At 32.4% G+C, this 55,240-nt stretch carries 73 protein-coding genes, 1 pseudogene, 1 riboswitch and 1 other annotated feature (1 of these 76 cut by a window edge); of the genes and pseudogenes, 18 read left to right on the top strand and 56 right to left on the bottom strand.

Annotated features, from left to right (window positions below):
• From KSU54_RS10625 to KSU54_RS10460, 35 genes are all read right to left on the bottom strand, one after another.
• Positions 1-24: the 5' end (the start) of a hypothetical protein gene (locus KSU54_RS10625; protein WP_029480374.1), read on the bottom strand. The gene continues 234 nt to the left of window position 1, outside the view; the window shows 24 of its 258 coding nt (coding positions 1-24); the start codon lies at positions 22-24; its stop codon lies off the left edge, out of view.
• A 12-nt stretch (positions 25-36) separates the two neighbouring features.
• Entirely contained in the window at positions 37-597 is a 561-nt protein-coding gene (locus KSU54_RS10620) for a phage tail tube protein (protein WP_217746640.1), read from the bottom strand.
• A 21-nt stretch (positions 598-618) separates the two neighbouring features.
• Complete coding sequence (locus tag KSU54_RS10615; protein ID WP_029480377.1) at positions 619-948, bottom strand: hypothetical protein; 330 nt, start codon at positions 946-948, stop codon at positions 619-621.
• Between the two features lie 5 nt (positions 949-953).
• The gene (locus KSU54_RS10610) at positions 954-1,193 is read right to left on the bottom strand and encodes a hypothetical protein (protein WP_217746639.1); all 240 of its coding nucleotides are present in this window, start codon (positions 1,191-1,193) and stop codon (positions 954-956) included.
• The gene (locus KSU54_RS10605) at positions 1,186-1,521 is read right to left on the bottom strand and encodes a hypothetical protein (protein WP_217746638.1); all 336 of its coding nucleotides are present in this window, start codon (positions 1,519-1,521) and stop codon (positions 1,186-1,188) included. The genes KSU54_RS10610 and KSU54_RS10605 overlap by 8 nt, the downstream gene beginning before the upstream one ends.
• Positions 1,503-1,901, bottom strand: a complete 399-nt coding sequence (locus KSU54_RS10600) for a phage Gp19/Gp15/Gp42 family protein (RefSeq protein ID WP_226814526.1) — start codon at positions 1,899-1,901, stop codon at positions 1,503-1,505. The genes KSU54_RS10605 and KSU54_RS10600 overlap by 19 nt, the downstream gene beginning before the upstream one ends.
• Positions 1,902-1,915: 14 nt before the next feature.
• On the bottom strand, positions 1,916-2,824 hold the full coding sequence (locus KSU54_RS10595) for a phage major capsid protein (protein ID WP_118249336.1): 909 nt from the start codon (positions 2,822-2,824) through the stop codon (positions 1,916-1,918).
• Between the two features lie 2 nt (positions 2,825-2,826).
• Entirely contained in the window at positions 2,827-3,306 is a 480-nt protein-coding gene (locus KSU54_RS10590) for a hypothetical protein (protein WP_029480386.1), read from the bottom strand.
• A 78-nt stretch (positions 3,307-3,384) separates the two neighbouring features.
• Positions 3,385-4,803, bottom strand: coding sequence for a DEAD/DEAH box helicase family protein (locus KSU54_RS10585; protein ID WP_118143797.1), 1,419 nt, complete (start codon positions 4,801-4,803; stop codon positions 3,385-3,387).
• Between the two features lie 11 nt (positions 4,804-4,814).
• Entirely contained in the window at positions 4,815-5,027 is a 213-nt protein-coding gene (locus tag KSU54_RS10580) for a hypothetical protein (protein WP_029480388.1), read from the bottom strand.
• A gap of 1 nt (position 5,028) precedes the next feature.
• The gene (locus tag KSU54_RS10575) at positions 5,029-6,255 is read right to left on the bottom strand and encodes an ADP-ribosyltransferase (RefSeq protein ID WP_217746636.1); all 1,227 of its coding nucleotides are present in this window, start codon (positions 6,253-6,255) and stop codon (positions 5,029-5,031) included.
• On the bottom strand, positions 6,255-7,520 hold the full coding sequence (locus KSU54_RS10570; RefSeq protein ID WP_118143794.1) for a phage portal protein: 1,266 nt from the start codon (positions 7,518-7,520) through the stop codon (positions 6,255-6,257). Before KSU54_RS10570 ends, KSU54_RS10575 begins: the two co-directional genes overlap by 1 nt.
• Positions 7,521-7,638: 118 nt before the next feature.
• Positions 7,639-8,007, bottom strand: a complete 369-nt coding sequence (locus KSU54_RS10565; RefSeq protein ID WP_199414250.1) for an HNH endonuclease — start codon at positions 8,005-8,007, stop codon at positions 7,639-7,641.
• Between the two features lie 121 nt (positions 8,008-8,128).
• The gene (locus KSU54_RS10560; RefSeq protein WP_217746635.1) at positions 8,129-8,608 is read right to left on the bottom strand and encodes a hypothetical protein; all 480 of its coding nucleotides are present in this window, start codon (positions 8,606-8,608) and stop codon (positions 8,129-8,131) included.
• Positions 8,529-8,828 (bottom strand): hypothetical protein, encoded by a 300-nt coding sequence (locus tag KSU54_RS10555; RefSeq protein WP_226814525.1) that lies wholly within the window; start codon positions 8,826-8,828, stop codon positions 8,529-8,531. Before KSU54_RS10555 ends, KSU54_RS10560 begins: the two co-directional genes overlap by 80 nt.
• Positions 8,825-9,079, bottom strand: coding sequence for a hypothetical protein (locus KSU54_RS10550; protein ID WP_217746634.1), 255 nt, complete (start codon positions 9,077-9,079; stop codon positions 8,825-8,827). The genes KSU54_RS10555 and KSU54_RS10550 overlap by 4 nt, the downstream gene beginning before the upstream one ends.
• On the bottom strand, positions 9,066-9,371 hold the full coding sequence (locus KSU54_RS10545) for a hypothetical protein (protein WP_217746633.1): 306 nt from the start codon (positions 9,369-9,371) through the stop codon (positions 9,066-9,068). Before KSU54_RS10545 ends, KSU54_RS10550 begins: the two co-directional genes overlap by 14 nt.
• A 115-nt stretch (positions 9,372-9,486) precedes the next feature.
• Positions 9,487-9,699, bottom strand: coding sequence for a hypothetical protein (locus tag KSU54_RS10540; RefSeq protein ID WP_118249450.1), 213 nt, complete (start codon positions 9,697-9,699; stop codon positions 9,487-9,489).
• Entirely contained in the window at positions 9,692-9,853 is a 162-nt protein-coding gene (locus KSU54_RS10535) for a hypothetical protein (RefSeq protein WP_158559025.1), read from the bottom strand. The genes KSU54_RS10540 and KSU54_RS10535 overlap by 8 nt, the downstream gene beginning before the upstream one ends.
• Positions 9,853-10,623, bottom strand: coding sequence for an ATP-binding protein (locus tag KSU54_RS18880; RefSeq protein WP_217746632.1), 771 nt, complete (start codon positions 10,621-10,623; stop codon positions 9,853-9,855). The genes KSU54_RS10535 and KSU54_RS18880 overlap by 1 nt, the downstream gene beginning before the upstream one ends.
• Complete coding sequence (locus tag KSU54_RS10525; RefSeq protein WP_118249452.1) at positions 10,624-11,316, bottom strand: helix-turn-helix domain-containing protein; 693 nt, start codon at positions 11,314-11,316, stop codon at positions 10,624-10,626.
• Positions 11,306-11,599 (bottom strand): hypothetical protein, encoded by a 294-nt coding sequence (locus tag KSU54_RS10520; protein WP_217746631.1) that lies wholly within the window; start codon positions 11,597-11,599, stop codon positions 11,306-11,308. The genes KSU54_RS10525 and KSU54_RS10520 overlap by 11 nt, the downstream gene beginning before the upstream one ends.
• A gap of 98 nt (positions 11,600-11,697) precedes the next feature.
• Positions 11,698-12,150 carry a hypothetical protein gene (locus tag KSU54_RS10515; protein ID WP_217746630.1) on the bottom strand — a complete coding sequence of 151 codons (453 nt, stop codon included), beginning with the start codon at positions 12,148-12,150 and terminating at the stop codon, positions 11,698-11,700.
• Between the two features lie 259 nt (positions 12,151-12,409).
• Positions 12,410-12,562 (bottom strand): HNH endonuclease, encoded by a 153-nt coding sequence (locus tag KSU54_RS10510; protein WP_217746629.1) that lies wholly within the window; start codon positions 12,560-12,562, stop codon positions 12,410-12,412.
• Positions 12,552-12,830 (bottom strand): hypothetical protein, encoded by a 279-nt coding sequence (locus KSU54_RS10505; protein WP_217746628.1) that lies wholly within the window; start codon positions 12,828-12,830, stop codon positions 12,552-12,554. Before KSU54_RS10505 ends, KSU54_RS10510 begins: the two co-directional genes overlap by 11 nt.
• On the bottom strand, positions 12,827-13,018 hold the full coding sequence (locus tag KSU54_RS10500; RefSeq protein ID WP_217746627.1) for a hypothetical protein: 192 nt from the start codon (positions 13,016-13,018) through the stop codon (positions 12,827-12,829). Before KSU54_RS10500 ends, KSU54_RS10505 begins: the two co-directional genes overlap by 4 nt.
• Positions 13,002-13,124, bottom strand: a complete 123-nt coding sequence (locus KSU54_RS19160; RefSeq protein WP_264292003.1) for a hypothetical protein — start codon at positions 13,122-13,124, stop codon at positions 13,002-13,004. Before KSU54_RS19160 ends, KSU54_RS10500 begins: the two co-directional genes overlap by 17 nt.
• Entirely contained in the window at positions 13,121-13,771 is a 651-nt protein-coding gene (locus KSU54_RS10495; RefSeq protein WP_226814524.1) for a tyrosine-type recombinase/integrase, read from the bottom strand. Before KSU54_RS10495 ends, KSU54_RS19160 begins: the two co-directional genes overlap by 4 nt.
• 127 nt (positions 13,772-13,898) lie before the next feature.
• Entirely contained in the window at positions 13,899-14,084 is a 186-nt protein-coding gene (locus KSU54_RS10490) for a hypothetical protein (RefSeq protein ID WP_217746625.1), read from the bottom strand.
• A gap of 24 nt (positions 14,085-14,108) precedes the next feature.
• A complete protein-coding gene (locus KSU54_RS10485; protein WP_217746624.1) occupies positions 14,109-14,294 on the bottom strand; it encodes a hypothetical protein in 186 nt (61 codons plus the stop codon).
• Entirely contained in the window at positions 14,287-14,466 is a 180-nt protein-coding gene (locus tag KSU54_RS10480) for a hypothetical protein (protein WP_217746623.1), read from the bottom strand. Before KSU54_RS10480 ends, KSU54_RS10485 begins: the two co-directional genes overlap by 8 nt.
• A 15-nt stretch (positions 14,467-14,481) precedes the next feature.
• Positions 14,482-15,894 carry a PcfJ domain-containing protein gene (locus KSU54_RS10475; RefSeq protein ID WP_217746622.1) on the bottom strand — a complete coding sequence of 471 codons (1,413 nt, stop codon included), beginning with the start codon at positions 15,892-15,894 and terminating at the stop codon, positions 14,482-14,484.
• A gap of 9 nt (positions 15,895-15,903) precedes the next feature.
• Positions 15,904-16,407, bottom strand: a complete 504-nt coding sequence (locus KSU54_RS10470) for a Cas9 inhibitor AcrIIA9 family protein (protein ID WP_217746621.1) — start codon at positions 16,405-16,407, stop codon at positions 15,904-15,906.
• A 332-nt stretch (positions 16,408-16,739) separates the two neighbouring features.
• Positions 16,740-17,450 (bottom strand): ORF6C domain-containing protein, encoded by a 711-nt coding sequence (locus tag KSU54_RS10465; RefSeq protein WP_117562071.1) that lies wholly within the window; start codon positions 17,448-17,450, stop codon positions 16,740-16,742.
• Positions 17,451-17,547: 97 nt separating this feature from the next.
• A complete protein-coding gene (locus KSU54_RS10460; RefSeq protein WP_117562069.1) occupies positions 17,548-18,135 on the bottom strand; it encodes a hypothetical protein in 588 nt (195 codons plus the stop codon).
• A gap of 98 nt (positions 18,136-18,233) precedes the next feature.
• Here KSU54_RS10460 and KSU54_RS10455 point away from each other — a divergent pair, with 98 nt between their 5' ends.
• Positions 18,234-18,701 carry a hypothetical protein gene (locus KSU54_RS10455; RefSeq protein ID WP_117562068.1) on the top strand — a complete coding sequence of 156 codons (468 nt, stop codon included), beginning with the start codon at positions 18,234-18,236 and terminating at the stop codon, positions 18,699-18,701.
• Here KSU54_RS10455 and KSU54_RS10450 read toward each other — a convergent pair.
• Positions 18,698-18,898, bottom strand: a complete 201-nt coding sequence (locus KSU54_RS10450) for a hypothetical protein (protein ID WP_117562066.1) — start codon at positions 18,896-18,898, stop codon at positions 18,698-18,700. The genes KSU54_RS10455 and KSU54_RS10450 overlap by 4 nt on opposite strands.
• A 16-nt stretch (positions 18,899-18,914) precedes the next feature.
• On the bottom strand, positions 18,915-19,070 hold the full coding sequence (locus KSU54_RS10445; RefSeq protein WP_009300084.1) for a hypothetical protein: 156 nt from the start codon (positions 19,068-19,070) through the stop codon (positions 18,915-18,917).
• A gap of 210 nt (positions 19,071-19,280) precedes the next feature.
• Here KSU54_RS10445 and KSU54_RS10440 point away from each other — a divergent pair, with 210 nt between their 5' ends.
• Positions 19,281-19,670: a helix-turn-helix domain-containing protein gene (locus KSU54_RS10440; RefSeq protein WP_117562064.1), complete on the top strand. Its 390-nt coding sequence runs from the start codon at positions 19,281-19,283 to the stop codon at positions 19,668-19,670.
• Positions 19,671-19,919: 249 nt separating this feature from the next.
• Here KSU54_RS10440 and KSU54_RS10435 read toward each other — a convergent pair whose 3' ends face one another.
• A complete protein-coding gene (locus KSU54_RS10435) occupies positions 19,920-20,117 on the bottom strand; it encodes a helix-turn-helix transcriptional regulator (protein WP_226816591.1) in 198 nt (65 codons plus the stop codon).
• Between the two features lie 120 nt (positions 20,118-20,237).
• Between KSU54_RS10435 and KSU54_RS10430 the strand changes: the two genes are divergently transcribed.
• Together KSU54_RS10430 and KSU54_RS10425 are read left to right on the top strand one after the other, a co-directional pair.
• Positions 20,238-20,945, top strand: coding sequence for a hypothetical protein (locus KSU54_RS10430; RefSeq protein ID WP_117562061.1), 708 nt, complete (start codon positions 20,238-20,240; stop codon positions 20,943-20,945).
• Between the two features lie 118 nt (positions 20,946-21,063).
• On the top strand, positions 21,064-22,161 hold the full coding sequence (locus tag KSU54_RS10425; RefSeq protein ID WP_217746614.1) for a site-specific integrase: 1,098 nt from the start codon (positions 21,064-21,066) through the stop codon (positions 22,159-22,161).
• Positions 22,162-22,219: 58 nt separating this feature from the next.
• On the opposite strand, the gene KSU54_RS10420 is transcribed toward KSU54_RS10425, so the two are convergent.
• The 4 genes from KSU54_RS10420 to KSU54_RS10405 form a co-directional block, all read right to left on the bottom strand.
• Complete coding sequence (locus tag KSU54_RS10420; protein WP_217746613.1) at positions 22,220-22,963, bottom strand: DUF1829 domain-containing protein; 744 nt, start codon at positions 22,961-22,963, stop codon at positions 22,220-22,222.
• 20 nt (positions 22,964-22,983) lie between these two features.
• Positions 22,984-23,412 carry a DUF6978 family protein gene (locus KSU54_RS10415; RefSeq protein WP_029479810.1) on the bottom strand — a complete coding sequence of 143 codons (429 nt, stop codon included), beginning with the start codon at positions 23,410-23,412 and terminating at the stop codon, positions 22,984-22,986.
• Between the two features lie 286 nt (positions 23,413-23,698).
• Positions 23,699-24,304 (bottom strand): 30S ribosomal protein S4, encoded by a 606-nt coding sequence (gene rpsD / locus KSU54_RS10410; RefSeq protein WP_008791878.1) that lies wholly within the window; start codon positions 24,302-24,304, stop codon positions 23,699-23,701.
• A gap of 206 nt (positions 24,305-24,510) precedes the next feature.
• Complete coding sequence (locus tag KSU54_RS10405; RefSeq protein WP_003538078.1) at positions 24,511-25,410, bottom strand: magnesium transporter CorA family protein; 900 nt, start codon at positions 25,408-25,410, stop codon at positions 24,511-24,513.
• Between the two features lie 99 nt (positions 25,411-25,509).
• On the opposite strand from KSU54_RS10405, the gene KSU54_RS10400 reads away from it, so the two are divergent.
• The 9 genes from KSU54_RS10400 (at position 25,510) to KSU54_RS10360 (ending at position 33,787) form a co-directional block, all read left to right on the top strand.
• The gene (locus KSU54_RS10400) at positions 25,510-25,902 is read left to right on the top strand and encodes a DUF3783 domain-containing protein (protein WP_008791879.1); all 393 of its coding nucleotides are present in this window, start codon (positions 25,510-25,512) and stop codon (positions 25,900-25,902) included.
• A gap of 136 nt (positions 25,903-26,038) precedes the next feature.
• Entirely contained in the window at positions 26,039-26,623 is a 585-nt protein-coding gene (rbr, locus tag KSU54_RS10395) for a rubrerythrin (RefSeq protein ID WP_003538076.1), read from the top strand.
• A 127-nt stretch (positions 26,624-26,750) separates the two neighbouring features.
• On the top strand, positions 26,751-28,079 hold the full coding sequence (gene rsxC / locus KSU54_RS10390) for an electron transport complex subunit RsxC (RefSeq protein ID WP_009009052.1): 1,329 nt from the start codon (positions 26,751-26,753) through the stop codon (positions 28,077-28,079).
• A complete protein-coding gene (locus KSU54_RS10385; protein WP_039883975.1) occupies positions 28,079-29,005 on the top strand; it encodes an RnfABCDGE type electron transport complex subunit D in 927 nt (308 codons plus the stop codon). Before rsxC ends, KSU54_RS10385 begins: the two co-directional genes overlap by 1 nt.
• Positions 29,005-29,637, top strand: coding sequence for an RnfABCDGE type electron transport complex subunit G (locus tag KSU54_RS10380; protein WP_008791883.1), 633 nt, complete (start codon positions 29,005-29,007; stop codon positions 29,635-29,637). The genes KSU54_RS10385 and KSU54_RS10380 overlap by 1 nt, the downstream gene beginning before the upstream one ends.
• The gene (rsxE, locus tag KSU54_RS10375; RefSeq protein ID WP_117792655.1) at positions 29,630-30,361 is read left to right on the top strand and encodes an electron transport complex subunit RsxE; all 732 of its coding nucleotides are present in this window, start codon (positions 29,630-29,632) and stop codon (positions 30,359-30,361) included. The genes KSU54_RS10380 and rsxE overlap by 8 nt, the downstream gene beginning before the upstream one ends.
• Complete coding sequence (locus tag KSU54_RS10370) at positions 30,362-30,934, top strand: electron transport complex protein RnfA (RefSeq protein WP_003538070.1); 573 nt, start codon at positions 30,362-30,364, stop codon at positions 30,932-30,934.
• A gap of 15 nt (positions 30,935-30,949) precedes the next feature.
• Entirely contained in the window at positions 30,950-31,741 is a 792-nt protein-coding gene (locus tag KSU54_RS10365; protein WP_117792653.1) for an RnfABCDGE type electron transport complex subunit B, read from the top strand.
• Between the two features lie 300 nt (positions 31,742-32,041).
• Complete coding sequence (locus tag KSU54_RS10360) at positions 32,042-33,787, top strand: 1-deoxy-D-xylulose-5-phosphate synthase (RefSeq protein WP_117792651.1); 1,746 nt, start codon at positions 32,042-32,044, stop codon at positions 33,785-33,787.
• 409 nt (positions 33,788-34,196) lie between these two features.
• Here KSU54_RS10360 and KSU54_RS10355 read toward each other — a convergent pair whose 3' ends face one another.
• From KSU54_RS10355 to KSU54_RS10335, 5 genes and pseudogenes are all read right to left on the bottom strand, one after another.
• Entirely contained in the window at positions 34,197-34,460 is a 264-nt protein-coding gene (locus KSU54_RS10355; RefSeq protein WP_117792649.1) for a hypothetical protein, read from the bottom strand.
• A 336-nt stretch (positions 34,461-34,796) separates the two neighbouring features.
• The gene (locus KSU54_RS10350; RefSeq protein ID WP_117540254.1) at positions 34,797-35,999 is read right to left on the bottom strand and encodes a tyrosine-type recombinase/integrase; all 1,203 of its coding nucleotides are present in this window, start codon (positions 35,997-35,999) and stop codon (positions 34,797-34,799) included.
• A 163-nt stretch (positions 36,000-36,162) separates the two neighbouring features.
• Positions 36,163-36,219, bottom strand: a pseudogene (locus KSU54_RS18875) (hypothetical protein); the annotation flags it as partial.
• 46 nt (positions 36,220-36,265) lie between these two features.
• On the bottom strand, positions 36,266-37,339 hold the full coding sequence (locus tag KSU54_RS10340) for a replication initiation factor domain-containing protein (RefSeq protein WP_217746612.1): 1,074 nt from the start codon (positions 37,337-37,339) through the stop codon (positions 36,266-36,268).
• A 94-nt stretch (positions 37,340-37,433) separates the two neighbouring features.
• A complete protein-coding gene (locus tag KSU54_RS10335) occupies positions 37,434-37,763 on the bottom strand; it encodes a hypothetical protein (RefSeq protein WP_055175863.1) in 330 nt (109 codons plus the stop codon).
• A gap of 249 nt (positions 37,764-38,012) precedes the next feature.
• On the opposite strand from KSU54_RS10335, the gene KSU54_RS10330 reads away from it, so the two are divergent.
• Entirely contained in the window at positions 38,013-38,696 is a 684-nt protein-coding gene (locus KSU54_RS10330; protein ID WP_117890088.1) for a helix-turn-helix domain-containing protein, read from the top strand.
• Positions 38,697-38,988: 292 nt separating this feature from the next.
• On the opposite strand, the gene KSU54_RS10325 is transcribed toward KSU54_RS10330, so the two are convergent.
• The 5 genes from KSU54_RS10325 to KSU54_RS10305 form a co-directional block, all read right to left on the bottom strand.
• A complete protein-coding gene (locus KSU54_RS10325; protein WP_217751461.1) occupies positions 38,989-39,276 on the bottom strand; it encodes a helix-turn-helix transcriptional regulator in 288 nt (95 codons plus the stop codon).
• A 97-nt stretch (positions 39,277-39,373) separates the two neighbouring features.
• Positions 39,374-39,583, bottom strand: a complete 210-nt coding sequence (locus KSU54_RS10320; protein WP_202985939.1) for a hypothetical protein — start codon at positions 39,581-39,583, stop codon at positions 39,374-39,376.
• A gap of 333 nt (positions 39,584-39,916) precedes the next feature.
• Entirely contained in the window at positions 39,917-42,313 is a 2,397-nt protein-coding gene (leuS, locus tag KSU54_RS10315) for a leucine--tRNA ligase (protein ID WP_217746611.1), read from the bottom strand.
• Between the two features lie 36 nt (positions 42,314-42,349).
• Positions 42,350-42,557: a binding site (T-box leader), on the bottom strand.
• A 51-nt stretch (positions 42,558-42,608) separates the two neighbouring features.
• Positions 42,609-44,480, bottom strand: coding sequence for an ABC transporter ATP-binding protein/permease (locus tag KSU54_RS10310; protein ID WP_008791886.1), 1,872 nt, complete (start codon positions 44,478-44,480; stop codon positions 42,609-42,611).
• Position 44,481: 1 nt separating this feature from the next.
• Positions 44,482-46,326: an ABC transporter ATP-binding protein/permease gene (locus KSU54_RS10305; RefSeq protein ID WP_117792645.1), complete on the bottom strand. Its 1,845-nt coding sequence runs from the start codon at positions 46,324-46,326 to the stop codon at positions 44,482-44,484.
• Between the two features lie 37 nt (positions 46,327-46,363).
• On the opposite strand from KSU54_RS10305, the gene KSU54_RS10300 reads away from it, so the two are divergent.
• On the top strand, positions 46,364-47,308 hold the full coding sequence (locus tag KSU54_RS10300) for a TIGR01212 family radical SAM protein (protein ID WP_003538061.1): 945 nt from the start codon (positions 46,364-46,366) through the stop codon (positions 47,306-47,308).
• A 22-nt stretch (positions 47,309-47,330) separates the two neighbouring features.
• On the opposite strand, the gene hpf is transcribed toward KSU54_RS10300, so the two are convergent.
• From hpf to KSU54_RS10285, 4 genes are all read right to left on the bottom strand, one after another.
• Positions 47,331-47,861, bottom strand: coding sequence for a ribosome hibernation-promoting factor, HPF/YfiA family (gene hpf / locus KSU54_RS10295; RefSeq protein WP_003538060.1), 531 nt, complete (start codon positions 47,859-47,861; stop codon positions 47,331-47,333).
• Between the two features lie 126 nt (positions 47,862-47,987).
• A complete protein-coding gene (gene metK / locus KSU54_RS10290; protein WP_003538059.1) occupies positions 47,988-49,130 on the bottom strand; it encodes a methionine adenosyltransferase in 1,143 nt (380 codons plus the stop codon).
• Between the two features lie 66 nt (positions 49,131-49,196).
• Positions 49,197-49,298, bottom strand: a riboswitch (SAM riboswitch).
• Positions 49,289-49,423: a hypothetical protein gene (locus KSU54_RS19155; protein ID WP_003538058.1), complete on the bottom strand. Its 135-nt coding sequence runs from the start codon at positions 49,421-49,423 to the stop codon at positions 49,289-49,291. Its footprint overlaps the riboswitch before it by 10 nt.
• Before the next feature lie 156 nt (positions 49,424-49,579).
• Positions 49,580-49,831 (bottom strand): NifU family protein, encoded by a 252-nt coding sequence (locus KSU54_RS10285; protein WP_003538057.1) that lies wholly within the window; start codon positions 49,829-49,831, stop codon positions 49,580-49,582.
• Positions 49,832-50,808: 977 nt separating this feature from the next.
• On the opposite strand from KSU54_RS10285, the gene KSU54_RS10280 reads away from it, so the two are divergent.
• From KSU54_RS10280 to KSU54_RS10270, 3 genes are all read left to right on the top strand, one after another.
• The gene (locus tag KSU54_RS10280; protein ID WP_117792643.1) at positions 50,809-53,076 is read left to right on the top strand and encodes a sensor domain-containing diguanylate cyclase; all 2,268 of its coding nucleotides are present in this window, start codon (positions 50,809-50,811) and stop codon (positions 53,074-53,076) included.
• Positions 53,077-53,518: 442 nt separating this feature from the next.
• Positions 53,519-53,896 carry a CvfD/Ygs/GSP13 family RNA-binding post-transcriptional regulator gene (locus KSU54_RS10275; RefSeq protein ID WP_003538055.1) on the top strand — a complete coding sequence of 126 codons (378 nt, stop codon included), beginning with the start codon at positions 53,519-53,521 and terminating at the stop codon, positions 53,894-53,896.
• 1 nt (position 53,897) lies between these two features.
• The gene (locus KSU54_RS10270) at positions 53,898-55,178 is read left to right on the top strand and encodes a glucose-6-phosphate isomerase (RefSeq protein ID WP_117792641.1); all 1,281 of its coding nucleotides are present in this window, start codon (positions 53,898-53,900) and stop codon (positions 55,176-55,178) included.
• Positions 55,179-55,240 lie beyond the last annotated feature (62 nt).

Here is a 55,240-nt window from a genome sequence, read left to right as displayed (position 1 = left end):
TGTTTTTGATTCACCTTTGATCATCTAGCATTCTCCTTATTCAGTATTTTTTACTAAGTATTCATAATGTGTTGCACCGTTTTGATCCGGAACGGCTGCAACAGTACATTCATAACCGACTGATTCATCATCTTTATAAACAATATCACCAATTTCAGTTACCGATGCGCACGGAACTACAATTCTTTTTAAAATCCCGCCTTTTAAAATCATTTCAAACACCCATTCGAACTGCTCAGGCTCATCGTTTTTTGCAGCTATTTTTAATCCAGATTCAAGGGTGCCGGTTACATTTTTACTGCCGTACACTGTCTTTAGAACATCTGTATTAAGCGATTCAATCAATTTAAACTGAAATGTATCCTCTTTGCTTGTTTGTAAAACCAGTACTACATCACCGCCCCATGCTTTCTGATTATCAGTTTCCGGACTGTTTGAGTTAGTTAATCCGTCATCAGAACAGTACCCCAATGATTTAAAAGCTTCATTTAAAGGTGTTTTTGCATCGGTTGGAATTTCTGTTTTTAACGGTGCCACCCAAACAGCACCGCCAACAGATGGTTTTGAAGATGTTACATTACTTGCATCACTTGACATTTATTTTTCCTCCTTCACAAGTTAATAAAAACCGATATCATATACTGCCTGATACCGGTATTTCTTTTTGGCTGTATCTGTAAAATCATAATCGGTATTTAACCGGGAATATGATATTTCTTTGAGTTCAGCCAAGTCGTCCATTGCTTTTTTTACCTGCTCATTTAACAATGCAGCTTTATATCTGGTAGATGCATACGACTGTAGAAAAAAGGTGGCTGAGTTAGCAAAATTCACTCTTCCACTTCCTGTTTTGCCTATTACGACATATTCTTCGATATCCCTGTTTTCTAAAAAGACAGGAACAGTTAATTTTTTATTTAGATAATTTAATACAGTTTCTTCAATCACAGATTTCACCTCAGACTTTTAAGCAGTGTGTTGTTTTTGTAGTTATCACTGATTGTTTTTCTGGTATTTGCTCTTACAGAGGCATTCACACGCGATTTTCCGGTAAATGTTGTTACTTCGTAACCCGCACCGCCTGCACTTTGACATGTTGCATTAGCATGTTCAAGGCACACTGCCATCATCTCTTTTGATTTCAGTAGACTTCCTACCCCTTTTCTGTTTAAAACAATTCTGGTTTTAGCCATATCTTTCCACCATTACCTTTTTATTCCAGCAAAGCGGAATATTTTCCTCTATTCCTTCAATAGTGAAACCGAGTACATGCCATCTCTTGCCGAAAAATATAACATCTTTATCTTCCCAAACGCTGTTATCACATTTTGGAATTGCTAAAGTGTACACGGCTTTTTTTCCAGCCAGATCCTGAGCAGTGACAATATCATCAGAAGTTGACGGGGCAACAAGAACATTTTTTATGCACTTCTCGATTTCTTTATACACCGGCTCATTAAAACTGTCTTTACCGGTTTCAATCTTTTCAACTAAGATTACATTTATTCCTTTAATCCCCATATGTCCAGTACTCCTATCCTCTGTCTTCTAAGTCCCAGTCTTGATAATTCACTTTTTTTAATAAACAGCCCTCCACCGGGTACAAGATATGTTCCTGAAGCGGTATATCCCAATGCCGACTGTGAAAACTGTTCCATAGGCTCGCTGTCAGTTGAGGTCATTAAATTTCTTGCGATAATGTCAACTGCAACTGATTTAACTACATTTTCATACACTTCGCCATTTTTTATCATTTCATCAAGGTTCTTTCCGACTTTTTTAGCTTCCTGGCGAAGAGAGTCAGAAACAACCTCCAAAAGTGCTGAGGCCTTGCGTTCTTCTAAACTACTAAGATCTCTGAACAACAGCGAAATATCCTTTAATGTAACGAAAGGCTTCATCATCTTTCACTTCCTTATCCTTCAGTTTTTAAAATTCTGGCAAAAGCATTCTCGTCCATGATTGCCCAACCTAAATAAACTTCTGACCGGATAAAAATCTGATTATTTCCTTTTAAATCTAATCCTGTATTATCAGGATCACCATAAGGAATCACATCCATTAGGATTTCTTTAGCAATACCGTATTTAAAATAGTTTGCAAAATCTCCAACAATTGCCAAATCCTTAGAATCATTAAATGCAACTGTTGAATTGACATCTACGGCTAAACCGCGTAATGCTGAAGTATTACTTCCCCATCCTAATTCTGGAAATTTGGCAGCTCCGTTTTTATACTCGAGTTCACTTAATGAAGTTCTGAATGCTTTTGCTATTGCAAATCCCGAAACTTCAAAATCGTCTGATTCATCAAATAAGGCAATTGCCTTATTGATGTCCTTATCTTCTTCACCGGCAGTTGTTGTAACTGTAAGCGAACCATGATCGAAATGATTATCACCAATCAAGTTAGATGCTTCTTTTGTTCTTGGATTGATTCCATGCATTGCCATAATATCTAATCCTCGTGCGACTTTTTTAGCAAATCCCTCATTGAACGCTTTTAGAATATCAATTTTCTTTTCTTCAGTAGCATACATAAATTCATCTGAAATACGGATACCGTACTCGATTTTGATTGGAACCATTGTTTTAGTGCTGATATCTGCTGATCCTCTTGTTTTCTTTCCTGATTCACCAACGATATTCACTTCATCATCCATTGTAAAGATCATCATTTCTTTACCGTTGAAAGGAAGCGGCTCTTTTTTAGCAAGATTAGCTAATGATGAGTGACCTCTTACCTTTGAAAAAAGATCAGTTACTAATTCTGGTGTAAAAACTGTTTTATAATTTTTAACTTCTAAAATTTTTCCTTCTGACATTTCTAATAACCTCCTAATTTTTTGGCCATTTCTTTATAACCGTTTTCTAATTTTAATTTTTTTTCATCTTCTGCTGTCATAGTATGTTCTGACGATGCTAAAGGCGGAGCAGGGGAATACAGACCAGATAAAAGCTCCGCATCCGCTCTTATTTCATCTTCCGTTGTTCCTTTAAGTCTGTCCTTTAGTTTCAAAGGAATACCCATATCAATTGCCACTCTCGTTTTTACTGAGTCGGTCTCATAATCAGCAATTTTTTGAATATAACCCTCGATTTCACTGCTATACTGACTGTCTTTATCGCTGATTGACTGATTTAATGTATCAATCTTACTTTGATAATCACTTTTGATAGTTTCCAAATCTTCCGGCGAAGTATATCCCTCGAATTTTTTTAATACATTTCTTTCTTTTTGTTCAAGGCGCTCTTTTAAACGCATTTCAAATTCTTCCTGTGTTGTAATTGCTTTAAATTCTGACATTTCTAATAACCTCCTAATTAACCGTTTAGTGTACGTAAATTTAAAATAATAAAAACATCCATAAAATAGATGCTTTCGTTAATAATTAACACGTTGTTTCTTTTTTTCTTTAGCTGATGCACATAGCCAGTGTGCAAGAACAGCACTGTCCATCAGTGCTATTTCATGTTCTTCAATTAAGGCTTTATATCCAAAACCGCCATTCGTTCCAATAGCACGCTTAATGCAGTTTGTAACGACCTGTCTTAATGATTCCTGCCCATTATGGCATATATTTTTTAATGAAGTTATGCTCTGTTCAAACATGTTGTTGGCTACTATCACGTCTTTTACTTTAGGAAGCACAATTTTTATTTTTATACCGTACTCCTTAAGATCCTTTTTTAAAACGTCCTGAGCTCCTGCTCCGTCAACTGCAATTTTTTCTATATCTGCATTTTTTAAAAAATTTATGATCCACAGATTTCCGTTTCTCTGACTTTGACAGTCTATGGATTCAATAAATATCTTATCATCTGTTTTGGTTGCTATAGATAATGCAGCATGTCGTCCGTCAGCTCCAAATTTTATTCCAACAAACAGTTTGTTTTTAAAATTCGGTATTTTACTTATTTTCAATGAATCCCATTCATTTTCAGTAAACAGGGATTTTTGTGAATATGACAGCCAGTGACCTAACCTCTGAATATTAAAATCGACATCATCAGTCGTATTTTCATTTTCAATAACTCTTTCTGTAAGTCCTTGCCCTAAAGAGGGATTTGTCTCATACCATGCTTCTCTGTTCTTTGGATCCTGCATCGTATCAACAGACCATTCCGCCCATCCGGTATTTTTCGAAAAACCGCTTAATACCTTTTCTCTTATTTTCTGGAATACTGTACCATGCGAAATAGCTGTTGGCGGAGTACCCAGCATAATAATTTGAGGATTTGAACTCGCTGAAATAGTGTATTTCAACGCTGATTCCTGGTCAATAGTGTACTCCTGTGCTTCATCGATAATTAACAGGTCATATCCTTCACCCAGCCCGCCATTATTTGATCTGGTTCTAAAATTAATCATATGATCAAGTTTATAGGGCTTGTCATTCTCATCTAAAAGTCTGATATTTTCCTGCCCCTTGGCTTTTACCGAAGCATATTTAATATCCATACTGTCTAACAGATATGTAACTGTTTCCCAGACTGAATGAGACGTTGAGATAAGATGAGAAGTATAAATGATTTTTTCACCATTTTTAAGTCCCCATAAAATACGCATTATCACATCTTCAGTTTTACCGTTACGACGCGGTACCGCATATCCATAGGTAGAATGAACCCATAAGCCTTCATCATCATATGCCATAATATCGTAAATTAGCAGTTCCTGCCATTCCCGGGCAGTTCTGCCGGTTTTGTTGTAAATTTCAACTGCTTCTTTGCCTTTTGTTTTTTTATAAGGCAGCACTAACGAGGTTGTAGGAGTCTGACGGCCAATTCTTTTTGGCTCCATACCTTAACCTCCTATTTTTTTATTCCATAATATACTAAAAACTCATCAAATTCTTTTTTTGCGCTCTTTTTTTCTTCTTCACTAAGCTCTTTGCGCCCGGTAACTTCAAAAGCCGGCGGAGTACTGGTACGAACAATAAATTTATCATGATCGCTCAGTTCCTTATACCGTATTCCTTTCTGTTCTTCTGACAGCTTTCTCCATTCTTCTAGACTTAAGGTCATTTTACAGTTCCTCCATGAAAATATAATAAACACCTTTAATATGTCTCTTTTCCAAGACTATAAAACTGCTGTTTCTTTTATATAATATTTCCTGTTCTTTCTTATTGTATTTTATCAAATTTCTGCCTCGACGACTAGTCCAGAACATCTGAACCTGTCCGTCGGGATTATACAATTCTTTTGAAGCAGTGGAAGATGTAAAATCTTTATACGTAACAGTTTGCCCCGGCTCATGATCAGATAAAAACTTATCTAAATCTGATGAACTGTAAAACTGAACTGATCTGCTGACCCTCCCTTTATAGCTGTCTAGTTTCTCCAATGCGGAATCTAGATTTTTCACCAGTGTATTCTGCTCCTGATTTAATATATATCCATTTCTTAAACAGTCGTTGATAATATAAAAATCAGATGATATATGACTGTTTACCGCATACTGTTCCATATCTGTTAATCTTTTTTTATCAACTCTGTTTTCCAGGTAAAATCTTTTTCTTTCCTGAAAGGCATCCTGGTTCTGCCATCTCTTCGAATATACATCCTGAATTTTTTTTGATCCGTCACCAGGATCATATGAAACTGTACAGGTGCAGTTGGCGTGTCTTCTAAATACATTGTTACCGGTATTCCTTACATCCTTGTAGTTATAACTGCCTTCGACCTCACGACACCACTTGCACGCTTTTCCTCTGCAAATCCTTACTATTCGCGGACTTAACCCGCTTTTGTAATGAAAATCAGCATTCTGCTTTACAGAATCATCTACAGTCTTGCGACAGTTATTGCTTAATCCGTCTAAAAAACTTTTTTCTACACTGCTGTATTTATCACGTGTGCATACATAATTTATGATTGCCTCTGTTCTGGCTTGATCATATTCAGGTTTAACAGCATTTAATCCTATGCCGGCTTTTTTATTTAATGAATGTTGTACAGCACTGCACTGTGCTGCAATATCATCATGACTTTTCTTAAGCATGGGCTCGATTATTCTTTTTGCTATATTGTAATACATCCTGCTGTCGGGCAGCACATCGTCGCTTATATTGTGACTGAATGCACTTTCCAGACATCTGCCCAGTTCACCTGCATAATCATAGACATCTTCATATGTGGCATTGCCATTTTTTACTTTTTCTAAAAAAGCATCCAGCTTTTTACTTGATGCTTTTTCATTTTCGTATGTACTTTTTATCCTCTCATACAATTCAGGTGCAATATCTTCCATTACTGTACGATCTCTCCTGCAGTTTTTCCGATTCCAGCATTTTCACTATAATCGATACCTGTTAAATCTCTTAAAGTATCCTTGTCAAAGAATCCCGGTACCGCCTGATTAATTTTAATAGCACCATCACCTATAACAGATAATGTAGACGAATCAGGCTCGAATAACGGTTCCCATTTAGCTTTTGACAAATAAATCTGGTATCTGTCATATTCATAATTATCTCTTAAACATGCAGCAAGATATCCGGCATTTAAAAAACCTACACTGAAAGTTTTTTGCGCTTTTCTAGCGATAAGCCTTAAATTTTCATGCTGCGCTTTTATAGCCTCAACACTTGACGGGTTATCAGTTGAAAATCCCAGATCATCCAAGGTAAGACCTGTCTCGCCTGCAAATAGACTAGCAAACATTTTCAGTTGTTCTACATACGGCGCCATAGACTGCTGTTCAAACTGTCCAACTGTTGGTGAATCACCATCCTCGTCCTTATCGAGCTGAAGCATAGTTGAGACAGTAGCGCGCCATTTGTCCAGAGCCTCAGCATCTGGGCTTAACCCTAGTACATACTTTTGTGGGAAAGAATAAAACTCTGCTGATACTTCTGAACGCTTGAGCGTTCGCATTGCGCTCTGCTGAATACCTATGCAGGCTCTGGATATTCTTGAATGTCCAAACGGTCTTTTTGGATCAGGTCTAAAAATAACCGGAACGAGCAGTGGATACGGGGCTTTGCTTGAAATAAAATAAGGTGCTTTATCTTTTTCATAAAACCATGTACCCTCTTTTATAAAATAAGCCTCCTTGACCGGTTCATCATGAATATTTCTTTCAAGAACAGCATAACCCTCGCTAAGCATGTAAGTAATAGGATCAATTATTCCTGTAGCGTTTCGACCGTCAATTACCTGCATGCGGGGAAATCCGCTTATATCATTTGAAATATATATGAATGAGCACGATGTAATAAGTGCTGAGATAATCGCACTGTCAAAAAGAACATCAGGATTATTTAACTGATATATTTCATTTATTCCGAAATTATCATTTGAAAATTCTCTAAATGAAAGCCTGTCAGCGATTGAATCAACTGCCTTCGCTGACCATCCAAGACAGCTTTTTAGCCATATGAATTCTTTAGGCATAGTAATATTAAAATCCCTCATGGTATTCTTCATTTCATAATACAGATACTTTTCTTCATTTCTTGGTCTTTTTGATATCAGTTTATTTCTTAAATATTTCATTCCTAAATATGCCGTCATTTTTTCACTCCTTTCGCCTTAATTTATCCGTGAGAAAATATTCACAGTACGCCGTGAACTACGGAAGAAAGATTTTAGGGGGTATCATGCCCCATATTTAAAACACCTCTCAAATGGCTTATTTTGACGATTTATAAGCAATCCAGTTGATTGTATGAGGAAGGTCTCTGTTTGTTACTACCTTCGCCTTGTGCATCCCACTGCTTGAAAATAATTTGTCACTCTTTTGTCTGTTGCATGTCCAGTGTGCCAGTTGAAGATTATCAATGTCACTTGGATGTCCTCCTTTTGCAACCGGTATGATGTGATCGATACACGGTGATAAAGGATGCGGATATTTATAACTAAAATCTACCGGCTTTCCGCATATTCCGCACACTGTTTGAGTTGCGTATATTTTCTTTTTATTTCTTTCGAACTGCTTACGGTGAGACCCATCACGATCTAATCTTTTAATTGCCATTTGTAAACCTTCGCTTTCATACATAAATATTTCCTTCTTCACAAAAGCAAAAAGAAACCCTTTCGAGTTTCTTCCTGACAAAGTGTTCATTGACTGCTGATGTGGTGTTCTTTCAAAACTTCCACAATATCATAATAACACATTTTTAGGCGTTTTTTGTCCGTGATTTGTCCACGGATTCAATTATGTTTCTATTTTCATCGCACTCTATATCTAAAACACTACCAAGTATTTCATAAGATTCAGTTAACAAATCATAAAAATAACTTTTTGAGAAACCTGTTTTTAAGGCTTCCTCTATTCTTTTTTCATAACCACCTTTATATGGATTATTAGAATAAATTATAACTGCCTTACGTTGATTTTCATTCAGCATTGTTGCTATTGCGTTTTCTAATCTGTTTATAAAGAAACCATATGCATTAATATAATCATCATAAATCTTTACATCTTCTATTAACTTATTATACTTATCAGCAATACTTTTATGTGATCCTCCCGGAAGTTCATCAGTATATGTAATAGCTTTTATATCATTCATTAGCTCATTCTTTGTTTGAATAAGAAGATATTTTGTTGCTTTCCATTTTTTCCAGTTTTTTATTTGGTATTTTGCTTCTTGCATTGCGCTCCTCCAGTCTTTTTTTCAAGTGACAATAATTATCTGCAATATAGATATATGTATTTATATCCAATCCACTGTACTCCTGTCGTTCATGACTGTAAATTGATGGCTGTTTAGGATAATCTTTAAATACGTGATTCACAGCTGCCTCATATCGTTTAATGTAATCCGCTAATACGTCATTGCTTATACCTAAATCATCAGTTTTATTTGTCGTCATTTTTGCTCCTCTACTAATTCACTTGGATATATCATAAAACTGTTTTTATCTGTATATATAACATATGGCAGCTTTTTTCCATCAATAGTTCTATATAAATCCTGTTTTTTTGAATCAGTTAAATTTAAATCACAGTTAAAAAATTTAAATTGCGTGTTCAAACATGCAGCAGCAATAACAGCTATCTTTTCTACTTCTTTCTTCCATTTTTCTATTCTTCTTTTTCGAATATATTCTTTAACCCATTTCATTTTTTACCTCCTTTAAAGCAACTGTTTTTTCTATTCCATTTGTAAACTCCGCCCTTAAATGAGCACCACTTTTCCAATCTTCATAAATTCCTAACTTCTTGTATTTCTTTTTTATTTTTCTAGGTAATCTCGGTTTCTTATGATTGACTTTATTTATCATATTAACACAATCAACAAAATTAGAAAGAGCATCAACAAAAAGATTCATTGCGTTTTGAAATGTTTCTAATACTCCTTCACCCACCAACTCAAATCCTTTCACAATTTTTTCAGCGCTGTTTAAATTTTCCATTATTCTGCTCCTTAAACGCGCAATATATCCAAGATGTTATATTGCATTTATATTTTCTCTCTAATCCCTTATCTACCAACGAATTAGAGAGAATTTTTAATCAAAATAGTTTTTGTTAAATTTCTGTCCTTTTTATAAAGATATAATCATCATTTTCAATCATTAATCTAATATCATTCATAACTTGATATTCGAGTTCTTTAATCCTTGTACTATCAGCTAATAATACTGCAAATAACGCTGACTTATCATTAAGAGAAATAAGCTCGTTTAAAACATCTTCTTTGTTTATAATTTCATCTTTATATTGCTTTTCGCTTTCACTCATTTGTTGAATCCTCCTTTTTAGTTTCTTTTAACACTATCGCCATATTAGAACCATTTCCCGCTGGAAAGAAACCAATCAATTCATAATCGCCGTACACTTTAATAAGTGTTTCATTATCCTGTCTTTTAATTGTGATCCACTGATTATCTTCCATTATTTTAATCGATAATTCCTTTCATCATCATAAGCGATTTGCACGATGTAATCAGCTGACATTTGTTTTATCCGTCCCGCTATAGCAGCATCAACATCTATCAACTCTTGTAACAATAATTCACTTGAAATTATTGTTACAAGGCTATTGTTGTAACGATAATTGATTATATCGAAAGCAAGTGTCTTATCAGTCTCACTGATCTTACCTTTAAAAAAATCATCAATATATAATACATCAGCCATTTTGACTTTATCTATTGCTTTGTAATCATCGCCATATAACTCATTTTTAAGATTTCTAATATATTCATCCCAGACTATATATTTTACTTCTCTATTCTTGCTTAAATAGTTTCTAGCAACAACACTACACAAATGTGTTTTACCAGCTCCGCTTTGCCCTAGCATAACAAACCAGTGATTTGATTTATATTTTAAGTACTGTTTGACTTTATCTTTCATAGTTCTTTGAAAGTCTTTATTAACATTAAATTCATCCAATCGATAATTTAATAATTTTTCAAGTCCGCTTTTTCGAGCGTTTCTAATTGTTTTGCGTTTTGCCATGCACCCACACTCAAACCTAACCGCATGATCATGACCATCCACCATTTTATAAACATATCCTCGATTTTTACATAGAGTACAATCGACACCATCACGTTTATTTAACTCTCCGACATTATCGTTAAGAAAATCAGCTTCTGTTTGATATTGGCTAGTGTCTGCATCTTTTGGAATTCCAAGCATATCTTTAATACTTCGCACCTAAATCACCTGCCCTACTTGTTTAGTGGTTTTATTTAATGTTTTTTTATCTTTATTAGCCCATTGGCAAATCGTTGCATAATGAGATTTATATTTTTTGCCTTTTGACGAAAGATAGAAAGATAAATCATTAATCATGTGAATTAAATTTCTATCTTTAAGTTTTTGATATTCTTCATCTGTTAGCATTACATTATTCAATTCACCATAAGGTTTTTTTTCCTTAGATGGAATAATATTATTATTTATATTATCTAATATATTATATTCTTTATTATTGGTATCAATTTTTGATACACCCCCGTCCAAATTTTGATACACCCCCGTATCAATTTTTGATACACCCCTGCCCAAATTTTGATACATTTGTGTATTTTTTTGAGTAGGTGTATCAATTTTTGATACACTATAATTATTCTTATATCTGTTATAAACAATTCCATTAACAGATTGAGTATCTTTAAATATAAACCCTTTTCCTACAAGTGAATCTAAAGCACTTCTAACAGTGTTTTTAGAAACACCTAGCCAATCTTGTAAATATGTTAAAGAACCAGTAAACCAACTTTCTCCATCTTGAGTGAAGCCAAATATAATAGCATAAATGCTAAGTTCATTACCTTTTAATTTCAAATCGTTTCTCATAAATGATTGAACTGTATAATAATTACCCTCTTTAATTTTATTGTTCATATACTTCACCTAATCTTTTATTCAATCTTTGCAGCTTAAATTCAGCATTGACCTTTAGTTCAGTTTCATCGATACCGAAAATAAATTTAAGCTGTTCAAGCATTATGTAGACATCTGTCATTTCCATAGCTATATCACTTCTATTCTCTTTACCTCTGCGGTCTTTAAGCAGCTCCTTTGTAAGTTCGCTCATTTCCTCTATGACCATATCGACCTGAGGACCGTTCCCGTAATGTTCCAGGGCATCAAGCATTATATTAATTTGGTTTGTGTTAAATTCCATGCTGTTTCCTCCATTCCTTAAATAAATATCTGATTCCCAAAACAAGAGACAAAATAAACGCAGTAAGCATTATCAAAAAAAATACTAATGCCGTCTGTTTAGATGTCATCTTGCATTACCTCGCAATTAGCTAGAATATTATCAATATTCCATGGTTCTTCATCTTCCAATTTAACAAATTTAAATAAACTATCTAAAATCCTACAACAATCTTTGCTAGCAACAATCCATTCATCCAACGACTTGAAAGGTTTATTTTTATACAAAAACAATCTGCCATCTCCATCTTTTGCAATAAAATTAAACCTCTCTCTCTTAGCAACTTTTAAATATTCATATTCAAATTTTGTTAATTTAACTGGTTCTTTATATTCTTCTAATAAATTCATCAGCGACAATCTTACGCATTCTGAACATGTTACCACTCTACAAATGTTTTTGTTGTCATTGGGATTTGTAGCAATCCGAGATAAATAACAATTAAAATCATCCTCACAATTCTCAGTATCATAATTTAAAATTAGATCTTTTAATTTTTCAATTTTTAACATTTTTTATCCTCACCTTTCCGGTTTCAACACCTGTAAAAAAAGTTACATAATCCCTAAGAGTGTCAATTTTTTTGATAGATAACCTAAATCGTTTAAACTCTATAGCCATCAACACTCTTAGCCGATTATTCATTATTATTTTTTCAAAAAAAGTTACCGTACCCCTGATTTACGTAAAATCACGCTTTCAGGGTATTATTTTCAGTTTTGCAAAAACCACTCTTTCCACTGATCTTTTGTCATTTTTTCAAAGCGGCAGTTAGTAACTGTATCCAGCATAGAGAGGATGCAAGTGATCAATCTGCATATCCTTAATTTCAATCTCTTGCCCACAGTAAGCACAATGTCCATTATATTTTTTATGAACTTTAATGCGCTCGCCTTTGTTAAATTGTTTTCTTTCAGGCATCATCTTTCATCTCTCTTTTTATAAACAGATCACACGCATAATCTTTAAGTCTAATATCAGTTGCCTCGCTATAAGATTGTCCTATTTTTTCACATTTGTAATATCTTCTACTTCTATGATCACAAATACAATATTTACAATTTTTGCAATAATTAGATTTATCATAGCCATGCAAATTTCTAAACATTCCTTTTATAGAACGTTTAATTTTTGTTTCTTTGTTGATTTCTTTAACATCAATTTCACCGCCAAAAATATCTAACTGTTTCAAATTTTTAAACCCTCCTTATTTGTTAAAATATCTAATACTTTTATGTTTTCAATGCCTTGTTTTGGCATTGGTAAACACCGACCATTTTTATCATTTAAAACAATCCATTCTTCCTTATCTTCAATTCTTACAATATCTCTAAAAACTATTTCTTCCATTAAAGAAGTTGTTTCAACTATTACTGTCATTGTTTTCCTCTCTTTCCTTCTGTCCTAAATAATCAACAACTAAGATTGTTATTATTGCTTCTGCTGCAATGGTTAGGATCACACCTAACCAAAAATCACTTATCATTTATGTACGCCTCCTAAGTAAACTGCTTCTCTATCATTTTCCGCATCTTCTTTACCCCAACAAATATACAGGAGTGTCACATTGGGTTCATCGTGGTTATACATCTTCATAAGTGTTAGAAGATTACCACCATTGGCATAGTACTGATATCCGAATGTTTTTCTTAAACTGTGCATACCAAAAGTAAAATCGATGCCCACTTCCTTCGCATTTCTAGATACAATTTTATGTGCACGCTGCCGCGTTATAGGATAAACGTATTTCTTACCATTCTGAACCTTCTTTTGTCCAAGAAACAAATAATCATAGTCTGTTAGATTGTTTCTATTTATGTAACCCAAAACATCATTATTCAGTTTCTTATTCATCTTAAAATTTTGCATCTTGGCGGTCTTATTTTCCTTTATATGCACGTATCCTTTTTTTACATCTATTACCCTTAGTTGAAGTAAATCCTCAGCTCTGAAAGCTGTATTAAAGCCTAACATGCACATCATCCAGTTACGATCAGCTTGGTATTTTTTGATTGGCGTTTTTGCTTTGTCTCTTTTCCTTAGAAGATTGAACATAAATTCATCAAGCTGCTTTTTGTCTTTTATTGGTAAGGTTTCATGCTGACCGCCAAAATGCTTTATTCGTCTTGCCAATTTATCACCCCTTTGGTGCAATATAACCTAAATATTATATTGCATTTATATTTTCTCTCTAATCCCTTGTTACATAAGCGATTAGAGAGAATTTTTAACCAAAATAGTTTTTGTGTTTTTTTTGTATTTAATAAAACACTCTATTGCTGTGCTTTACAGTCGGCATCTTTACAGGTACCCATTCAATATCATTTTTATGTGTTACTAAATTATATTCATATTTCGGCTTTAATCCCTGTTGGCGCTTTTCCTTAAGCATTTGTTTGCGCGCCTTTTGTTCTTGTTCTCTTCTAATTTTTCTAATAAATCTCATTTTCTTTTCCTCTTCTTTCTTTTTTTAATATTCAAATCCACCAAAATAATAATGATCTTTGTGGATAGCAACTCTTGTAATTTTCTTCTTTTTAAATATCCTTCTAAACTGTTTTACTGCCTTTTTATAGGCTATTTCCCTTGTTTCTGCATAAATAACCAAGGGGAGTACAATTACCTCACTTTCTATGTAGACATAATATTTAAACATCTTCTACAACGTAATACTTACCTTCCAAAACACCATTGTGGCACAACCATACGGGTAAATAGATCGGCTTTATTTTCAACAACCTGCTAAGCTCATCACTCCATATAGAACCGCACACATTTGTAACATCATTAATATCCAACAATAGATACTTAACCGGCGGTTTTGGCATAAATATCATCCCTTCCTAAGCATCTTCATTTTGTTTTAAAATACTGCTTTTTAAGTTAAATTTTCTTCTCCACCCTTCAACAAAATCTAAAACCTCATTAACAGCAGTGCAGTTATTTTTTCCTCGAAGCTGCTTTATTTCATTTTTACTTGACAGTTCTAATGTGTAAAACGGACTGTTTACATCATCACGCTTTCTAATAAGAAATATACTAGTTTCTCCACTGGCATACCTTTTATCATATGTCCTTACGCAGTGATTAAGTTTTGCACTTTCATTTATTAGATCAGCGATTGAATTCGCTGGTGTAATAACAAAATCATCATCAGCAAATCTATATTTAGATAACTCGTTGCTTACCCTTTCTCTAATCATCAGGTCATCTTTAGCAGATTTTTTTGTCTCAATCTGTATCATTAATCTGTCGTGAGCTTCTCCTATGTTATCCGGATACCTGTTGCTGTGATTCATCGGAAGTCCTAGTTCTTCACAGAATCTGTAATAATCTTTTATTATGTTCAAAGAAGTACCCTGCATTTTAAAATAGTCAAGTGCATAAACACTTATATTAATATCCGCATATTTAATTCTTGATATTTCGACAAGTTTTAACAGTTCATTAAAATCACTGCGGTCCTCTATCTTAAATTTATATATCAGATCTCTATACTTTTTGAATTCCTTTAGCGGGATATGCAGCTTTTTCAAACGCTCGATATCACATTTTTTTATGCCCAGAATCTCAGTTCCTTTTTTAGACCATCTTAGTACCCTTAAATCGTCCTTGAGCAGATAAGACAAGCCTATCTTTGATATCATTTCAACCTCCGGATGTTTATCATAAATGGACAGATATTCAAACAGTTCATCAATGCTGTAAACACTGTATTCAAACCCACTGTATTTATAAACAGAATTTTCAAGCAGTGAAGCCAGTTCACTGGCAGACGTATGTATAAAATAGTTGCTCCTTTTCCAGCGCTGTCCATAATACATGCTGCCTTCTGTACTTACATCAAAAGTCCCAATCTTATGAATCTGCCATTCATTATTGTTTCGATAATCGAAAGGATATGAGTAATCATATGTCCAGCATTTGATTCCACCACCCATAGAAGCATAAAGTCTCCGTGTTAGCTGGTAGCTGCATCCAGACAGTTGCCTTTTAACCTCAAATATATCTGTAACTTTCTCTTTATGTAGCCATCTTTGCGAAATATAAAAGGTACGGCATATAATCCGATTTTTCCATTTTTCATAAATTGCAACATAGAATCCATAAACTTCAGTATCTTTTTTTGGGCGTTTCCAGGATGGATCATCATCACTTATCATATATTCTTTAAAATCCGTGGCCTTGTACTGTTTTAATTTCAATTTTGACAGTCTGTTTAGTAATTTGTCACTTTCACTTAATTTATTTGCCATATAATCAACCTAATCGAAGAGTGACATCTGTGCTCTTTCCATATCCTCTTTATGTTTTTTAGCTGCTTTTTTTAACTCTTCTCTCTTCTGTTTTTTTACTTTTTCTTCCTCCCGGATTTTTTCAAGTTCAGCCTTTACCTTTTGATTGACAATTGCATCAATATCTTTTGCATGCTCCTTAACATCTTGTTCCTTTGGCATTAATCTTGACAGTTCCGCACTGCCGTCTGCATTGGTAGTAAAATCCTTCTTTCCAATTTCAAGATCATCTTCATCAAAATAGTGAACAGCAAGTGAGTATATTTCATCATCTTCACCGGCAGCATAACCAGTAACGCCCTCTTTTACGCTCCGCTTTGATATCTCAATTAAAATATAATCAAAACACTCCTTTAAACTCTTATTTTGATTATTCAATTTATCCTCTAAATCATTTCTTGATAAAAGATAATTACCTATTTTTTTTATCCATGGATTTTGAGAAGAATCCATTTCCGCTTTGATTTTATCCATAAAATCCCTCCTTTTTCCTAAAAATGGTGCAAATAAAAACAGTACCCTAAAAACACTGTTAAAAACCTATATATTTTTTATTATCCCGACGATAAAATCGAGAATGATACCAGAAGCTCCCGCAGCTATAAAACCTACCAAAATTATAATTAAAACGATCGTATAGAAACCTCTGGCATTAAGTCTATTAATGTACTTTTCCATTTTCGATATCCTTTATCAGATTATCGATAAGACATGCGCTTACAGCTGCGACTGCGGCGTATACAGAAACTTCAAAGCGGACATATATGGTCACACTTATTGTTATACTAACTAATATACAATCCATACTATGCCCCCTCATTCACGCTTGAAATTTCAATCTGTAGATTATGATCAGGTCTCCATCCCTGCAAATACTCTTTTGCCTTTTCAAAGTCTATCTTTAGGGTATCCCTGTAGCTTGGAATCTTGAAATAATCTTTATAATCTCTCCAAAGTTGACAGAACACTTTATGATGGAGCTCTAAATACGCTTGGCTGTCTTTACCGCCTAAAACTCTAACTGCTGTCGCACTTGCAATTTTTCTTAGCGTGTACTGCTTTCTACTGTCTACAGTAGTTGTGTTTTCTAGATTAGTTACGCGACTGTCGATGTGTTCAACTTTTTCATCTACTTCCATTAGTGCAGCGTTTTGAAGTTTTAACATTTGCATCGGTGACATAGATCTAACTTTGAAATACGTTTCCTCTAATACATCAAACTGCTTCCACGCTTGATCAGTATCCAAAATCTTACTATGACGATTTGCTCCACGTTCGGTCCATAAATACATGCTTCTGATTTTTGATTGATTTTGTAAGTGACTATTAGTCACCTGCAAAAATTCTTTAAGCTGTTCGCCTTTTAATAAATAATAGTCACGTCCCTCATTAAAACGTTCTTTATTTCTCTTGAAATTCTGTTTAATATTTTCTGTTGAAGTCTCATAAACTTCTGACAGTTGCTGAGTTGTTAAAACTCTAATTCCTTCATGTTCAATAATTTGTAAATTATTCATAAAATCCTCCTTAGACTATTTTTTATGTGTTAAAACATATATACATATAAATTCAATAAGTACACAGAGCAGTAAAAATAAGATTATCCAGATCATATCAATTACCTAATTTCTTTATCAGCATATACATCAGTAAATCACGATTATCGCATTCTTTAGCCAGTGCAATCATTAGTCTGTATCTGCTTAAATTTGTTCCAATCAAATCATCAAAACCATTTATAAAACCATTTCCAAGATTTAGGCTAAGCATTGTTTTAGCCAGCTTTATTTGACACCAGTTATTACATGAAAGATTAGATTTCATGTAATCATCAAATTCAGCTTCTGTTTCTATAAGTTTATAGTTACCCTTTTCTTTAAATATTTCCTTTGGTGTCTTAACACTAATGACCTCATATTCTAAAATATCTTCTGAATCAATAAACCATCTATCATCATGAAGTTTAAATTCAATAATCTTTTTTGCTTTTCTCTTTTCCTGATTCACTTTACGTTCAACACACTCATCATAAGTGTTAGGAAATTTATCATCACAATATCTAATAATTTTGAAGTTGTCTTTATGATTGGTTTCAATAATTTCATCTTTCTTTACTGTTATTGAAAAACCATACCAACCCGATTTACTATAAATGATGGTGAATTCATCCTGATCAATCAAATTCTTTTGTTTTTTTATCATATAATTAGTCCTCACTTTTTGATTTATTTTTCACCTTTGCTATAATTTAGTTATCGACACTGCAATGTCGATAATCAAATGAAAGTGAGGTGAAATATATGCCAACACCAGTTTTTAATTACTTAGCAACTATAATTTCCGTAATCTCTATAATAATTGCTACAATTTCTAGCTATCAAACATACCGAAATTCTCAAACAAATATAAGACCATATGTCTATCTCTACCTTGTATCTACAAAAAACGGAACATATGTGAAAATTAAAAACTTTGGAAAATCAAATGCTAAGTTAAAAAAATTTTCAACAAATGTAGATTTAGCAGAATATAAAAGCAAAAGTAAAAATAATCGTAACTTTCCGTATGTAGGATTGAAAGATATAACAATAGTCCCTGGATCTTCTAAAGTTGCCATTATAGATAATCAATATCTAAACAATGGTAACTGGCTTCAAGTTGATTACACAGATTCAAAAAATAAAAATTATTCGTTTAAATTGGAACTAAATACATACAATAAATATGCACTCGTTAGTGAAAATGATTTTGATATTATCGATTATTAATCATCAATAATATTAGAGTCACAATATAATTTATCTTTATACCCCATCAGTACCTTAATATCCATAAGGTGCTGATTTATTTCTTTTAGTTCCTTAATAACTTCACTTTGTAATTCCTTTTTTAACATTAATTCAAACGCCTCACCATCAACAATACCACCACTTTCTAATACTTCTCTTGTCGGATGTTTTATCATCTAATGTTCCCCCTCTCTAATTTTCTTTTTTTGAACAAGTGGCTAATTTAATACCTTCTATCATCCATTTAAGACGCTCTGAAATTTGAGGGTCTTTTTTCTTTAATTCACTTAACATAATAGCTATCTCAATAGCATCCTGTTGAGCATCTCTAAATTCTTGTGCTGTCATATATTCACCCCTTTCGTGAGTTAACCCCTCAAACCTGTATACCATTTTAATAGGGAGAGGGGTAATGATATACAGGTTTCAAAGATTAACAAATGTTAATTTATTCAACTTACATACATATAATAGTTTATTAATTCTACTTTGTCAATATAAAATTGTTGAATTAATTAACTTTTTAATATATACTTATTATCGAAAGGAGAATGATATATGAATTCTATAGACTATAGAATTAAACTACTCAGAAAAACATTGAATTTGAGCATGGAAAAATTTGGTGAAAAAATAGGATTAACCAAAGCATCAATTTCCAAAATTGAATCCGGTATTACACCATTAACAGAAAAAAATATTAAACTAATATGCTCAATTTATAATGTTGATTATTTCTGGTTGACTGAGGGTACTGGCGAAATGTTTGTTGAATTTCCAGATGTGGCGATTGATATGATTGTAGATGATTACAAACTTGATGAAACTGATCGTATACTTATAGAAACATATCTGAATGCCAGTGCTGATGAGAGAAAATATTTAAAATCTTTTTTACAAACGTTTGCGAAAAATTTAGAGAACAAAAAAAGAGAGGACAAAGATTAATTACTTTGTCCTCTCTTTTTGTTAGTGATTGGAATATATTTGCATTGTAACAGCATAAACTTTTTTTATTTCCAATAATTCCATATCTTCCAACATTTTAAATATTTTTCTTAAATATAATATTTTTGCTGTCATAACTCCTCCCTCTCCTTGCTATCCATAAATTAATTATATGTCTAAAAACACAATAAAAAAAGGGAAAACAGCATAATTCCCATATATGGGAATTTTATTACGTTTTTACGAATTTTACTTGACTTTTGAATCAAATAGGTCCGTAATTTTAACGTTCATTGCTAATGCAATCCATTCCATTTCTAGCATATCAGGCCAAATTTCCTCACGTTCATATCGGCTAATAGATGATTTACTTATCCCGGTCAATTTTGCTAATTCAATCTGCGTTAAATTTCTTTTTTTTCTGACTTCTCTTATTTTTAATTTCATAAACATAGTATGTTTATTTTAACAATATCTTATTCATCGTTAAAAATTGTAAAATTATGTATTATAATATTATCGTGATACATAATATCACAAACAGTTTTTATGAAGGGAGACAAGAAAATGAAAAAACTGATTGAAAAATTAAAAAATTTCTGGGGAAAGGGGAAACTGCAAAAAGGTATTGTAATAGTTGTTGTTTTAATGATTATTGGACTAGCTGCCGGTGGTGGTGATAAAGATAAAAAAACAAGTAATCAAAGCAAAACAAAAGATACAAAAATAACTTTACAAGAAGAACTGGCAAAAAAATATAAAGTGGACGTTTCTATTATAAACAGTTTATTTAATGCGTGTGATGCTATAGGTATGAAAACAGATGACATGAATATTAAAAAAATTGAAAACAATGATACTAATAGCATGGTTTCAATTGAATATGAAGACTATTTATTTAATGTTGTTATAACCAGTGATGCTAACGTAACTGGATTTTCGAGTGGTACAATTGAATTCTATAAAGATGGTCAAGCAATACAGCAAGTAAAAGATAGAATTCTTACAAGTGAAGAGAAAGCTACACTTAAATATCAAGCTGAAAAAGACGTAAAAGCAAATCTGAAAGCACCCTCAACTGCTGAATTTCCCGGCAAAATTATGGAAGCAGATGAATGGGTGATTAACAAAAATGGTACTGTATACACTGTATCATCATGGGTGGATGCTGAAAATAGTTTTGGTGCACAAATTAGAAGTAATTTTATCGTGACATATAACTGGGATGGCAACCCTGATGTTAATCCAACAGTTACTAATGTAACTATTAATTAAACAAATCAAAAGACCGCCTAGCAAAAGGCAGTCTTGCAGTATAGTTATAACGGAATTATTCCAATTACACACTGTTATAACTATGCTCCTATTATATCAAATAAAGGAGTTGTTTTAAATGTCAATTAGAGAAGTAAAATCAAAAAAAGCAAAAAAAGGAGTTACATATAGAGTTTATTTCGATTATAAAGATAAATATGGAAGACCTCAGCATTATTCAAAAAGTGGCTTTGTTAAAAAAACAGATGCACAAAATCATGAAAGACTTATATATTCTAAAATAGTTGATGGATCGTTGATAAATATTAAAAAAACGTTTGGCGATGTCTGGGAGGAATATATAGAAACTGATCCCCACACTTCAGTGACTACAAAACAGATTCGCAGTTCATATTACAATAAACATATACGACCACAATTTGAGGATGCTGATATTACACTTCTTGATTACACCATAATTCAGAATTTTGTTGCAGAAAAAGGAAAGGAGCTTTCCAAAAGTACAGTTGAAAATATAGTGAAGGTATTTAGCGGAGTGTTTAAATTTGCCTATAATCGTAATTATATAGACCGTCTGCCATATGCACGGTTAAAAATAACCGGCAAAGCCAAAAACGATTTGTTCAAGAAAAAAACAGTTGCTGAAAATGAATTTAAAGAGCTTCTAAGCGTTGTTGATAAAAACAGGTCTATCAGATACCGCTCATATAAAATCGTGTTTATGCTTGGATATTATATGGGATTAAGACTAAGTGAAGCTCTAGCGCTTGAAAAAAATGATGTAGATTTTGAAAATGAAAGAGTAATGATTACCAAAAATATATTTAAAAACAACGAAACAAAAGAACTTGAGATTAAAGAGACAAAAACTCCCGCATCCTGTGCGATTGTTCCATTGCCTTCACTGCTTGTTCCAATTTTAAAAGCATGGTTTTCTGAAAATGAAAGCAATTTAGTTGCTCCCGACAACGATATGAACTTATTAGATCCGCAGACTGTAAAAACCTTTTTAGAACGATATAGCAAACGTACAGGGGTTCATATAAGCAGCCATATGTTCAGGCATACTTTTGCTACAAGATTGTGGGAAAATAAAGTAGATGTAAAAATTGCGCAAAGGCTATTAAGACATGAAAGCTATCAGACTACACTGGATGTTTATACATCCTTGGAGAACGAAAATCTAAACAATGTTGTTAATAATGTGTATTCATAAAAAAGACATTCCTAATGCAGAATGTCTTTTTTAGTTTTCCTAGATATGTTTAAAAATTCTATCTGAATAAATTAATGCTATCATCTATTTTAGACCAGTTAACAACCTGAACTCCATAATTTGACGTAGCATCATATATACTATCATCGACATTATTTGAATCATTAATCAATACTATAAATTTTGTATCATTTTTTCTCATTGGTCTAGTATCATCCCATTCAAACAAAGCCATCTTAATAGTTGATTTTGATGCATTGTTAATTAGCTTACACAATCTTTCAGGCTTATTTTTTGAACGCTGAAATAAAAAATCAAAATTAGAAGTATAACCACTCTTTCCAATGAAACTAGGATTTTCCGTGTAGTATATATCATTTTTATTAAAATATTTTACAACATCATCTAGAAAATATGACTTAACCTTACTACTAGTTGTAAAATTCATATCATCAACTCTCAAAATACATTGAATAAGAGAATTCAATCTATTTGAAAACTTATCTTTGGTTGTTCTAATTGATATATTATCGCCATCAAATTGAGCACCAAAAGTCAAACATGTTCTTTCAATTTGTTTTATTCTATTCGGACTCATACCAACACCATTCATTTTTAAATTTCCAATGGTATTTCCATCATCATCCATATAAATATTATTATTTTCAAATTTTGCATATATCTGTATTGCATCACCAATAAAGTCATAAAACGGAACAGTAATTTCATAATATTCATTTAATTTAATTGTATTAGTTTGAGATTTCAAAAAATCATAATAATCGTTTATAAGTTCATCCATATTACTATTCCTCCTTTCAATTAATTAAAAACAAAACATTCCTGATGTGTTTTAGGATAATTTATGACATTTACTTTTTTCATAAAGAAAATACAATCATCTATAAACGAACCATTGCTTTTACACTCCATAGCATCAGATAATTCTATATTTTCTTTAAAAATATGCAGATGTGAACCATGAATAATTTTACCATTACTATTCTTATGTGAAAGTGTACTACCAATATCTAATCTTAATAATTTTATATTTGACCCTTTTAATCTTATCTGAATACTATATTTATCTCTATTTTTTGATTTTCTATATATATTAATTATAAATAAATCATGACTAGTCAGACTTTTTACTTCATATTCTTTAGTCTCACCAATATCTGGATAATATATCTTGTTATCTATAAACTCTTTCAAAACAGCAATTAAATTTTCTGCATCAACTTCACTCATAAATTACACCATCCTTTATTTAATAATAATATAACTACAATACAATATCAAATAAAAAAATAAATTAACTTATCATCACAAAAATAACATAAAATTCATTATTTTTCACTTTAAATTTTAGATTTTTTATAAATCAATATTTAAATTTTTAGCAGGAATTTAGCAGTTAAGCAAATACATAGCTGTGCTATACCTACTACATAATCGATGATTTTTTAGGAAATAAAGAAAAAAGGTATAACATAGCTGCAATATAGTTATGATATACCTAAATTTCTTTAATTTACTAACCCATACGGTTATAGTATTCAACGATTAATGACTCATTGATTTCTTGATTTAATTCAGATCTTTCTGGTAAACGAGCAAGTTTTCCAGTTAATTTAGTATCATCAACTTCTACAAAAGCAGGAGTATGTACTCTAGCTTCTAAGCTAGCTTTAATGATTGCTAAATTTTTAGATTTTTCTTTAACTTCAATAACATCTCCAACTTTAACGCGGAATGATGGAATATCAGTCTTAATTCCATTTACTAAGAAATGACCGTGGTTTACTAATTGTCTTGCAGCTCTTCTTGTAGGTGCAAATCCTAATCTGTAAACAACATTATCTAATCTTCTTTCTAATAAGCAGAAGAAATTATAACCATGGATACCTTCCATTTTACCTGCTTGTTTGAATGTGTTATGGAATTGTTTTTCATTTACTCCATACATATGTCTTACTTTTTGCTTTTCAGCTAATTGTAAACCATATTCTGTTTGTTTTTTTCTTTTTTGACCATGTTGACCTGGAGCATAAGCTCTCTTATTTAATTCTTTACCATTTTCTAAAGTAGAGAATCCTAAACGACGAGATAATTTCCATTGAGGTCCTGTGTAACGTGACATTTGTCTTCCTCCATTTATTGTTTTATTTGCATAAAACAATAACATTGCATAGATTATTTGAATTGTGTTTATATTAAGTATTTCACTTTGCAGCTAGCTACTCTACAAACTTAAGTTATAAACGCTCTTTTCAAAACTCTATGTGCTGCTATCATTTGTTGCTTATTTACTATACCTTTTTTTATTGACTACGTCAACATTTTTTTCTAAAAGAATTTTTTCTTTTTCAAAATTAACATTTCAATAATTACAACTAAAATACTTGCTCCAATAACAATAATATAACCATAAGGATTATTTAACTCTGGCATATTTTTAAAATTCATTCCATACCATCCTGTGATAATCGATAACGGGAAGAAAATAGTTGTTGCAACTGTTAAAACAGTCATAATTTTATTTTGGTGGGTATCAATTTTATTTTGATACATTTCCTTTATTTGCAAAGAATAATCTTTTAAAGCATTTAACTGGTTATCCAAACGATCAATCCTACGTGCCTGCATGCTGAATAAATGACATTCATAATCATTTAAGAAATCTGATTCATTATCACTTAAAATATCGATCATATCCCCCAACTGATTATAATAGGAATTTAAAATTAATAGTTCTTTACGCAGCAAGATTATCTCATTATTTATTTGACTATTGAAATTAAAAGCTATTTTGTCTTCGATGACCTGTAAACGATCAGCATATTCTTGTAAATACATTCCATCATCAACAGTTATTAAGAAAATCAAATCATGAAAAAATTTGTTCAAACTTAGACGATTATTAGTATATGTATCTTTCATTTTTTCAATAAGTTTCATCACATAATCGTTATCATCAATAAAAATCATTTTTTGTTCTGTTAAATAAAAACTAAAACAATGTTTTATTTTTAAATCCTTTTTGTCAGGTATAACAAACGCTCCGCAAATCACATCGTAAAATAATTCTACTTTACAGTACATAATATCCCCAATATGCCTAATCACATGGTTTGCATGATTTTCCTTTTGATACTGGTTTATGAAATCTTCTTTACTAAGAATATCAATAACTAAGCTTCCTTCTTTATAACTATTTGTAATTTCTTTTTCTAAATAATACCGCATTATCTCACCTACCCGGATAAATTATAGCACATTAAGTCAACTTAGTTGAACGTTAACCATAAATATGATAACCTATTAAGCGAAAGCGAGGTAATACATATGCAAGAAACTGTATTATTATACAATATTGATAAAACTGATGCTGGTAAAGCAATTATTTCAATTCTTGAAAAACTGAATGTTGAAGTAATCATTGTTAAATCAAGTGATTTAATGAGCCCGATTGGGTATATTTTAGGTGCTGATAATTTTGAACGTGGAACTGAAGCATTAACAGAGATTCCACAAGATGACATGATGGTTATGGCTGGTTTTGAAGATAAACAAGTTGATTTGCTATTACAAATTTTTAAAGAAGCAAACATTCCTTTCATTCCGTTAAAGGCAATTGTAACTCAAACAAATGTAAATTGGACATTTATGCAATTATTGAAAAATGTTAAAACTGAATATATGGAATTAACTGGAATGAATAAAGATATGATCAACTAGATTATTTGTCTTGTTAGCAGTATCTATATCAGCGTTATAATATTTTAATTATTATTAAAGAGATTATTTGATTCTTAGAAGATTAAGTTTAATCTTCTTTTATTTTGTTAAAAATAAAAGTGGAGGTAACTTATATATGGAAACAAAAACCAAAACAAATTTATTAAGAGCTTTTGCTGGTGAATGTCAAGCTCGAATGCGTTATGAAATGGCTGCTAAAGTCGCAGGTAAGAATGGAATGGCTATTTTACAAGATATGCTTTATTTTACTGCAAATCAAGAGAAAGAGCATGCGATAGTTTTTTACAATTATCTTAAAGATGTTTTTAAAGATGCTAATGTTTCAATGGAGGCTAATTATCCTGTTGATCTAGATCAGGATTTAAGTTCGTTATTAGAACAAGCAGCACAACACGAATACGATGAAGCAACATCTATCTACAAGCAATTTGGTGATGAAGCTAAAGAAGAAGGTTATGTTGAAATTGCAACAACTTTTTACATGATTTGTGAGATTGAACACTATCACCATGAACGTTTTAAAAAATATCATAATTTATTAACCAGTGGTAAATTATTTAATGACCAGTCTACTGTAAAATGGATGTGTATGAACTGTGGTTTTATTTATGAAGGTACTGATGCACTAACGATCTGCCCAGTTTGTAAACACCCACAAGGTTATAGTCTACGTCTTGATGAATCTCAATTTCATTTATAAACTAGTAAAAGCAATCCTCTTGAAAGGATTGCTTTTTAAGTTAATTTTTTAACTTGTCTAAACTATTTAATATTAATTATAAAAAGTCTATAATTAAAATATAGTCCAAAAAAGGAGTTTAATTCAAATGAGAATACTAAGTTTTAAAGGCGGAATCCATCCCCATGATAATAAAAGTCTTTCCGCCAATCATCCAATCAAACTATTAAATCCTGGAGATGAACTGATTTATCCATTATCACAGCATATTGGTGCTCCAGCTAAAGCTATCGTTGCTAAAGGTGATCATGTTTTAGTTGGCCAAATTATTGCTAATGGAAACGGTATGATTTCTGCCAATGTTGCTAGTTCTGTCTCTGGAACCGTTAAAACAATTGATTTACGACTTGCCCCTACTGGTTTTTTTGTTGATTGTATCGTTATTACTAACGATCACCAATATCAAAGTATTCCAGAATACAACACAACAAATGATTATCATAATTATAGCAGTATGCAAATTCGTGAACTTATCGCTCACGCAGGAATTGTTGGTTTAGGTGGCGCCGGCTTCCCCAGCGCAATAAAAAATACCCCTAAAGATGATGACTCAATTAAATATGTAATTATCAACGGTGCAGAATGTGAGCCCTATTTAACTTCTGACTATCGTTTAATGCTAGAAGAAACAGATAAATTAATCGCTGGCATCAAAATTCAATTACAGTTATTTAAAAATGCCAAAGCAATTATTGCTATTGAAGATAATAAGCCAGAAGCATTAGCTCATTTAAAAAAAGTCGTTGTAGATGAAGATAAAATTGAAATAGCAGCCTTACCAACAAAATACCCTCAAGGAAGTGAACGCGTATTGATTAAAGTATTAACTAATCAAACAATTGTAAATGGGATGTTGCCAGCTGATGTTGGCTGTATTGTCAGCAATGTTGCATCTATTATTGCTATCTATGAGGCCGTTGCCTTAAATATTCCACTAATTGAAAAGATTGTAACGGTAACTGGTGATGCAATCTTTCAACCACAAAATTTTAAGGTTCGCCTAGGAACTAAATATCAGACCCTTGTTGACGCTTGTGGAGGTTTTAAAGTACATCCTCAAAAAATCATTTCTGGTGGTCCCATGATGGGTACTGCTTTATTTAATTTAGATGTACCAGTTTCTAAAACTTCTTCTGCTTTAGTTTGCCTAAGTGAAGATGAAGTATCTAAAACCGCTCCAACTGCGTGCATTCACTGCGGCCGATGCGTCGATGTTTGCCCTATCGGTCTTATTCCACAATTACTATACCGTTATGCCAGAACAGGCGATAAAGAAAACTTTTTAAAGGTTCACGGCAACGATTGTATGGAGTGCGGCTGCTGTACCTTCACATGTCCTGCAAAGCGAAACATGACACAATCATTTAAAAAAATAAAAAAAGCAATTAATGACGATCGCAAGAAAGGAGCAAAATAATGGATAATTTATTTAATGTGTCTACTGCTCCCCATATTCGTAGTTCAATTACAACTAAAAATATTATGTATGACGTAATCATTTCTTTATTACCAGCAACTTTTTTTGGAATTTATCAATTTGGATTTAATGCGTTTCTTGTTATTACAACTGCTATTATTACAGCTGTTCTAAGTGAATATTTGTATCAACGATTGATGAAGCTGCCAATCACGATTAAAGACGGCTCCGCAGCCATCACAGGCTTATTATTAGCGTTATGCCTATCAAGCTCATTGCCATTGTGGATGGTTGCTTTGGGAAGTATATTCGCAGTTATAATTGTTAAGCAACTTTTTGGTGGACTTGGTCAGAACTTTATGAATCCTGCTTTAGCAGCTCGATGTTTTTTATTAATTTCATTTGCCGGAAAAATGAACAGCTTTGTTAGCATCGACGCAAGTACTAGTGCTACTCCGCTGGCAATGATACAAAATGGACAAAATGTCAATCTTCTCAAAATGTTTATAGGAAATACTAGTGGTACGATTGGTGAAACATCAGTAATTGCTCTGCTTTTAGGCGCTATCTACCTAATTTATCGAAAAGTAATTAGTCCTAAAATACCGTTGTGTATCCTATTTTCATTTTCTTTAATCATTTTGATCAATAATAACTTTAACAGTCTATTTTTATTACAACAAATTTGTGGTGGCGGTTTAATGATTGGGGCATTTTTCATGGCTACTGACTATGTGACAAGTCCGATTACTCCAACCGGTAAAATTATTTATGGACTGGTTATTGGAATATTAGCTGCTGTTTTTAGGCTCTATGGTAATACTCCTGAGGGAATGTCATTTGCTATTATCATTACTAATTTACTTGTCCCTTTGATTGAAAAAGTAACAGTGCCTAAAATAAAAGGTAGTGGAGGTAAAGCATAATGAAAAAAAATCTTCTAAAAGATATTCTCGTTTTTGTTGTAATTACAGTTGCTGCTAGTTTATCTCTAGCTATGGTTAATTCTATTACCAAAGACCCAATTGCTAGACAAAATGAAAAAATCATACAAGATTCTTATCGAAGTGTTTTTAAAGAAGGTCAAAATTTTGATAATAATAAACAAATAAATCAACTTGTTAAAAATTTTCCTAATGTTATAAAAGACAAAAAATATAACTTTGGTGAAAATGGCATTGTGATAGACGACGTTTTAGTCGTTACAAATGATAAAAAAGAATTAATAGGACATGTTGTCAAAGTCACTACTGAAGATGGTTATGGCGGTGATATCACATTAGTTGTTGGAATTGATACTAATGATGAAATTACGGGAATTGAAGTCCTCTCAATTGATGAGACGGTTGGATTAGGAATGAATGCTAAAAATGATAATTTTAAAAATCAATATTATCATAAATCAGTAACTGATTTTAAAATCACCAAAACTGGTAAGCAAAATGAAGATGAAATTGATGCTCTAAGCGGAGCTACAATTACTTCATCAGCTTTTAACAATGCTATTAACGGAGCCTTAGCAATCAACCAGGAAATCAAGGAGGCTAATCATGAATAAATATGTTGAACGTCTTTATAATGGAATCATAAAAGAAAATCCAACTTTGATTTTAATGTTAGGAATGTGTCCTACTCTTGCAGTAACAACTTCTTCTGTCAATGGATTAGGAATGGGCTTAACAACGATGATTGTCCTTGCCGTATCAAATTTTATGATTTCGTTCTTACGAAAAATAATCCCTGAAAGAATGCGAATTCCTTCTTATATCGTAATTGTCGCTTCAATGGTAACAATTGTCCAATTACTATTACAAGCATATTTGCCTTCATTATATGATACATTAGGGATCTATATTCCTCTAATTGTGGTTAATTGTATCATTTTAGGACGAGCTGAAGCTTACGCTTCAAAACATAGTTGCGTTTTATCGTTATTTGATGGTGTTGGTATGGGGCTAGGTTTTACGCTTGCACTGACTTGTATTGGTTTAATTAGAGAAATGTTGGGCAGTGGTACTTTTTTTGGAATTGAGTTTGCGCCACTTTTTAAAGATTTAGTTGGCACTAATATTTATAGCTTTTTTGCTCATCTTGAACCTGTAACTATCTTTGTAATGGCACCTGGCGCTTTCTTTGTTTTAGCTGGTCTAACGGCTATTCAAAACCGTTTAAAACTGCCAAGTGCAACTAATAAAAACAAAGATGGTAATTGTAATCATGATTGTCTTCATTGTCGTAGCAGTGATGAAAAGGCACTTTGTGATTTAAAGGAGGAAAAATAAATGACGGGAATGATTTTATTATTAATTAGTGTCGCTTTAGTAAATAATGTTGTCTTAAGTCAATTCTTAGGTCTATGTCCTTTTTTAGGAGTATCAAAAAAAATTGAAACAGCAGCAGGAATGGGTGGTGCTGTCATCTTTGTAATGTCTATTGCTTCAATTGCAACAAGTTTAGTTTACAAAATACTAGTACTCTTCCATTTAGAATATTTAAACACTGTTACCTTCATCTTAGTTATTGCTGCTTTGGTGCAGCTAGTTGAAATGTTCTTAAAAAAATATAGCTCTGGCTTATATAGTTCTTTGGGAGTATATCTTCCTCTTATCACAACTAACTGTGCCGTTTTAGGAGTTGCTATCACAAATGTTCAAAATAATTATGATATTTTGACAAGTCTTGTTTGTAGTTTTGGAACAGCTGTTGGATTTACGATTGCCATCGTTATTATGGCTGGGATACGTGAAAAAATCGCTGATAATGATATTCCTGTTTCATTCCAAGGTTCCCCCATTGTACTAATCACAGCAGGACTGATGGCAATTGCATTCATTGGCTTTTCAGGTCTAATATAAGGAGGAGAATATAAGATGAATGAAATTATAATTGCGGCCATTATTGTAGGTGCAATCGGTTTACTTATTGGTATTCTTCTGACAATTGCTAGTGAAAAATTTGCCATTACTGTTAATGAAAAAGAAATTCAAATTCGTGAAGAACTTCCTGGAAATAATTGTGGGGGGTGTGGCTATCCCGGATGTGACGGGCTAGCCAAAGCAATTGTTGCTGGTGAAGCAAAGATCAATCAATGTCCTGTTGGAGGAAAAAGTGTAGCTGACGCCATTGCAATGATCATGGGAGTAGAAAGTGAAGGAACAATGCGAATGACAGCATTTGTTCGTTGCGGTGGTACTTGCGAAAATGCAACGATTCAGTACTTATATCACGGTATCAAAGACTGTAATAACGCAGCCATCGTCCCTGGTGGTGGAGATAAACAATGTAGTCACGGCTGCATGGGATACGGCAGTTGTGTCAGAGAATGTGAATATAATGCCATTTCAATTATTGATGGGGTTGCCGTTATCAATCCAGACTTGTGCCAAGCATGTGGTAAATGTCTTAGAGTCTGTCCAAATAATGTAATTACTTTGATTCCATATCAAAAACAGGCAGTAGTAAAATGTAATTCAAATGAACCAGCTCTCCGAGCTCGTAAAAATTGCGCTGTTAGTTGTATTGGCTGTGGTATATGTGCTCGTAATTGTCCTAATAATGCAATTATTATTGAAAACTCTTTAGCACGGATTGATTATACTAAATGTACAAATTGTGGACTTTGCAAAGAAAAATGTCCTCGAAAATGCATTATAACTGCTTAAAATTATATTAATCAAATGAAAAAGGTGACTTTGTGTAGTGAACTTCATTGTATCAAAAAATCACCTTTTTTACTTATCACTTTTCACTTATCATAAAATTACTAATTAATCTACTCTATACTTCATTCTTTTATTATACTTATTTTCCTCTATTAATAAATATGTTCAGTACAGTAATTCTAATTATCATCTCATAAACTACTTTAATTTTTCTCTTGACTTGAAGTAAACTTCAAGATGTATGATATTATCACCTATAAAAAGTATTTTTTATAGTATCTAGTTATATGGGAGGTAAATATGTTTTTAGAAAAAATAGACGATACAAACGATCTTAAAAAATTGAATAGAAAAGAATTAAAAGAACTTGCTAACGAAGTTAGAGCAGCATTGATTAATAAGATTAGTAAAGCCGGCGGACATAGTGGTCCCAATTTAGGGATGGTAGAAATGACAGTAGCTTTACATTATGTTTTTGATTCACCAAATGATAAATTCGTTTTTGATGTTTCCCATCAGTCTTATCCACACAAAATATTGACTGGCAGAAAAGAGGCATTTCTAGATGAAGAACATTTCCATGACGTAACAGGATATACCAACCCACTTGAAAGTGAACATGACATGTTTACAATTGGTCACACTTCTACATCTGTATCACTTGCTCTTGGGTTAGCAATTGGAAGAGATTTGAATAAAAAAGCCGAAAATATTATCGCTATTATTGGCGATGGTTCTTTATCAGGTGGAGAAGCACTAGAAGCTATCGATTATGCAGGCGAATATAATAAAAACTTGATCATTATCGTTAATGACAATGATCAAAGTATTGCCGAAAATCATGGCGGTATTTATCAAACGCTTAAAGAATTACGAGACACTAACGGAACAAGTAATAACAATATATTTACATCATTTGGTCTTGATTATAAATACTTAGATGATGGGCATGATATCGAAAAATTAATTGAATTATTTGAAAGTGTTAAAAATATCGATCACCCTATCGTATTGCATATCCATACAATCAAGGGAAAAGGATTACCATATGCAGAGGTAAACAAGGAAGCTTGGCATGCTGGTGGTCCATTTAATGTTGCTGATGGAACATATAAATTTGTTGATGAAGATGATCAAACCCTATTCAATAGCTTGACTAACTTATTAAATGCAAATAAAAAGGCTGTTGTTGTAAATGCCGGTACACCGATGGGGCTAGGATTCATCGAACCTGTAAGAAAAGAATATGTCGAACGTGGACAATTTATTGATGTTGGCATTGCTGAAGAAAATGCTATGGCAATGATTAGCGGGATTGCTAAAAATGGCGGAATACCTGTCTTTGGAACTTTTGCTCCTTTTTTACAACGTACATATGATCAGCTATCTCACGATTTATGTCTGAACAATAATCCAGCAACAATTCTTGTTCTATCCGCTGGAGTCTATGGGATGAATTCAAATACTCATATAGCTTTATGTGATATTGCAATGTTTGCACATATTCCAAATTTAATCTATTTAGCGCCGACAACTAAAGAAGAGTATTTACAAATGTTTAAATATGCAACTACCCAAAAAGATCATCCAATTGCAATCAGAGTCCCAGTACAAATGATTGAAAGTGGTCAAGAAGACACAACTGATTACTCTATCCATAATAAATCTCAAATTGTTCAACAAGGTAATGATATTGCTATTATCGGAGTAAGTAATCTGCTTCCATTAGCCTTAAAAACAGCTCAAAAATACAAAGAGGATACCGGTAAAAATATCACTGTAATAAATCCAAAATTTCTAACAGGTTTAGATGAAGAATTACTAAATGACTTGACTAATAATCATCGTCTTATTATTACTTTAGAAGATGGTGAATTAGAAGGTGGATATGGGCACAGAATAAGCAGTTTCTACGGTATGACAGAGATGAAAGTCAAGAATTATGGTATCTCCAAGGCCTTTCATACTGATTTTAATGCTGATGAATTATTAGCTCAACATGGTATATCCGTTGATCAATTAGTGACTTATATGAAAAATAGCTAAAAACTATATATTATTGTTTTATATATAATTCTCATTAGTATACAATAAAATTAATAATGTATTTAAAAAAGGCTGTAACGTCTAAAGTGAACTGCAACCTGTCAAGTAGACAATTGAAAAAATATAAAATTTTTCCTGCCGGTAGATTATCTACTGGCAGTTTTTATGCGATTTGCAAATAAATTTTATGTTTTTCGATTCTAATATAATAATGGAATTCTGTTACATCTGTGAGCCGTTTCTCATTTAGTGCATCGGTAGTAAACTCTCGATTAAGTAAATTTTTAGCTATATATTGAGGATTTACAGCCTGTCCTGTACATCCATTAGTAGAGTATTTAATAGTTGATTTGATATTAAGTAGTACGTAGTACTCGTTTATCATTAACATCAATGTCATGATAACATTCTAGATCATCTCTAATTCTTCATTATCCTCTATCTGGTGACTCTGTATGGAGCTTTTCAATCTCATCAGTAATCCGTCTGTTTTTTTGTTCGTTTTCAGAGCTTTCTCTGTACAACCTCCAAATGCAGTTTTTCTTCCTTTTGTCATAATAGTGTGTTCTCCTATTTCAGATGATTTTAACTCTTCATGATTATTATCCTTCTTTATCCAGAGTTGTAACTTCAATCTTTGACAAATTCCGTATTTTTTACAAATATCATCCAAGGAACCACGACCATCTAAATAATCTAAAACAGCTTGCTGACACCAAACATAGATACAATTCGATTTCGGCTTTCTTTTCCATCTAGATACAAATTTACAGCATATACCTTATCCTCAATGGATATTTTTCTTTTAGACATAAAATATGCTTCCTCCTAAGTGACAAGTTTTTATTATTTCACTTGTCTCCCCAGAAAGAAGCATATCAATTTTAATGCGTTACAGTCTCTTTTATTTATAACTATTTCATTACAATATTTATGTCTACTCGAAAATGTTGATTTTACGCTGTTTTTCGCTATCTATCTTCTGATTTACTCCATTTTTACTCCAATTTTAAGCCAATATTTTCAGTTCGACTACTTCTTCTTTTTTCTTTTCTTCTGAAACGTGCGTGTATAAATCGGTTGTCATTGCCAACGTGGAGTGACCTAAGAGTTTCTGCACTACCTGTTGGTCTACTCCATTTTCATAGCACCTTGTAGCGTATGTATGTCGTAGAGTGTGACAGGTAAATAGTTCAAATATCTTCGGCTCTCTCTTTTCTTCCTTTGCCAGTTCAATCTCTATTACATTGATTTTTGCCACATAGTCTTTGATTGCACTATTGACGTTGTAATAGTAAACTGGCGAACCGTCTGAACAAGTAAATACCAAATTTTGAAATTCTTTGTGTTGTTTCCATATTGAGCGTTTCCACATCTTCTGTTCTGTCTGCTTTATCTTCTGATTTTGCAAAATCTCATATACTTCATCTGTCATAGGAATAACACGATTGCTTGATATGGTTTTGGCAGTTGTGTAGAAAAACTTTGAACCCTCGACGGGACTAGAAGCCTTTGAATAATGAATTGTCTTATTGATTGTAATTTCTCTTTTTTCAAAGTCACAATCTTCCCATTTCAGCCCAAGCACTTCTCCAATCCGACAACCTGTTGTCACAGCAAATTTCAAAACATTGATGTGTATGTAGGAAGAAGCAAATGTAAAGAATTTTTCCTGTTCCTCTCTTGTTAATACACGCCTTTCCTTTTTCACTTCTTTTGGCATTTCCACACCGATACATGGATTTTTTCTAATATATTCACTCAATACTGCTTTATCAAACATATCACTCAGCATAAATCTGATGTTCGACACCGTTCCATGTGCAAGACCGCTATCTATCAATTCATTTATGAATTTTTGAACATGATATGTTTTAATGTCCTGCAAATACATCTTTCCGATAGAGTTCTTCACTCTTGCGTTATAGTAACTGTGATTTTTATATATCGTAGTCATTTTAACTGTTTTCTTCTTATACAACTCCGTCCACGTTACATACCATGCGTTTAAAGTGATACTTTCGCCGTTGCCATTCAAACCATGTTCATCTTCATAAACCGCTTCTCGCAACTTCCGTTTTAATTCATTCAGTTTAAAATCATAAAGCGTTTTACGTTTTCCTGTTTTGCTTGTAAATCTTGCAATATAGCGTCCATCTGCTCTCTGTGAAATTCCCTTACCGAGTTCTTTTCCTTTTAAATCTTTACCCATACCAACTTTCCTTTCTTCTACTAAAAGAAATATGGTAAAGTAAATATTTCAATTTTCATTATATCCACACCCCATTTTCTTTTCAAGCCCTTTTGCATTGATATTCCAGCCATTCATCAAGTAATTTCTTATTTGCATACAACCGATTACCAATGCGTACTGTAAATCTATTTTTCGGATTGTTCAACAGTTCTCTTGCCTTTGTTTTCCCAATCCCCATATACTCACAAAATTCATTTATATTTAGTAATGCTTTATCGATACGATTACCCCCTTTCGCCTAATTTTCTTGCTTTTATGTAATCATCATACAACTGCTTCTGTGTGATATTCATTTCTCCATTTTTTACAAGATTACCGATATAATCTCTCTGCTCTATCTTCCCAACCTCTGCAAACAGTTTCAAAGACGGGGCAACATACTTTTCTAACCACTCCCACACCTTTTGCAAACTTTTCTTCTGTGGCTGTATGGTAAGTTTCACCTTGCCTATATCTTTCATCAGTTCCGCCCACGCTTGATAGGTTGGATAAAGCCTTTTTCGTGTTGTCGTGCTGTCTGTCGGCTTTTCTAAAAATCGTATTTTGCTGTTTAATACTTCCATTGCCAGTCCTGCCACATCTCTATATCTCAATAATGCCTGTACTACACTTACCGCCATTTCCTGCCGAAATCTCAACTCATATCTATTCCAATTTTCGTCTAATTCTGTTCCATACTTTTTATTCTGTTCATATCCCTTTTCATAAAATACCAATCTCAAATTACTGGCTGAACTGCCGAGATAAAGACTACCACCTTTACTCTGAAACACTTCTTCTTTCAGTTCCCCCGAGTCGTGAAAATCTATCTCCCTTAGTTTTGTGGAAAGCAATCCCTCTTTTGTCCGTACAATCAAATCGGGAATACTCAAATAAGGTTTTCTATCATCTATCGCCAAATCAATCCGAGGAAAGTTGATGTGATACTGACAAACTCTGTTTAAGAAATCAAACCATGTTTCCTCATTGAGTTGTAAAAAATTTTCATAGTTGCGACAACCTTTCCCACTCATTAAAATCTGAAAGCCTTGATACTGTGCATTTCCTGTTGGTTTTAGTACCTTGATATTATCAAAGATTGCCACAACCTCATGTCCTGCAATTCCTTTTTCATAGCCTGTCACCGTCATAAGTTCCAACGGTATTCTCAGTACATCTTCTATAACTGCTTCTAACGGAACTTCCTTAATGGTTACCTGACACCAATCTATCAAAGCACTTAATTCTTCTTTCTGTCGTATTACTCCCCTGTTAGTGTAGGGGAGTTCTGGAAGAAAACTTCCGCTTCTTTCTTCCAAATTTCACATACCTCCTATCTGCAATGGCGTTGCCATTGCCCTGCCCTCAACCTGCCGTTTAATACGTCAGAATGAGGGCAGGAACTTTGACCACCTACATATTTTTATTCGGAACAGGACGGATACCTTTACAGGTAATCTTTTCCACTAATACCGGAAAGTTTCCTCTCTGCACATAAGGGGCATATACTGGTTCTTCGAGTTCTACCACCGCATAAGGCTCAATCTTCGGAAGTTCCGTTGCTTCTAAGCGAATATCCACGCTGTTCCCAATTTTCATGCTTCCGAGATGAAGTTTTAAAGCTTCCACTTCCTCTGTTTTCTTCTTGCTGTCTTTGTCATAGCGGTAACAGTTGTCCGCACCCATAAAACGAAGTTCTCCAAAGGCTTCTTTTACCTGTTCTTTCGTCAATGTAATCTGCATACTCGTTCCTTTCTCCCCGTTGAACCGATAGGTCAGTTTCTCATATTTTCATTTTCCTATTACGACGCCGTTTTTCTGTTCAGTTATTTCTGAACTCATTTGTATGTTAGCATAAATATGTTCATTTCGCAACAGAAAGTTTAGTTTTTTATGAACTTTTTGTTTTCTTTTTTCTGAACTTATGATATAGTGTCCTTAGACGATATGATATGAGAAGTTATAACGAGATATGGAAAGAGAGGTTTTCAGATGAATACAATCGCAGAACGGATTAAATTTGCCATGAAAGCAAAAAATAAAAAACAAGTGGATATAGTCAAAGATACTGGTATCAGCAAAGGAGCGTTCAGTTCCTATCTTTCGGGACAATACAATCCAAAAGCCGATAAAATGGAACTAATTGCCGACTCCTTAGATGTAGACTTGCGGTGGCTTTACGGAGAAAATGTACCTATGGAACATACAAGTAAGAATAACAATGCCCTGCAATATGTCTTTTATAACAACTCCTGCTCCGAGTATCTTCTTGATAATTTAGACGATATCTATATTGCCATGATGACCCAATATGCCGCCCTTATTCCACGCTTTTATGTTCTTGTCAATCGTGCTGGAAATGCAATGCACCTATTACCTTTATTTTTGAAAGAAGATAGTTCCGAGTTCTACGAATGTCCGTCTGATTTCTTCTATTCCGACAGGCATACTATTTTTACAAGAGATTTTGAAAGTATTCACATGGTATTAACAACCGCCACGATTTACTATTACGGAATTGATACAAAAACTTATGAACCGAAAGTTACCAAACTTGCCTACTCACAGACTGACGATTGCTTTTATATTGACAATGAAGTACATGATTGTCATATCAAAGCATTTGAAAAAGAAGTGGTAAAAGAAGCACTTTACTTAAAACACAACGCCCAGTAACAGACAAGAGGACTTGCAAGGTTTCTGACCTTTCAAGTCCTCTGCTGTATCATGGTTCTGTTGGCTGTGTCCGTTCCGTCAAGGACTGCCCTACGGCGTATCGGCTACGCCTTGTTCCTTGACCTCACTACATTTCTCTCAACTTTTTAGAAACTATGAAATTACAAAGAAATGCTACCGCTACAATAATAAAGCAAATGATTGTACACCATACAGGTACTCTCATATCTAATTGCACTCGTAACAAAATCGTGATTGCTAAAAATACAGCTCCCACAATTTGTATAAAGTCTTATATCTTTTTTTGAAGTGTCTGTAAATGCTTCTTGTCTTTTATTCTTTCAGATTTCCATATTCCATAATTTACTTGCATATCATTTACATCTTCATCTGATATAAGTTCATCCATACTTACATCTAGTTCTAATGCCAGTTTTTTTGCCGTAATCAAATCTGGACATCTTGAACCATTTTCCCAACGACAAACTGTCTGCCTTGAAACATATAACTTATCTGCCAGTTGTTGCTGAGTGAGATTTTTTTCTTCTCTGAATTTTTTGATGTTATCATTTAATGCCATACTCCATACCTCTCTTTCATTCACATCATATAACGATAGAACCCAAAATAAAAGTACCAGTATGTATTTCCTTTGTTTCCATTTTGGTAACATCTGTTTATTCCAAGTTTTCTACACCATAATACCGATATATCGCTGAACCAATGTATTTTGTAACCCCTTTTCCGTACTGTTTATCTGTGGCTTCTTCCAACTGAGAATGATTCAAATAATCTTTAGCCATTTCTAATAATAATACTCTTGCATTATCCATTTTAAAAAGATTTTTACAACTTTTCCCCAATCTTTTTACTGCTTTCATTGACATATCTTTCATCGTAAACCGTTACGCTACTAAAGAGTCAAGATGTTTTTTCTATTTTATCACAAATTCAATAAAACTGCCCCTAATTTTACAAATAAGAAATGACGCAGATAATGTTTCCACTACCTACGCCATTTCTCATTACATCTTTGAAATATTTACTCCATTTTCTTTCAATCTTTACTCCAATTTTACTCCATTTTAAAAATCTGTTACGATATTTTACGGTATTCTATGATACCTTTCCCTTGAAGAAAAATGTCTGCAAGCCTTGATTTTAAGCGAACTTTTCAATATTCCCAAGCACTTTATTCTGTTGTGAGATTTTCTCTCAAATTATTTCATTACAATATTGACAATTTTATTTTTTACAACAATCACTTTTACAATATTTTTACCCTCAGTATGAGCTTTAACATTTTCTTGTTCAAACGCAATTTCCTTCACAGCTTCATCATCAGTATCTTTAGTCACTTGAATCTTGGCTCTAAGTTTCCCGTTAACTTGAACACCCATTTCAACTGTCTCGCTCACTAACATATTTTCATCATATGTTGGCCAAGTTTCATATGCAATCGAACTATCATGTCCCAACATTTGCCACATTTCTTCACAAATATGAGGAGCAATGCAAGAAAGCATTTTGATAAAATTAAATGCATACTCTTTATATACTGTCTCTGCTTTATAGCATTCATTAATGAAGATCATCATTTGTGAAATAGCAGTATTAAATCCTAATGTTTCAAAATCATCTGTAACCTTTTTAACTGTTTGATGATATACACGGTCAAGACTATGATCATTTTCATCACTTAATTTATCTTGTTCGATAAATAAACGATATACCCGATCTAACCATTTACGTGAACCGTCTAATCCATTTGTTGACCAAGGAAGAGCAGCTTCCAATGGTCCCATAAACATCTCATATAATCTTAATGAATCTGCACCATGAGAAGCAACAATATCATCAGGATTAACAACATTACCACGTGATTTAGACATTTTTTCATTATTATCTCCAAGAATCATTCCTTGATGGAATAATCTTTGCCATGGCTCTTTACATTTCACTACTCCAGCATCATACAATACTTTATGCCAAAAACGAGAATATAGTAAGTGTAATACAGCATGCTCAGCACCACCTACATACAAATCAACAGGCAACCACTTTTCTAACAATTTAGGATCACAAATAACTTCACTATTATGTGGATCAATATAGCGAATATAGTACCAGCAAGATCCTGCCCATTGAGGCATTGTATTAGTTTCACGACGACCTTTTTGACCATCAATCTCTACTTCCAACCAATCTTCACAGTTAGCTAATGGTGATTCACCACTATCATGGGGTTGAAAATTCTTAGTAGCTGGCAATTCTAATGGTAATTCTTCAACCGGAACGGTTCTCATTGTTCCATCTTCCATATGTACGATTGGAATTGGCTCACCCCAATAACGTTGACGAGAAAATAACCAGTCTCTTAACTTATAAGAAATTTTCTTTTCTCCACACTTATGCTCTTCTAACCAGGCAATCATCTTATCAATCGCTTCTTGTTTTCCTAGTCCATCTAACCATTGAGAATTAATATGTAATCCATCTTCAGTATAAGCGGCTTCTTCAATATTTCCGCCTTCTAAAACAGGTATGATCTCAATTCCAAACTTTTTAGCAAATTCCCAATCGCGATCATCATGTGCTGGTACTGCCATAATTGCACCAGTTCCATAACTTGCTAGTACATAATCAGAAATCCAGATAGGAATTTTCTTACCATTAACAGGATTAATTGCATACGCTCCTGTAAAAACACCTGTTTTATCTTTGTTTAGTTCAGTTCTTTCTAAATCTGATTTACTTACACAACTTTCTTTATAAGCTTCAATAGCTTCTTTTTGTTCCAATGTAGTGATTTCAGCTACATATGGATGCTCAGGTGCCATAACACAATAAGTTGCACCAAATAAAGTGTCGCAACGAGTTGTAAAGACTGTAAATATTTTATCTGTTCCATCAATCCTAAAATCAACATTAGCTCCAACTGATTTTCCAATCCAATTTCGCTGCATTTGTTTTGTTGCTTCAGGCCAATCAAGATCATCTAAATCTTCAAGCAATCTTTCAGCATATTCAGTAATTTTTAAAACCCATTGCCGCATCGGCTTACGGATAACCGGATATCCCCCACGTTCACTTTTTCCATCAATAACTTCTTCATTTGCTAAAACAGCTTTAAGTTCTGGACACCAGTTTACAGGAATTTCATCTACATAAGCAAGACCGGCATCATAAAGTTTTGTAAAAATCCATTGTGTCCATTTATAATATTCAGGATCACTAGTTGCGATTTCTCTATCCCAATCATATGAGAAACCTAAAGATTTAATTTGTCCCTTAAATACCTCAATATTCTTTTTAGTAAATTCAGCTGGATGATGTCCTGTTTGAATAGCAAACTGCTCTGCAGGAAGTCCAAATGAATCAAATCCCATTGGATGTAAAACATTGTATCCTTGCATTCTTTTCATTCTTGAAACAATATCTGTTGCAGTATACCCTTCTGGATGCCCTACATGTAAACCATTCCCTGACGGATATGGAAACATATCCACACAATAATATTTTGGTTTACTATCATCGTAGCAGTCTGTTTTAAATGTTTTATGCTCATCCCAATATTTTTGCCATTTCGGCTCGATTTGTTTGTGATCAAACGGCATTTTATAATTCCTCCTTAAAATAAAAAAATCATCCTATCTAAGGACGACTTTTAATCGCGTTACCACCTTAGTTCCAAGTCTAAAAGACCTAGCCCTCAAAACTTTAACGCAGTTAACGACAACGACTACTTAATTCCCCGCTGCATCTCCTAGGTGAGTTCATAACCCGTTTTATCAGTTTCCACCAGCCACTGATTCTCTATAAAAAACGTCAATTACTACTAGTCCTATTCATCGACTTTCAAATACTAGAATATTATAACATAAAAAGGCTGATATGCAACAAATTTTATTACTAATAATTTGGTTGTTTTAATGCTTTAATAGGATCTAACCGGCCTGCCAAAAAGGCGGGAATATAGCTACTGCACAATCCAAAACATAATGCTCCTAAATAGATAGCAATTACTAACTGATAATCAATTTGAATAAACACTCCTGATAAATCAAGCTGCAGCTCATTTTCAACAAGCTGATTAATTAAATTAACTAATTGATAAAAAAATACATAAGAGCAGATAAACGCTCCACTAATTAAAGTAAAACTTTCTAATAAAACTAAATTCATGATCTGTAATTTACTCGCACCCATACATTTAAAAATACCGATATCTTTTGTTTTTTCTATAACAGACAAATATAACACTTCCCCAATTAAGAAACATGCTGCTACTATAGCCAATAAAGAAAATAGTAAAAGAACTCTTTGAATTTGTAACATAAATGTATCTATTCTTTCATTAATATTTTCTCCTGCAACTTTAAATTCAAATTGACTATACTGATCTTCTAAATCCATTAAAAGATCATCAAGATCCGCTTTGCTATTTAAATTGATCATAGCTAATTGAAACAATAATTGTTTCTTATCAATCGCAAAAGCTTGGCTAATATGATCGAGATTAGCTAATTCATTAATATAGATTGTGTCAAAAGCAGTTACATCTTTCCCTATTCCAACAACAGTGAGTGAGACTCCTTTAATTTGATCGTCCTTTAAATAATATCCATATAATTGTTGATTCAATAATTTTTGATAATCAGGATTAAGATGTGTTGCCGTTGTTTTTGATAAAACTATTTCATTACTATTTTTTGTTTCACGTCCTATTTCCAAATTCCTACTTTTTATTGGTTTAGTCATATCACTGATATAAATTGTTTTTTCAACTTCATAATCACTTTGCAGTGATACTCCCATAAATTCATAATCGGCTGGTTCCCCATAGATAAATTCATTCATATCTAAATTTGATAATGAAAGTAACTCATGATAACTAAGTAATTTTTTATGTACATTCTGAATCGAAATTAGTTGATTTGGAAATATAGAATCAAGCTGTCTTTTTATTTGGGTTTGTAATGATCCACTCAGTGTAAAGGTAATCATAATACAAATCAAAGCTACTGTAATACCAGATGATATTTTTAAATTTCTACCCAAATTAGCACGATATTGTAACAATGCCAGTTGATATAATTTTAATGGTGAATGCTGTTTGACTAAACGCGAATAAAAATGATTATTTTTATCCCGGCGATACTTCCCAATCAATTGTCCATTTTGCATAGAAAAGCATTGATCAGCATATTGATAAGCTAATTGCTCATTGTGCGTTATAACAATGACAAGTCGTTCCTTAGCTTCTGCATGTAATAATTCAAAAACCATCTTTGCATTTTTATCATCTAGAGAACCTGTTGGCTCATCACACAATAAAATATCAACATTTTTAATCATCGCCCGAAGTAATGCAACCCGTTGTTTTTGTCCACCAGATAAGATTTTGACCCTTTTTTTATTCAGTTTTCGGAGTTCTAATTTTTCTTCTTGATCTTCAACTGCTCTTTTATATGAAATTTTAGTAAAAAATTTTGCTAACAAATAATTTTCTTTGACATTTAGCCAATTAATTAAATTGAAATCCTGAAAAATAAAACCAATATGCCTACGACAATACTTTTTAATTTTTCGAATATCTTGATGATCAAATAATATTTCTCCTTCATAATCTTGATCTATTCCACCAATTAGATTTAATAATGTTGTTTTTCCGCATCCAGAATTTCCTACTATTATGATCAATCCCGTACTTGGTAATATTATGTTTAAATTTTTAATAATAGTTTCATCATATCTTTTAGTTAAATTTTTAATTTCCAGCATTTTAGTTCTCCTTTAACAATATGCTAATATCCATTCTGTTTATTTTAAGACTAGCTTGTAACCCTGCTAAATAACATGCAATTATATAAATAACAATCAACACTACATATAAATCATATTTTGTAAAAATATATTTCGGTAAGACAAACAACCTTGGAATGTTAAATAAATAATCACTTAAATCAAATAGCTCAATTAATCTTAATACGCCCATTGCTAAGATTGCTCCCGCACTTCCAATCAGCCCTCCTATCAAAATTGCTTCACGACAAAATAAATTAATTGCTTTACCTTTACCAAGACCATTAGCCAATAAAAGACTAGTATCTCTTTTTCGTTCAATAAAAATTGTTTTAAGAATAACTGAAATTAAAATTAATGAAATAGCAAAACTAATTACAATAAATAAGAAAATCACAAATCTAGTGATATCAAAAATTGATCGATAGTTGTCAATATAATCACCGTGTAGATTAATCAGCAAATAATCTTTTTGATATTCTTTTATCACAGCATCTACTTGATCACTATGAAATATTAAAACTGTTTTATCCAGGCAATCATCACTTAACTCTTCTTCTAAATACTGTTGTTCTAAATAAAGATTAACCCCTATATTAATATGATCATTAATGATTCCACTAATAGTGAATTCATATTCATCATCATTAATTTCAAAATTAATTCTCTCGCCTATTTTTAATTTATACTTCTTTGCCGTTGTCTGATTAATTAATATTTGATTCTCTTTTGAAGGATATTTCCCAGAAATATAATCTAACTTTTTAGTTTTAAATATCTGATATACCTCAACGTCTAACTCTTCATCATAACTGCTTAAAATTCCATTACTAAATACTAATTTGTAAGCAACATTTGCTATTTTATTATTCTTCTCAAATTTTTTAATTTCTTTGCGTTCAAAGATATTATTAATATAATCATTTTTTGAAACTTCAATAACTCTTTTTAATGGGTCTTCTTCAAATCTTTTTTCTAAATATTGCCATCCACCATTAAAAGCACTTAATAATAAAACAAAAGCTAGAATAATAAATATTTGTGATACAAACATCATTATTATCTTTTTAAATTGATATTTGAGTTGCCTTTTACAATAAAAAAGCAGTCGACCTGGCTGCTTTTTTATGATTATTGGTGAATATTTATGATATCGTTCATTACTAAAATTATAATAATTCTTTTTTTTATCAAGATCTACAATCATTTTTGTATATTGTTTAATTAATCGAGAATTATGCGAAATAACAATCACTAAATGCTCCTTGGCATACCTTTTTAAAAGTCTCATCACTTCAATACTTAATTTATCATTTAATGCTCCAGTTGGTTCATCTGCTAAAAGAATTGGTGTATTACACAAGAAAGCTCGAACCAATCCAATTCGCTGCTTTTGACCACCCGATAGTTCATCGGGATATCTTTCCAACAATTCAACTACTTTTAAAGTTCGACAATACTCCTCCAATTGACCAGACACTTGCTTTAAATCAATACCTTTTATTTTTGTAATTAAGATTAAATTCTCTTTTATTGTTAAAGCATTGACTAAATTATAAAATTGGTAAACATAACTAATATAATCACGTTGATACATTCTAATTTGTTGATAGTTGAGCCTATGCCCATCAATTAATACCTGACCATTGCATGGACGCTCAATTCCCGCAATAATGTTTAACAAAGTTGATTTCCCTGTACCACTTTGACCAATGATTCCTATCATCCCTCTACTTGGAAATTTAATTGTTAGATCATCAATAACGCGTTGTCTCTTTTTTCCATACTTATAAAATTTAGTAATATTAATAAGTTGTAATGCCATAACGTCCTCCTTATGTTATAATAGCAATGGTGATAAAATGAACTTATTTAAATATAGTGATGATAATAAACGCTATCATACTTTTAATTATTATCTGAAAAATAAATATCAAAGTAAAGTTGCCAAAGTTAGTTTGAATGCGGGCTTTACTTGTCCAAATCGCGACGGTACTAAAGGCACGGGCGGCTGTATTTTTTGTAGCAGCACTGGTTCAGGTGATTTTGCCGGAAATATCCAGGATTCATTAGAAATACAATTTAGTAATGTTAGTTTGCTTCTTCAAAATAAATGGCCAAATTGTAAATATATTGCTTATTTTCAAGCCAATACTAATACATACGGCCCATTAAAAAAAATCAAAGCTTGTATCGAACCATTTATCAATAAAAAAAATGTGGTTGCAATCAGCATCGCAACTCGTCCAGACTGCTTGGAAACCGATGTTTTAAATTATTTAGCAGAAGTTAATAATCGCTGCGATTTATGGGTCGAATTAGGTTTACAGACCATTCACGATCAAACAGGTGAACTAATCAATCGTGGCCATAATTATCAAGACTTCCTAGACGGCTTGAATAAATTACGAAAATTAAAAATTAATGTCTGTGTACATATTATCAATGGTCTACCTGGTGAAACATATGAAATGATGCTTGAAACAGCAAAGGCGGTTGGGCAGTTGGACATTCAAGCCTTAAAGATCCATATGCTTTATGTCATTGAAAAAACAAAATTACATCAGTTATATTTACAACAGCCTTTTAAAATCCTGAGTCGTGACGAATATATTGATTTAGTTGTCAAACAATTAAGTTACATCCCAGAAAATATTGTTATTGAAAGATTAACCGGAGATGGAAATATTTCAGATTTAGTCGCTCCCTTATGGTCAATTCGTAAAGTAACTATCTTAAATGATATTGATAAATTAATGGTTGCTAAAGATTATTATCAAGGTTGTAAAATAAAAAAGCCCATTTAGGGCTTTTTCTATTATTCAATTATTAATTACTAGTTTCAATTAAACCATAATCACCATCATTACGACGATATACGATACTAATTGAATCACTTTCAACATCACGATAAACGAAGAATGAATGACCAATCAATTCCATTTGCATGATTGCTTCTTCCATATCCATTGGTTTAGGGGTAATTGACTTAACCTTTACCAAGACATCTTCTTCAGATTCAACATCTTCAATTGAAGATAGGTTGAACGCAAGTTTATTATCTTTTGATTTACGACTTAGTCTAGTTTTGTACTTTCTGATTTGTCCTTCTAATTTGTCAACAACTAGATCCATAGCATTATATAGATCATCATCTACGACCTCTGCTCTTAAAAGTACATATTCAGTAGGAATCGTAACTTCAAGTTTTTGTCCATAAGGATAAACTCGACATAAAACTTTTGCTTCAACATTGTCACTTACGATGAAATACTTATCTAATTTAGATAGTTTTTCTGAAATCTTTGCTTCGATAGCCTCTGTGATTTCAATGTTTTTTCCTCTTACTGAGATTTTCATAAGAATTCCTCCTTTGTATAAACATATTATACAATATATATTTGTAAAATAACACTCAAATTATTGATAAAATTTCCCTAAATTTAACATAAACAAAAAACACTCGAATAAATCGAGCATTTTTATCTATAAATATTTTTTTAGAATTTCTACTTTATCTAACTCTTCCCATGGAAGATTGTTATCCCCACGACCAAAGTGTCCATAAGCAGCTGTTTTTAGATACAATGGTTGACGTAAATCTAACGTTTTAATGATTCCTCCTGGAGTTAAATCAAAGTTATCTCTGATTGCTTTTAGGATTATATCATGGTCAACATGTTCAGTTCCATACGTCTCAATAAAAATTGAAGTAGGTTCTTTAACTCCAATAGCATAAGAAACCTGAATTTCTAATTTATCACAAAGATTTGCCGCAACAATATTTTTAGCAATATAACGCAACATATAGGCAGCTGAACGGTCAACTTTGGATGGATCCTTTCCACTAAAAGCCCCACCACCATGGCGAGCAGCCCCACCATATGTATCAACAATAATCTTTCGCCCAGTTAAGCCAGTATCACCATGCGGTCCTCCAATAACAAAGCGACCAGTTGGATTGATCAGCACTTTATAATCAGTGTTTAAATTATATTTTCTTACAACTGCATCCATTATTTCTTCTTTAATATAACGTTTGAATTCAGTTTCATCAAAATCAGGATCGTGCTGAATCGACATTAAAATAGTATCAATTTTAGGAGTACTTTCGGTATAATCAATCGTTACTTGAGCTTTCATATCAGGACGGGCTGACTTAAATTCTCCAGTATCCTTTTTTTCAGTTGCATAACGAACCAAATGATGAGCAATTGAAATCGGCAAAGGCATATACCCTTTTGTTTCTTTACAGGCGTAACCAAACATGATTCCTTGATCCCCCGCTCCTCCAACTTCATCATTTGTTCCTAAAGCAATATCAGGAGACTGTAAATCCATTACTACCTGAACCTTGCAAGTCCGATAATCGATTCCTTTATCGCTATCATCATATCCAATGTCCTTTAAAACATCTCGAGCTACCTGCTCATAGTTAACTTCTGCAGTAGTTGTGATTTCTCCACCAATGACTACCAGATCAGTAGTAGCAAAAACTTCACAGGCCACACGTGAATTAGGATCTTCTTTTAAGCACGCATCAAGGATAGCATCACTAATTTGATCACAAACTTTATCAGGATGCCCTTTTGAAACTGATTCAGAGGTAAATAATACTTTTTCTTTCATTTTTCTTTCTCCTTCTACAAATAAAAAAGCTTCCTAAAGAGAAAGCATACATAGTTAGGAAGCCTTCTCTCATTGTTCAAGTATAAACTTGCTCAGTTAGGCACCTTCTAATTTAATATAGGGTTGCCACTACATCATCGATCTTCATCTAGTAGTTCTTAATAAGAGTCTTTTTTATTTATTTGTTCTATTTCTTCTTTAGTTAGTGACGTTATTACCTCAATAATATCGTCATCGAGTCCAATATCTAATAAGATACTGGCAATCATTTTTTGTTGCCTTACATTCTTCATATTATCACCTTAACTTAGTTTGCATAAATTAAAAAATAATATTCCTTAAAACAACAAATACATAATAATATATCTAAGACATTATTGCAAGCAATTTATTAGATACTAATATTTTAGCATGGAATGAATCTTTTTTTGTCTCAACTTTGTTTTAAATTAATACTCAGTTCCTTCTAAAATATTTTGCACTCCTAAAACTCCTGGTACTTCTTCCATTAAGATTTGCTCAACACCATCCTTTAAAGTTTCATCTAACATTGAACAACCCGCACAGGCACCTAACATCTTCACATAAACAATGCCATCTTTAAAATCTATTAATTCGATGTCACCACCATCACGATTTAAGTACGGTCTTAATTTGTTAATTACTTTTTCTACTTCTTCAATTGTACTTGTATTTTCCATTGTCCTTCACTCCTTTAGCACTTATCTATTTTACCACAAAAAAATTATTTTTAAATAAATATACACTTTAATTAAGAAAATTACTAGGATAATATGATTTTAACTAAAAACCATAAAAATCACTTAGATGATCTATATTATAATCGACTAACTGTCGGATGAAAAACACTGTAATGACGGTGTTGTAAAACAAGATACTTAATAAAGACCATTACTACTAAATATCCTATCTTCATCACTATTAATTCTTCATCACTATTAATTGTTTAACTTTTTTATTTTTTTTATATAAAAAAATGACTGTTTTTCTTTTGCAAGAATATATCAGCTATTACGGGATAAAAAATAGTGCATTATTTTTTCATTCTTCTTTTTATTTTGATATAATATATCCGGGAAATGAGTATAAGTCCCAAAACTCTCATTTCTCAAACATGCAAAAGGACATGTAACACAGATAAAGAGCCCCACTAAACTGAGGTTCTTTATCTGTCTGACAAATGTTCTAACTACGTACATATATGCTAAAATTACAAAGCTAGACACAATATTTTAATTTAAATATAAGGATTGATTTCTCACTCATAATGAAGTCAATCTTTTTAATTATGTTTTGATTTTTTGTTCTTAATAACAAAAATATCCTTCTATTTCCTACTCTGTTCTAATGATTCATATTCATAAAATATTTCATTCTTCATAAAAAATCCTCTATGACTTAATTACCAAAACAAAACTTTACTATAATACCTTCGCTTCTATCAAATTTTAGTCTCTCTATTAAATCATTATACTATCTGACCACTACCAAAATTAACAAAAATTTATTGTAAAATATTTTTTATTAGATATTTCAATATTACATTTTAACTTCATTAACTATTCAGCAGAACGAAAAGATAGCGTTTTCAAATTACTATGTTATAATAAAAGAATGATATGTGTGATATAAATGTGATATATCAGGAGGGGTGGTTATGATGAACAATAAAAATACTGCAAAGAAAATGTCGATTAATGAAAATGCTATTTTAGAAAAATATTTAAATACTCTGGCAACTCCAATTAGTAAACACAAACCTGATAAAAAACTCTCATTTATATGGGCAAATGATGCTTTTTATAAAATGACCGGGCATGAAAAAAAAGATTTTAAAATGATTTGGCAGGATTTAAAAACATACTACAAACCTTATACAGATGATTTTATTATTCTTGAAAATCAATTAGCAAAGTTGCAAGAGCATCGTGATTTACATCAAGAATGTATAATCCGAATTCCTTTTAGACATGATGAAATAAAATGGATTAAATTATCTATTTCACTTTCTTTCGAAGTAATAACAATTGCATATAACGATATTAGTAATTTAATCAATACACAGAATACACTCATTTCAACTAAAAATGTATATATAGATAACTTTCAATGGATGATGGCAGAAAATGCCGGAAATGTTTATATCAGTGATATTGAGACATATGAACTTCTATATTTAAATAAAGTTGCATGTGAAACGCTTGGTACTAGAGCTGAACAAGCAATAGGGAAAAAGTGTTATGAAATCATACAAGGTAGAAGTTCCCCCTGTCCTTTCTGTACAAATAAATATTTAAAAAAAGATCAAACTTATGAATGGGAGTTTTATAACCCTTTATTAAAAAGAAATTTTATTATCAAGGATCGTATGTTGAATTGGCATGGCCACTCTGCCCGTATTGAGCTTTCCCATGACACTTATAGTACTGAATATAAGCTAGCAAAGAAAGATCAAGAACGAGAAGCAATTTTAAAAACCATTTCTGCCGCGATGGTACGTGTTGATGCAAGGGATTATTCTTCAATTCTCTGGTGCAATGATATTTTTCTTAAAATGATTGGTTATACAAAAGAACAATTTAAAAGTGAACGTTATGAGTTAAAAAGCTATATGCATCCTGAGGACTTAAAAAGAGCCAAGCAGATTGTTCATAAATTAAGAAATTCAAAAGAGAGCGTTGTATTCGAGGGACGAGTCTATACCCGTAATAAAGAAGAACGCATCTGGACACTGACATTATGCTACGTAGATGAAAGGGACAGCTGGGATGGTATCCCTTGTTTTTATAGTATGGGTCTAGATATTACAGATGAAAGACAAAAAATAAAGACATTACAGCATAAAGCAGAAAAAGATGCATTAACTGGGATATACAACCGCTCTGAAACCGAAAATCAAATAAAAAACTTTATTATTGAACATCATGACTCTAAGGGAGCACTCTTCATGATTGACACAGATAATTTTAAACAAATCAATGATACATTGGGACATATTGCTGGAGATATGGTATTAGGTGAAATGGCAACGGCTATGAAAAAGAAAGTACGTGATAGTGATGTCGTTGGTAGAATTGGTGGTGACGAGTTTATTATTTTCATGAAAAATATTACTAGCCACTTAGATGCAGAAAAGAAAGCTGAAGAACTACAAAAAACATTTGCCCATCTATTTGACAAAGAGAAAAGTAAGATTCAGGTAACAAGCAGTATTGGTATCGCTTTATATCCAAAAGATGGACATAATTTTTTGGAATTGTATGCAAATGCTGATAAAGCCCTTTACCAAGCCAAAATCCAAGGCAAGAATACATATATCGTATATAATGAAAAATCTTGTAATCAGCAAAGTATTACCGCATATTCTTCACTAGGTGCAACTATCGATTCACAACAATCTTATAGTGAAACATCTGTTTCATTAGCAGATTACGCCTTTCGTATTCTATTTCAAAACAAAGATTTAAAAACAGCTATTAATCTGATTCTTGAAATTACTGGAAAACGCTATGACGTAAGCCATGCTTATATTTTCGAAACCATGACAGACAAAGAACATTGCTCCAATACATATGAATGGTGTAATGAAGGGATCACCGCTGTAAAAGAACAACTACAAAATATTTCTTATCATGATATGGATGAATATGAAAGAGTATTCGATGAAAATTCTATCTTCTACTGTCATGATGTCACGTCATTAAGCAAAAAACAAAGACAACTGTTTGAAGCCCAAGGAATTCATTCTACACTACAGTGTGCGTATTATGAGCAGGAAATGATTGCCGGTTTCGTTGGCTTTGATGAATGTACAGGAAAACGAATATGGACAAAAGAAGAGCTTAGAATGCTTACTCTCATATCGCAAATTATATCAATCTTTCTAAAGCATAAAGGATTAAGTGACCAAGTATCAAAATTGTAATCTAGTTATTGTTTTAGACTACTAATAAATAAAATATATCAGTAATTTAAAGATATTTAGAAAATAATCTTATATACACAAATAGGCTGGACAATAATTCCAGCCTATTTATATTCATTAATTCTCTAATCGTCTTTTAAAACTAGTAAAGCCATCTTACTTCTACCAGCAAATCATTCATTTCCTTTTCACATAATTTTAGAATAACTATTCTTCTACTACATTCTTTAAATTGTTATTCCTGGTTCTAGATGGCGCAATACTTTATTCTTAGCTTAAATTTAATTTTAACAACCTTAAAAATGTATTCTTTTACTTAATAAAAAAATATACTAAATTTATTGAATCTATTGCCTTATCAATGATTTTTGTATTATTTATAAAAAATGAAATAATTTTATTTATTTTGTGCTATAATATCCACGCAGGGAGTGATTATTAAATGAGCCAAAAGATTAAACGCGGTGATATCATTGATGTCAAAATTACTGGTATCCAGCCATATGGAGCTTTTGCCAGTTTACCAGATAATTCAACAGGATTAATACATATTTCCGAAATATCTGATAAATTCGTTAAAAGCATCGATAGTTTTGTTAAGGTGGGTGAATCAATCAAAGTAAAAGTTATTGATTTTGATCAGGAAACTAACCATGCTAAACTTAGCTTGAAAGCCATTGATAATCGTTATCGTAGACGCAATAAACGTGTTTACTATAAGAATCCTAGACGATTAATCGTTGAAACGCCTAATGGTTTCAAACCATTAGCTCTTGCCATGGAAAAATGGCTTAAACAAGGAATCACGGAGGAAAGTTAAAATGATTACATTAGATTTATCTAAAGCTAAATTAAGCGAGGATTTAGAATCATACAAGGACAAAGTAAAAGAAATCCATAATATGATTCACAACAAAACTGGAGCTGGTAATGATTTTCTTGGGTGGGTTGAATTACCTGAAAATTATGATAAAGCTGAAGTTGAATTAATTAAAGAAACAGCTGCTAGTCTAAGAGAAAAAACAGATGTGTTACTAGTTTGTGGTATTGGGGGATCTTACTTAGGTGCACGTGCAGCAATTGAAGCAATCAACGGATTATATCCAACTAATGATGTTGAAATCATTTATGTAGGAAATACTTTTTCATCAAATTATATTAAACAAGTAGCTGATTATATTAAAGATAAGGATTTTGCTATCAATGTAATTTCTAAATCAGGTACAACTACAGAAACTTCTATCGCATTTAGAATTTTCAAAGAAATGTGCGAAACTAAATACGGTAAAGTTGGAGCTAAAGAAAGAATCGTTGCTACAACAGATAAGGCTAAAGGTGCATTAAAAACTTTGGCTACTGAAGAGGGATATACGACATTTGTAATTCCTGATGATGTTGGTGGCCGTTATTCAGTTTTAACACCAGTAGGATTATTCCCAATCGCAATGGCTGGAATTGATGTAGATGCAATGTTAAAAGGTGCTAAAGATGCGATGGAAAAATACGGTAATGCTGATCTTGATCAAAATGATGCTTATAAATATGGTGTTGCTCGTCAGATTTTACACAAAGCCGGATATCCTGCTGAAATGTTTGTAACTTACGAATTACAACTAGCTATGGTAGCTGAATGGTGGAAACAACTTTACGGTGAATCAGAAGGTAAAGAAGGTAAAGGTATCTTACCTACTAGTGCTACTTTCTCAACTGATTTACATTCTTTAGGACAATTTATCCAAGAAGGTACAAAAGTTCTTTATGAAACAATCATGCAAATTAAAGAACCAGCTGGAGATATCACTATTCCTAGTGATAAAGATGATTTAGATGGTCTTAATTATTTAGCAGGTAAATCTGTAGACTATGTAAATAAAAAAGCTTGTGAAGGAACTGTTGATGCTCATGTTAATACTGGTAATGTACCTAACATTTTGATTACTTTAGATAAAATGGATGCTTATGGTTTTGGTTACATGGTATATTTCTTTGAAATGTCATGTGCTATGTCTGTATATTTACTTGGTGTTAATCCATTTAATCAACCAGGTGTTGAAGTGTACAAAGCAAATATGTTTAAATTACTTGGTAAACCAGGCTATTAATTATTATGGCTCCGTGTCAATAGTGGAGGGGCTTAAGAGATAGCGAAAGCTATCTCTTTTCT

The organism is Erysipelatoclostridium sp. MSK.23.31 (genome assembly GCF_019125875.1).
Classification (GTDB): Bacteria; Bacillota_I; Bacilli_A; order Erysipelotrichales; family Coprobacillaceae; genus Thomasclavelia; species Thomasclavelia ramosa.
Note: the sequence above shows the minus strand (reverse complement) of the source record. Positions and strands in the feature narration are given on the sequence as shown.

Excerpts from the sequence above, each read along its gene's own strand:
- KSU54_RS10545 (WP_217746633.1), bottom strand. The coding sequence starts at position 9,371 with ATGGAAAATTTAAACAGCGCTGAAAAAATTGTGAAAGGATTTGAGTTG.
- KSU54_RS10515 (WP_217746630.1), bottom strand. The coding sequence starts at position 12,150 with ATGTTAAAAATTGAAAAATTAAAAGATCTAATTTTAAATTATGATACT.
- KSU54_RS19160 (WP_264292003.1), bottom strand. The coding sequence starts at position 13,124 with ATGATAAGTGATTTTTGGTTAGGTGTGATCCTAACCATTGCAGCAGAA.
- KSU54_RS10320 (WP_202985939.1), bottom strand. The coding sequence starts at position 39,583 with ATGTCAATGAAAGCAGTAAAAAGATTGGGGAAAAGTTGTAAAAATCTT.
- KSU54_RS10285 (WP_003538057.1), bottom strand. The coding sequence starts at position 49,831 with ATGGAAAATACAAGTACAATTGAAGAAGTAGAAAAAGTAATTAACAAA.
- KSU54_RS10305 (WP_117792645.1), bottom strand. The coding sequence starts at position 46,326 with ATGGCATTACAACTTATTAATATTACTAAATTTTATAAGTATGGAAAA.
- KSU54_RS10335 (WP_055175863.1), bottom strand. The coding sequence starts at position 37,763 with ATGCAGATTACATTGACGAAAGAACAGGTAAAAGAAGCCTTTGGAGAA.
- KSU54_RS10270 (WP_117792641.1), top strand. The coding sequence starts at position 53,898 with ATGATTACATTAGATTTATCTAAAGCTAAATTAAGCGAGGATTTAGAA.
- KSU54_RS10465 (WP_117562071.1), bottom strand. The coding sequence starts at position 17,450 with ATGAATAATTTACAAATTATTGAACATGAAGGAATTAGAGTTTTAACA.
- KSU54_RS10540 (WP_118249450.1), bottom strand. The coding sequence starts at position 9,699 with ATGAGTGAAAGCGAAAAGCAATATAAAGATGAAATTATAAACAAAGAA.
- KSU54_RS10585 (WP_118143797.1), bottom strand. The coding sequence starts at position 4,803 with ATGGAGCCAAAAAGAATTGGCCGTCAGACTCCTACAACCTCGTTAGTG.
- rsxE (WP_117792655.1), top strand. The coding sequence starts at position 29,630 with ATGAATAAATATGTTGAACGTCTTTATAATGGAATCATAAAAGAAAAT.
- KSU54_RS10445 (WP_009300084.1), bottom strand. The coding sequence starts at position 19,070 with ATGACAGCACAAGAATTTAGAGATGCTCAACAGGATGCTATTGAGATA.
- KSU54_RS10600 (WP_226814526.1), bottom strand. The coding sequence starts at position 1,901 with ATGAAGCCTTTCGTTACATTAAAGGATATTTCGCTGTTGTTCAGAGAT.
- KSU54_RS10475 (WP_217746622.1), bottom strand. The coding sequence starts at position 15,894 with ATGGCAAATAAATTAAGTGAAAGTGACAAATTACTAAACAGACTGTCA.
- KSU54_RS10580 (WP_029480388.1), bottom strand. The coding sequence starts at position 5,027 with ATGACCTTAAGTCTAGAAGAATGGAGAAAGCTGTCAGAAGAACAGAAA.
- KSU54_RS10400 (WP_008791879.1), top strand. The coding sequence starts at position 25,510 with ATGCAAGAAACTGTATTATTATACAATATTGATAAAACTGATGCTGGT.
- KSU54_RS10430 (WP_117562061.1), top strand. The coding sequence starts at position 20,238 with ATGAAAAAACTGATTGAAAAATTAAAAAATTTCTGGGGAAAGGGGAAA.
- rpsD (WP_008791878.1), bottom strand. The coding sequence starts at position 24,304 with ATGTCACGTTACACAGGACCTCAATGGAAATTATCTCGTCGTTTAGGA.
- KSU54_RS10480 (WP_217746623.1), bottom strand. The coding sequence starts at position 14,466 with ATGCCAAAACCGCCGGTTAAGTATCTATTGTTGGATATTAATGATGTT.
- KSU54_RS10610 (WP_217746639.1), bottom strand. The coding sequence starts at position 1,193 with ATGGCTAAAACCAGAATTGTTTTAAACAGAAAAGGGGTAGGAAGTCTA.
- KSU54_RS10415 (WP_029479810.1), bottom strand. The coding sequence starts at position 23,412 with ATGAGTGAAGTTGATGCAGAAAATTTAATTGCTGTTTTGAAAGAGTTT.
- KSU54_RS10535 (WP_158559025.1), bottom strand. The coding sequence starts at position 9,853 with ATGGAAGATAATCAGTGGATCACAATTAAAAGACAGGATAATGAAACA.
- KSU54_RS10365 (WP_117792653.1), top strand. The coding sequence starts at position 30,950 with ATGAATGAAATTATAATTGCGGCCATTATTGTAGGTGCAATCGGTTTA.
- KSU54_RS10325 (WP_217751461.1), bottom strand. The coding sequence starts at position 39,276 with ATGGCATTAAATGATAACATCAAAAAATTCAGAGAAGAAAAAAATCTC.
- KSU54_RS10405 (WP_003538078.1), bottom strand. The coding sequence starts at position 25,410 with ATGCGGTATTATTTAGAAAAAGAAATTACAAATAGTTATAAAGAAGGA.
- KSU54_RS10520 (WP_217746631.1), bottom strand. The coding sequence starts at position 11,599 with ATGGAATTTAACACAAACCAAATTAATATAATGCTTGATGCCCTGGAA.
- metK (WP_003538059.1), bottom strand. The coding sequence starts at position 49,130 with ATGAAAGAAAAAGTATTATTTACCTCTGAATCAGTTTCAAAAGGGCAT.
- KSU54_RS10470 (WP_217746621.1), bottom strand. The coding sequence starts at position 16,407 with ATGGATAAAATCAAAGCGGAAATGGATTCTTCTCAAAATCCATGGATA.
- KSU54_RS10500 (WP_217746627.1), bottom strand. The coding sequence starts at position 13,018 with ATGACAGTAATAGTTGAAACAACTTCTTTAATGGAAGAAATAGTTTTT.
- KSU54_RS10440 (WP_117562064.1), top strand. The coding sequence starts at position 19,281 with ATGAATTCTATAGACTATAGAATTAAACTACTCAGAAAAACATTGAAT.
- KSU54_RS19155 (WP_003538058.1), bottom strand. The coding sequence starts at position 49,423 with ATGAAGAATGTAAGGCAACAAAAAATGATTGCCAGTATCTTATTAGAT.
- KSU54_RS10330 (WP_117890088.1), top strand. The coding sequence starts at position 38,013 with ATGAATACAATCGCAGAACGGATTAAATTTGCCATGAAAGCAAAAAAT.
- KSU54_RS10490 (WP_217746625.1), bottom strand. The coding sequence starts at position 14,084 with ATGAGATTTATTAGAAAAATTAGAAGAGAACAAGAACAAAAGGCGCGC.
- KSU54_RS10450 (WP_117562066.1), bottom strand. The coding sequence starts at position 18,898 with ATGATAAAACATCCGACAAGAGAAGTATTAGAAAGTGGTGGTATTGTT.
- rsxC (WP_009009052.1), top strand. The coding sequence starts at position 26,751 with ATGAGAATACTAAGTTTTAAAGGCGGAATCCATCCCCATGATAATAAA.
- KSU54_RS10595 (WP_118249336.1), bottom strand. The coding sequence starts at position 2,824 with ATGTCAGAAGGAAAAATTTTAGAAGTTAAAAATTATAAAACAGTTTTT.
- KSU54_RS10550 (WP_217746634.1), bottom strand. The coding sequence starts at position 9,079 with ATGAAATGGGTTAAAGAATATATTCGAAAAAGAAGAATAGAAAAATGG.
- KSU54_RS10575 (WP_217746636.1), bottom strand. The coding sequence starts at position 6,255 with ATGGAAGATATTGCACCTGAATTGTATGAGAGGATAAAAAGTACATAC.
- KSU54_RS10555 (WP_226814525.1), bottom strand. The coding sequence starts at position 8,828 with ATGACGACAAATAAAACTGATGATTTAGGTATAAGCAATGACGTATTA.
- KSU54_RS10525 (WP_118249452.1), bottom strand. The coding sequence starts at position 11,316 with ATGAACAATAAAATTAAAGAGGGTAATTATTATACAGTTCAATCATTT.
- KSU54_RS10280 (WP_117792643.1), top strand. The coding sequence starts at position 50,809 with ATGATGAACAATAAAAATACTGCAAAGAAAATGTCGATTAATGAAAAT.
- rbr (WP_003538076.1), top strand. The coding sequence starts at position 26,039 with ATGGAAACAAAAACCAAAACAAATTTATTAAGAGCTTTTGCTGGTGAA.
- hpf (WP_003538060.1), bottom strand. The coding sequence starts at position 47,861 with ATGAAAATCTCAGTAAGAGGAAAAAACATTGAAATCACAGAGGCTATC.
- KSU54_RS10620 (WP_217746640.1), bottom strand. The coding sequence starts at position 597 with ATGTCAAGTGATGCAAGTAATGTAACATCTTCAAAACCATCTGTTGGC.
- KSU54_RS10360 (WP_117792651.1), top strand. The coding sequence starts at position 32,042 with ATGTTTTTAGAAAAAATAGACGATACAAACGATCTTAAAAAATTGAAT.
- KSU54_RS10385 (WP_039883975.1), top strand. The coding sequence starts at position 28,079 with ATGGATAATTTATTTAATGTGTCTACTGCTCCCCATATTCGTAGTTCA.
- KSU54_RS10510 (WP_217746629.1), bottom strand. The coding sequence starts at position 12,562 with ATGATGCCTGAAAGAAAACAATTTAACAAAGGCGAGCGCATTAAAGTT.
- KSU54_RS10485 (WP_217746624.1), bottom strand. The coding sequence starts at position 14,294 with ATGTTTAAATATTATGTCTACATAGAAAGTGAGGTAATTGTACTCCCC.
- KSU54_RS10455 (WP_117562068.1), top strand. The coding sequence starts at position 18,234 with ATGCCAACACCAGTTTTTAATTACTTAGCAACTATAATTTCCGTAATC.
- KSU54_RS10570 (WP_118143794.1), bottom strand. The coding sequence starts at position 7,520 with ATGACGGCATATTTAGGAATGAAATATTTAAGAAATAAACTGATATCA.
- KSU54_RS10605 (WP_217746638.1), bottom strand. The coding sequence starts at position 1,521 with ATGGGGATTAAAGGAATAAATGTAATCTTAGTTGAAAAGATTGAAACC.
- KSU54_RS10370 (WP_003538070.1), top strand. The coding sequence starts at position 30,362 with ATGACGGGAATGATTTTATTATTAATTAGTGTCGCTTTAGTAAATAAT.
- KSU54_RS10565 (WP_199414250.1), bottom strand. The coding sequence starts at position 8,007 with ATGTATGAAAGCGAAGGTTTACAAATGGCAATTAAAAGATTAGATCGT.
- KSU54_RS10420 (WP_217746613.1), bottom strand. The coding sequence starts at position 22,963 with ATGGATGAACTTATAAACGATTATTATGATTTTTTGAAATCTCAAACT.
- KSU54_RS10590 (WP_029480386.1), bottom strand. The coding sequence starts at position 3,306 with ATGTCAGAATTTAAAGCAATTACAACACAGGAAGAATTTGAAATGCGT.
- KSU54_RS10460 (WP_117562069.1), bottom strand. The coding sequence starts at position 18,135 with ATGATAAAAAAACAAAAGAATTTGATTGATCAGGATGAATTCACCATC.
- KSU54_RS10560 (WP_217746635.1), bottom strand. The coding sequence starts at position 8,608 with ATGCAAGAAGCAAAATACCAAATAAAAAACTGGAAAAAATGGAAAGCA.
- KSU54_RS10300 (WP_003538061.1), top strand. The coding sequence starts at position 46,364 with ATGAACTTATTTAAATATAGTGATGATAATAAACGCTATCATACTTTT.
- KSU54_RS10310 (WP_008791886.1), bottom strand. The coding sequence starts at position 44,480 with ATGCTGGAAATTAAAAATTTAACTAAAAGATATGATGAAACTATTATT.
- KSU54_RS10275 (WP_003538055.1), top strand. The coding sequence starts at position 53,519 with ATGAGCCAAAAGATTAAACGCGGTGATATCATTGATGTCAAAATTACT.
- KSU54_RS10425 (WP_217746614.1), top strand. The coding sequence starts at position 21,064 with ATGTCAATTAGAGAAGTAAAATCAAAAAAAGCAAAAAAAGGAGTTACA.
- KSU54_RS10350 (WP_117540254.1), bottom strand. The coding sequence starts at position 35,999 with ATGGGTAAAGATTTAAAAGGAAAAGAACTCGGTAAGGGAATTTCACAG.
- KSU54_RS10380 (WP_008791883.1), top strand. The coding sequence starts at position 29,005 with ATGAAAAAAAATCTTCTAAAAGATATTCTCGTTTTTGTTGTAATTACA.
- leuS (WP_217746611.1), bottom strand. The coding sequence starts at position 42,313 with ATGCCGTTTGATCACAAACAAATCGAGCCGAAATGGCAAAAATATTGG.
- KSU54_RS10435 (WP_226816591.1), bottom strand. The coding sequence starts at position 20,117 with ATGAAATTAAAAATAAGAGAAGTCAGAAAAAAAAGAAATTTAACGCAG.